59 protein-coding genes (2 of these 59 cut by a window edge) are annotated in these 55111 nt (G+C 61.1%); 28 read left to right on the plus strand and 31 right to left on the minus strand.

Going from position 1 to position 55111, the window contains the following annotated elements; all coding sequences use genetic code 11:
* From aroC to OHL16_RS18135, 3 genes are all read left to right on the plus strand, one after another.
* On the plus strand, window positions 1–1141 hold the 3' portion of the coding sequence (aroC, locus tag OHL16_RS18125; protein ID WP_263368608.1) for a chorismate synthase. The gene continues 35 nt to the left of window position 1, outside the view; 1141 of the gene's 1176 nt are visible here — the last part of the coding sequence; its start codon lies off the left edge, out of view; the stop codon is at window positions 1139–1141.
* Window position 1142: 1 nt separating this feature from the next.
* On the plus strand, window positions 1143–1667 hold the full coding sequence (gene def / locus OHL16_RS18130; protein WP_263368609.1) for a peptide deformylase: 525 nt from the start codon (window positions 1143–1145) through the stop codon (window positions 1665–1667).
* Window positions 1668–1765: 98 nt separating this feature from the next.
* Window positions 1766–2941 (plus strand): diflavin oxidoreductase, encoded by a 1176-nt coding sequence (locus OHL16_RS18135; protein ID WP_263368610.1) that lies wholly within the window; start codon window positions 1766–1768, stop codon window positions 2939–2941.
* Between the two features lie 74 nt (window positions 2942–3015).
* Here the strand turns inward: OHL16_RS18135 and OHL16_RS18140 are convergent, their stop codons facing one another.
* Window positions 3016–3456: a DUF6526 family protein gene (locus tag OHL16_RS18140; protein ID WP_263368611.1), complete on the minus strand. Its 441-nt coding sequence runs from the start codon at window positions 3454–3456 to the stop codon at window positions 3016–3018.
* Between the two features lie 90 nt (window positions 3457–3546).
* Here OHL16_RS18140 and OHL16_RS18145 point away from each other — a divergent pair, with 90 nt between their 5' ends.
* Window positions 3547–4413 (plus strand): deoxyribonuclease IV, encoded by an 867-nt coding sequence (locus OHL16_RS18145; protein ID WP_263368612.1) that lies wholly within the window; start codon window positions 3547–3549, stop codon window positions 4411–4413.
* A 46-nt stretch (window positions 4414–4459) separates the two neighbouring features.
* Complete coding sequence (locus tag OHL16_RS18150; RefSeq protein WP_263368613.1) at window positions 4460–5380, plus strand: transporter; 921 nt, start codon at window positions 4460–4462, stop codon at window positions 5378–5380.
* 66 nt (window positions 5381–5446) lie between these two features.
* Here the strand turns inward: OHL16_RS18150 and OHL16_RS18155 are convergent, their stop codons facing one another.
* From OHL16_RS18155 to OHL16_RS18170, 4 genes are all read right to left on the minus strand, one after another.
* Window positions 5447–5698 carry a D-arabinono-1,4-lactone oxidase gene (locus tag OHL16_RS18155; protein ID WP_317891099.1) on the minus strand — a complete coding sequence of 84 codons (252 nt, stop codon included), beginning with the start codon at window positions 5696–5698 and terminating at the stop codon, window positions 5447–5449.
* On the minus strand, window positions 5656–5847 hold the full coding sequence (locus OHL16_RS18160; protein ID WP_263368614.1) for a hypothetical protein: 192 nt from the start codon (window positions 5845–5847) through the stop codon (window positions 5656–5658). The genes OHL16_RS18155 and OHL16_RS18160 overlap by 43 nt, the downstream gene beginning before the upstream one ends.
* 18 nt (window positions 5848–5865) lie before the next feature.
* Window positions 5866–6438, minus strand: a complete 573-nt coding sequence (locus tag OHL16_RS18165) for a YceI family protein (protein ID WP_263368615.1) — start codon at window positions 6436–6438, stop codon at window positions 5866–5868.
* Between the two features lie 89 nt (window positions 6439–6527).
* Window positions 6528–6875, minus strand: a complete 348-nt coding sequence (locus OHL16_RS18170) for a hypothetical protein (RefSeq protein ID WP_263368616.1) — start codon at window positions 6873–6875, stop codon at window positions 6528–6530.
* A 505-nt stretch (window positions 6876–7380) separates the two neighbouring features.
* Here OHL16_RS18170 and leuS point away from each other — a divergent pair.
* The 3 genes from leuS to guaA all read left to right on the plus strand — a co-directional run bounded on the left by leuS (window position 7381) and on the right by guaA (window position 12628).
* Complete coding sequence (gene leuS / locus OHL16_RS18175; RefSeq protein WP_263368617.1) at window positions 7381–9951, plus strand: leucine--tRNA ligase; 2571 nt, start codon at window positions 7381–7383, stop codon at window positions 9949–9951.
* Window positions 9951–10901 carry a hypothetical protein gene (locus tag OHL16_RS18180; protein ID WP_263368618.1) on the plus strand — a complete coding sequence of 317 codons (951 nt, stop codon included), beginning with the start codon at window positions 9951–9953 and terminating at the stop codon, window positions 10899–10901. Before leuS ends, OHL16_RS18180 begins: the two co-directional genes overlap by 1 nt.
* 167 nt (window positions 10902–11068) lie before the next feature.
* Entirely contained in the window at window positions 11069–12628 is a 1560-nt protein-coding gene (gene guaA / locus OHL16_RS18185) for a glutamine-hydrolyzing GMP synthase (RefSeq protein ID WP_263368619.1), read from the plus strand.
* A gap of 2 nt (window positions 12629–12630) precedes the next feature.
* Here guaA and OHL16_RS18190 read toward each other — a convergent pair whose 3' ends face one another.
* The 7 genes from OHL16_RS18190 to OHL16_RS18220 form a co-directional block, all read right to left on the minus strand.
* The gene (locus tag OHL16_RS18190) at window positions 12631–13986 is read right to left on the minus strand and encodes a hypothetical protein (protein ID WP_263368620.1); all 1356 of its coding nucleotides are present in this window, start codon (window positions 13984–13986) and stop codon (window positions 12631–12633) included.
* 139 nt (window positions 13987–14125) lie between these two features.
* Entirely contained in the window at window positions 14126–15136 is a 1011-nt protein-coding gene (locus OHL16_RS18195) for a tagatose 1,6-diphosphate aldolase (RefSeq protein ID WP_263368621.1), read from the minus strand.
* Between the two features lie 125 nt (window positions 15137–15261).
* A complete protein-coding gene (gene truB / locus OHL16_RS18200; RefSeq protein WP_263368622.1) occupies window positions 15262–16137 on the minus strand; it encodes a tRNA pseudouridine(55) synthase TruB in 876 nt (291 codons plus the stop codon).
* Window positions 16138–16184: 47 nt separating this feature from the next.
* Window positions 16185–16787, minus strand: a complete 603-nt coding sequence (gene folE, locus OHL16_RS18205) for a GTP cyclohydrolase I FolE (RefSeq protein ID WP_263368623.1) — start codon at window positions 16785–16787, stop codon at window positions 16185–16187.
* A 15-nt stretch (window positions 16788–16802) separates the two neighbouring features.
* On the minus strand, window positions 16803–17231 hold the full coding sequence (locus OHL16_RS18210) for a 6-carboxytetrahydropterin synthase (protein ID WP_263368624.1): 429 nt from the start codon (window positions 17229–17231) through the stop codon (window positions 16803–16805).
* Window positions 17228–17641, minus strand: a complete 414-nt coding sequence (locus tag OHL16_RS18215; protein ID WP_263368625.1) for a 6-pyruvoyl trahydropterin synthase family protein — start codon at window positions 17639–17641, stop codon at window positions 17228–17230. Before OHL16_RS18215 ends, OHL16_RS18210 begins: the two co-directional genes overlap by 4 nt.
* Window positions 17642–17688: 47 nt before the next feature.
* The gene (locus tag OHL16_RS18220; RefSeq protein WP_263368626.1) at window positions 17689–18789 is read right to left on the minus strand and encodes a glycosyltransferase; all 1101 of its coding nucleotides are present in this window, start codon (window positions 18787–18789) and stop codon (window positions 17689–17691) included.
* Between the two features lie 42 nt (window positions 18790–18831).
* On the opposite strand from OHL16_RS18220, the gene OHL16_RS18225 reads away from it, so the two are divergent.
* The 3 genes from OHL16_RS18225 to OHL16_RS18235 all read left to right on the plus strand — a co-directional run bounded on the left by OHL16_RS18225 (window position 18832) and on the right by OHL16_RS18235 (window position 20939).
* The gene (locus tag OHL16_RS18225; protein ID WP_263368627.1) at window positions 18832–19323 is read left to right on the plus strand and encodes a TlpA family protein disulfide reductase; all 492 of its coding nucleotides are present in this window, start codon (window positions 18832–18834) and stop codon (window positions 19321–19323) included.
* 386 nt (window positions 19324–19709) lie between these two features.
* Complete coding sequence (locus OHL16_RS18230; protein ID WP_263368628.1) at window positions 19710–20390, plus strand: hypothetical protein; 681 nt, start codon at window positions 19710–19712, stop codon at window positions 20388–20390.
* 213 nt (window positions 20391–20603) lie between these two features.
* On the plus strand, window positions 20604–20939 hold the full coding sequence (locus OHL16_RS18235) for a penta-EF hand family protein (protein ID WP_263368629.1): 336 nt from the start codon (window positions 20604–20606) through the stop codon (window positions 20937–20939).
* A gap of 52 nt (window positions 20940–20991) precedes the next feature.
* On the opposite strand, the gene rph is transcribed toward OHL16_RS18235, so the two are convergent.
* The gene (rph, locus tag OHL16_RS18240) at window positions 20992–21738 is read right to left on the minus strand and encodes a ribonuclease PH (RefSeq protein ID WP_263368630.1); all 747 of its coding nucleotides are present in this window, start codon (window positions 21736–21738) and stop codon (window positions 20992–20994) included.
* A 380-nt stretch (window positions 21739–22118) separates the two neighbouring features.
* Between rph and OHL16_RS18245 the strand changes: the two genes are divergently transcribed.
* The 6 genes from OHL16_RS18245 to OHL16_RS18270 all read left to right on the plus strand — a co-directional run bounded on the left by OHL16_RS18245 (window position 22119) and on the right by OHL16_RS18270 (window position 27693).
* The gene (locus OHL16_RS18245) at window positions 22119–23642 is read left to right on the plus strand and encodes a sigma-54-dependent transcriptional regulator (RefSeq protein WP_317891094.1); all 1524 of its coding nucleotides are present in this window, start codon (window positions 22119–22121) and stop codon (window positions 23640–23642) included.
* 78 nt (window positions 23643–23720) lie between these two features.
* The gene (locus OHL16_RS18250; RefSeq protein WP_263368631.1) at window positions 23721–23981 is read left to right on the plus strand and encodes a ubiquitin carboxyl-terminal hydrolase 14; all 261 of its coding nucleotides are present in this window, start codon (window positions 23721–23723) and stop codon (window positions 23979–23981) included.
* Between the two features lie 198 nt (window positions 23982–24179).
* Entirely contained in the window at window positions 24180–24401 is a 222-nt protein-coding gene (locus OHL16_RS18255; protein WP_263368632.1) for a CDGSH iron-sulfur domain-containing protein, read from the plus strand.
* 106 nt (window positions 24402–24507) lie between these two features.
* Window positions 24508–26658: a CocE/NonD family hydrolase gene (locus OHL16_RS18260; protein ID WP_263368633.1), complete on the plus strand. Its 2151-nt coding sequence runs from the start codon at window positions 24508–24510 to the stop codon at window positions 26656–26658.
* A gap of 26 nt (window positions 26659–26684) precedes the next feature.
* Window positions 26685–27236, plus strand: coding sequence for an NUDIX domain-containing protein (locus OHL16_RS18265; RefSeq protein ID WP_263368634.1), 552 nt, complete (start codon window positions 26685–26687; stop codon window positions 27234–27236).
* 13 nt (window positions 27237–27249) lie between these two features.
* Window positions 27250–27693, plus strand: coding sequence for a hypothetical protein (locus tag OHL16_RS18270; RefSeq protein WP_263368635.1), 444 nt, complete (start codon window positions 27250–27252; stop codon window positions 27691–27693).
* 3 nt (window positions 27694–27696) lie between these two features.
* Here the strand turns inward: OHL16_RS18270 and OHL16_RS18275 are convergent, their stop codons facing one another.
* The 6 genes from OHL16_RS18275 to OHL16_RS18300 all read right to left on the minus strand — a co-directional run bounded on the left by OHL16_RS18275 (window position 27697) and on the right by OHL16_RS18300 (window position 31234).
* Window positions 27697–27963 (minus strand): anti-sigma factor family protein, encoded by a 267-nt coding sequence (locus OHL16_RS18275; protein WP_263368636.1) that lies wholly within the window; start codon window positions 27961–27963, stop codon window positions 27697–27699.
* Entirely contained in the window at window positions 27954–28538 is a 585-nt protein-coding gene (locus tag OHL16_RS18280; RefSeq protein ID WP_263368637.1) for a sigma-70 family RNA polymerase sigma factor, read from the minus strand. Before OHL16_RS18280 ends, OHL16_RS18275 begins: the two co-directional genes overlap by 10 nt.
* Window positions 28539–28557: 19 nt before the next feature.
* The gene (locus OHL16_RS18285; RefSeq protein ID WP_263368638.1) at window positions 28558–29085 is read right to left on the minus strand and encodes a DoxX family protein; all 528 of its coding nucleotides are present in this window, start codon (window positions 29083–29085) and stop codon (window positions 28558–28560) included.
* Window positions 29082–29987, minus strand: coding sequence for an HvfC/BufC N-terminal domain-containing protein (locus tag OHL16_RS18290; protein ID WP_263368639.1), 906 nt, complete (start codon window positions 29985–29987; stop codon window positions 29082–29084). The genes OHL16_RS18285 and OHL16_RS18290 overlap by 4 nt, the downstream gene beginning before the upstream one ends.
* Window positions 29984–30853, minus strand: a complete 870-nt coding sequence (gene bufB / locus OHL16_RS18295; protein ID WP_263368640.1) for an MNIO family bufferin maturase — start codon at window positions 30851–30853, stop codon at window positions 29984–29986. The genes OHL16_RS18290 and bufB overlap by 4 nt, the downstream gene beginning before the upstream one ends.
* A gap of 87 nt (window positions 30854–30940) precedes the next feature.
* Window positions 30941–31234, minus strand: coding sequence for a hypothetical protein (locus OHL16_RS18300; protein ID WP_263368641.1), 294 nt, complete (start codon window positions 31232–31234; stop codon window positions 30941–30943).
* Between the two features lie 164 nt (window positions 31235–31398).
* On the opposite strand from OHL16_RS18300, the gene OHL16_RS18305 reads away from it, so the two are divergent.
* Window positions 31399–33012: an AsmA family protein gene (locus OHL16_RS18305; protein WP_263368642.1), complete on the plus strand. Its 1614-nt coding sequence runs from the start codon at window positions 31399–31401 to the stop codon at window positions 33010–33012.
* Window positions 33013–33171: 159 nt separating this feature from the next.
* Here the strand turns inward: OHL16_RS18305 and OHL16_RS18310 are convergent, their stop codons facing one another.
* From OHL16_RS18310 to OHL16_RS18325, 4 genes are all read right to left on the minus strand, one after another.
* Window positions 33172–33957: a DUF2076 domain-containing protein gene (locus OHL16_RS18310; RefSeq protein ID WP_263368643.1), complete on the minus strand. Its 786-nt coding sequence runs from the start codon at window positions 33955–33957 to the stop codon at window positions 33172–33174.
* Between the two features lie 223 nt (window positions 33958–34180).
* Window positions 34181–35422, minus strand: coding sequence for a vWA domain-containing protein (locus OHL16_RS18315; protein WP_263368644.1), 1242 nt, complete (start codon window positions 35420–35422; stop codon window positions 34181–34183).
* Window positions 35423–35546: 124 nt separating this feature from the next.
* Complete coding sequence (locus tag OHL16_RS18320; protein WP_263368645.1) at window positions 35547–37067, minus strand: sigma 54-interacting transcriptional regulator; 1521 nt, start codon at window positions 37065–37067, stop codon at window positions 35547–35549.
* Between the two features lie 42 nt (window positions 37068–37109).
* Window positions 37110–37430: a tetratricopeptide repeat protein gene (locus tag OHL16_RS18325; protein ID WP_263368646.1), complete on the minus strand. Its 321-nt coding sequence runs from the start codon at window positions 37428–37430 to the stop codon at window positions 37110–37112.
* 120 nt (window positions 37431–37550) lie between these two features.
* On the opposite strand from OHL16_RS18325, the gene OHL16_RS18330 reads away from it, so the two are divergent.
* The 7 genes from OHL16_RS18330 to OHL16_RS18360 all read left to right on the plus strand — a co-directional run bounded on the left by OHL16_RS18330 (window position 37551) and on the right by OHL16_RS18360 (window position 44297).
* Window positions 37551–38072 carry an acyl-CoA thioesterase gene (locus OHL16_RS18330; RefSeq protein ID WP_263368647.1) on the plus strand — a complete coding sequence of 174 codons (522 nt, stop codon included), beginning with the start codon at window positions 37551–37553 and terminating at the stop codon, window positions 38070–38072.
* Between the two features lie 45 nt (window positions 38073–38117).
* On the plus strand, window positions 38118–38948 hold the full coding sequence (locus tag OHL16_RS18335) for an Mrp/NBP35 family ATP-binding protein (RefSeq protein WP_263368648.1): 831 nt from the start codon (window positions 38118–38120) through the stop codon (window positions 38946–38948).
* 94 nt (window positions 38949–39042) lie between these two features.
* Complete coding sequence (hrcA, locus tag OHL16_RS18340; RefSeq protein WP_263368649.1) at window positions 39043–40119, plus strand: heat-inducible transcriptional repressor HrcA; 1077 nt, start codon at window positions 39043–39045, stop codon at window positions 40117–40119.
* Window positions 40120–40204: 85 nt separating this feature from the next.
* Window positions 40205–40765, plus strand: a complete 561-nt coding sequence (locus OHL16_RS18345) for a nucleotide exchange factor GrpE (RefSeq protein ID WP_263368650.1) — start codon at window positions 40205–40207, stop codon at window positions 40763–40765.
* A gap of 39 nt (window positions 40766–40804) precedes the next feature.
* On the plus strand, window positions 40805–41944 hold the full coding sequence (gene dnaJ / locus OHL16_RS18350) for a molecular chaperone DnaJ (RefSeq protein WP_449506067.1): 1140 nt from the start codon (window positions 40805–40807) through the stop codon (window positions 41942–41944).
* A gap of 104 nt (window positions 41945–42048) precedes the next feature.
* Entirely contained in the window at window positions 42049–42984 is a 936-nt protein-coding gene (fmt, locus tag OHL16_RS18355; RefSeq protein WP_263368651.1) for a methionyl-tRNA formyltransferase, read from the plus strand.
* Window positions 42981–44297 carry a transcription antitermination factor NusB gene (locus tag OHL16_RS18360; protein ID WP_263368652.1) on the plus strand — a complete coding sequence of 439 codons (1317 nt, stop codon included), beginning with the start codon at window positions 42981–42983 and terminating at the stop codon, window positions 44295–44297. Before fmt ends, OHL16_RS18360 begins: the two co-directional genes overlap by 4 nt.
* Window positions 44298–44330: 33 nt before the next feature.
* On the opposite strand, the gene OHL16_RS18365 is transcribed toward OHL16_RS18360, so the two are convergent.
* From OHL16_RS18365 to aroB, 4 genes are read right to left on the minus strand one after another with little or no spacing between them, the layout of a single operon-like run.
* Window positions 44331–45140 carry a PASTA domain-containing protein gene (locus OHL16_RS18365; RefSeq protein ID WP_263368653.1) on the minus strand — a complete coding sequence of 270 codons (810 nt, stop codon included), beginning with the start codon at window positions 45138–45140 and terminating at the stop codon, window positions 44331–44333.
* A 20-nt stretch (window positions 45141–45160) separates the two neighbouring features.
* Entirely contained in the window at window positions 45161–46618 is a 1458-nt protein-coding gene (locus OHL16_RS18370) for a cation-efflux pump (protein WP_263368654.1), read from the minus strand.
* Window positions 46619–46675: 57 nt separating this feature from the next.
* Window positions 46676–47455: a ubiquinone/menaquinone biosynthesis methyltransferase gene (locus OHL16_RS18375; RefSeq protein ID WP_263368655.1), complete on the minus strand. Its 780-nt coding sequence runs from the start codon at window positions 47453–47455 to the stop codon at window positions 46676–46678.
* The gene (aroB, locus tag OHL16_RS18380) at window positions 47452–48576 is read right to left on the minus strand and encodes a 3-dehydroquinate synthase (protein ID WP_263368656.1); all 1125 of its coding nucleotides are present in this window, start codon (window positions 48574–48576) and stop codon (window positions 47452–47454) included. Before aroB ends, OHL16_RS18375 begins: the two co-directional genes overlap by 4 nt.
* Window positions 48577–48646: 70 nt before the next feature.
* Between aroB and nadB the strand changes: the two genes are divergently transcribed.
* On the plus strand, window positions 48647–50236 hold the full coding sequence (gene nadB / locus OHL16_RS18385; RefSeq protein ID WP_263368657.1) for an L-aspartate oxidase: 1590 nt from the start codon (window positions 48647–48649) through the stop codon (window positions 50234–50236).
* 62 nt (window positions 50237–50298) lie between these two features.
* Here nadB and OHL16_RS18390 read toward each other — a convergent pair whose 3' ends face one another.
* Window positions 50299–51228: a TerC/Alx family metal homeostasis membrane protein gene (locus OHL16_RS18390; protein WP_263368658.1), complete on the minus strand. Its 930-nt coding sequence runs from the start codon at window positions 51226–51228 to the stop codon at window positions 50299–50301.
* Window positions 51229–51736: 508 nt separating this feature from the next.
* Here OHL16_RS18390 and OHL16_RS18395 point away from each other — a divergent pair.
* Window positions 51737–52222 (plus strand): DUF3761 domain-containing protein, encoded by a 486-nt coding sequence (locus tag OHL16_RS18395; RefSeq protein ID WP_263368659.1) that lies wholly within the window; start codon window positions 51737–51739, stop codon window positions 52220–52222.
* Window positions 52223–52286: 64 nt separating this feature from the next.
* Here OHL16_RS18395 and OHL16_RS18400 read toward each other — a convergent pair whose 3' ends face one another.
* The 3 genes from OHL16_RS18400 to OHL16_RS18410 form a co-directional block, all read right to left on the minus strand.
* The gene (locus OHL16_RS18400; protein ID WP_263368660.1) at window positions 52287–53180 is read right to left on the minus strand and encodes a M28 family peptidase; all 894 of its coding nucleotides are present in this window, start codon (window positions 53178–53180) and stop codon (window positions 52287–52289) included.
* A gap of 77 nt (window positions 53181–53257) precedes the next feature.
* Window positions 53258–54043: a twin-arginine translocase subunit TatC gene (gene tatC / locus OHL16_RS18405; RefSeq protein WP_263368661.1), complete on the minus strand. Its 786-nt coding sequence runs from the start codon at window positions 54041–54043 to the stop codon at window positions 53258–53260.
* A complete protein-coding gene (locus OHL16_RS18410) occupies window positions 54036–54590 on the minus strand; it encodes a twin-arginine translocase TatA/TatE family subunit (RefSeq protein WP_263368662.1) in 555 nt (184 codons plus the stop codon). The genes tatC and OHL16_RS18410 overlap by 8 nt, the downstream gene beginning before the upstream one ends.
* 363 nt (window positions 54591–54953) lie before the next feature.
* On the opposite strand from OHL16_RS18410, the gene nadA reads away from it, so the two are divergent.
* Window positions 54954–55111, plus strand: partial view of a quinolinate synthase NadA gene (nadA, locus tag OHL16_RS18415; RefSeq protein WP_263368663.1) — the beginning only. It continues 982 nt past the right edge of the window; 158 of the gene's 1140 nt are visible here — the first part of the coding sequence; it begins with the start codon at window positions 54954–54956; the stop codon falls past the right edge of the window.

Genomic DNA, 55111 nt, shown 5'->3' on the forward strand with positions numbered 1-55111 from the left:
TGAGAGCCTTGTGGCTATGGTCAGCGGTCTTCCGGCGGGTGTCCCGGTCGATCAGGAGTTCATCAACCGGGAGCTTTGGCGGCGGCAAAAGGGCTATGGCCGGGGCGGACGCATGCGGATTGAGCGTGACACGGCCCACATCCTCTCGGGTGTACGTCACGGCAAGACGATCGGCTCGCCGGTTGCGCTGACGATCGCCAACAATGACTGGAAGAACTGGACCGAGATTCTCCCGGTGGAGGAGGGCGATCCCGCGAAACACAAGGCGGTGGCTTCGCCGCGTCCGGGGCACGCCGATCTTGCCGGAGCTATCAAGTACGACTTCAAAGATGCCCGTTATGTACTTGAAAGAGCGAGTGCTCGTGAGAGTACGGCACGTGTCGCCTCGGGCGCCTTTGCCAAGCTTCTGCTGCGTGCGCTTGGCGTCGAGGTGCTGAGCCATGTGATTCGCGTTGGCAAGGCTGAACTTTCGCGACCTGCGCAGTGGGATGAGATCGTCGCGCTGTCGCATAAGGATGAGGTTCTGTTGAACTGCGTCGATCCCGAGAGCGAGGCGCGGATGAAGGCCGAGGTGGATGCTGTCCTGCGCACCGGCGATACGGTTGGCGGCGTCTTCGAGGTGATTGTTCACGGGCTCCCGCCTGGAATTGGGACGCATGCGAACTGGGACGAGCGTCTGGACGGACTGCTGGCCCAGACGGTGATGAGCCTGCAGGCGGTGAAGGCGGTGGAGATTGGCCGCGGCGTTACGGCGGCGGAGTCGCTTGGCTCCGCGGTCCATGATGCGATCGGCTACGAGGGCTCCAGCGTCGACTTTACGAAGTTCTCTCGCGACCACAACAATGCAGGCGGCATCGAGGGTGGTATCTCCAATGGTGAGGATGTTGTGGTTCGGGGATACCTGAAGCCGATCTCCACGTTGCGGCGGCCGCTGGGCAGCGTCAGCTTTGAGACTCGCGAGCCGGTCAAGGCGGCTTATGAGCGCAGTGACGTTTGTGTGGTTCCGGCTGCGGGAGTTGCGGCGGAGGCGATGGTTGCTCTGACGATCGCGCGGCTGGTGATTGAGAAGTTCGGCGGCGACTCGCTGCGTGAGCTGGAGCGCAACTACAAGGGCTATCTGGAGCAGATCAAGGCGTATTAACGTGCAAAAAACGATCAAAGTTTATGACATCGTCAAGTATCCTGACCCCATTCTGTCGAAGCGCGGCGAGCCGGTGACGGTCTTTGACGAGAAGCTGAAGACGCTGGTGGAGGAGATGTTCGAGTCGATGTATGCCGCGCATGGCATCGGCCTGGCGGCGCCGCAGATCGGGCTGTCGCAACGGCTTACGGTCATCGACATCAGCTTCAAGAAGAACCCTGAGGAGAAGATCGTCCTCATCAATCCGGTGATCGTGGCGCGCGAAGGCAAGCAGTTTGAGGAGGAGGGATGCCTCAGCCTGCCGGAGATCCGCGAGAAGGTGCGCCGCGCCGCGTGGGTCAAGGTTCGCGCGCAGGATGTCGAGGGAAACTGGTTCGAGGTTGAGGGCGATGAACTGCTCGCGCGTGCGTTCCAGCACGAGATCGATCATCTGGATGGCATTCTCTTCATCGATCACCTGAGCCGGCTGAAACGGGACCTCGTTCGCAGCAGGATCAAGAAGATGCAGAAGAATGGTGAGTGGTAGCGCGGCGCGGGGAAACGGCTCACCACAGGGGTTCAGACTGAATCGCGGTTCAGGCAGGAAACATAGGCATTTTGCGGGGAGACGGTTACCATAGAGGTATGAGCGAGGTTCTGGAGCAGGAAGCGAAGGCTTCGACCGGGCATGCGTCGAAGTACACGAGGAACAACCCTTATTTGTCTACAGTCAGCGTGAACTATCTGCTGACGGGCCAGGGGTCGGAGAAAGAGACGCGTCACGTTGAGCTGACGCTTGAAGAGGGCATGACGTACACGCCCGGGGATGCGGTCGGGATCATCCCGGAGAACCGCCCCGAGGCCGTTGCGGATGTGCTGAAGGCGCTCGGCTATAGGGGCGACGAGCGCGTTTTGGACCACTACAAGGTCGAGATCAGCCTGGAAGAGGCGCTGCGTACGCGGTTGGGCATCGGTAAGCTGGCGCGCGGCAGCGTGGGGCAGTACGCCAAGCTGGTGCCGGAACTGGACGGGCTGAAGGTTCTGGTTGGGCCGGAGAACAAGGCGCGCGCCGAGGAGTACTGCTGGGGACGCGAGTTTGTGGATCTGGCGACGGATTTTCCGGGCGTCATTACCGAGCCGCAGCAGTTGTTCAATGTGCTGCAGCGCCTGACGCCTCGCATGTACTCGATTGCTTCGAGCCAGAAGCAGCATCCGGACTCGGTGCACACGACGGTGCGGGTCATCCGTTACGACTCGCACGGACGCAGCCGGCAGGGTGTGGCGAGCGGCCACATCGGCGACCGCGCCGGCGAAGGCATGAAGATTCCGATCTTCCTGCACTCCAATGCCAACTTCAGGCTGCCGGAGGACACGACGGCTCCGGTCATCATGATCGGCCCCGGTACGGGGATTGCGCCGTTCCGGGCGTTTCTGGAGGAGCGGCAGGCGACCGGGCAGACGGGCGACAACTGGCTGTTCTTTGGAGAGCAGCGCGAGAAGATGGACTTCCTGTACAAAGACCAGCTGCTGGGCATGGTGAAGGAAGGGGTGCTTAAGCGGCTGGATACGGCGTTCTCGCGCGATCAGGCTTGCAAGGTCTATGTTCAGGACCGCATGCAGGAGAACGCTAAGGAGCTGTTCGAGTGGCTTGAACGGGGTGCGTACTTCTATGTCTGCGGCGATGCGACCCGCATGGCCAAGGACGTCGAGACGGCGCTTCTGGATGTCATCGCCAGGGGCTCGAACGGGACACTGGAGCATGCCGCGGAGTATCTAGCCGCGATGAAGAAGCAGAAGCGGTACCAGCGGGACGTTTACTAGTCTGGAGTCATTGGGTTAGTGACGGAGGTGGCAGAGGGACGGCGCATGGGCGCCGTCCCTTTGTATTTGAGGGACTAGACGCGGTGGTAGTCGGCGCGCCAGTTGGTGATGGACTCCTTGATGGCCTTGGGTTCGAGGCCCTGGGTGAGGGTCTTGTGAACGAGGGCAGGGATCTCGGCGTCGGAGGCGAAGCGGAGAGCGATGAGCTGCTGGCAGGTGAGCTCGCCGACGTGAGCAAGATCGGCGGCGGGGAGCAACGCCGCGAGGCGGAGGCGCTCTTCAAGGCGAATGACGCGGTCCTGCAGCTTGAGGTCTTGAGCGCGGGTCCTGATGACGAAGACCGTAAGGGCGATGGAGATGACGATCCACCAGAGGTGCAGGTGAGGGTGCTCGGGCCAGTGCCGGATGGTGGTGTAGATGGCAAAGATGAAATTGAGCACAAAGAGCGGGAAGATGACAAAGTGCGTCGCGGGGTCGAGACGTCCGTGATTCTTGAAGTTTTGTTCAGCGGCCATGCAATTCCTTTCTGAGGTGGGAGCGGGAACAGCATAGCATTGCCGCCCACCGGTCCGGAGCAAACTTTGTTTTGCGATAGGCTGGAGCATATGGCTGTAGCGAAGAAGCGGATTGGTGTGCATGTAGGAACAGGCGGCGGGGTTTGGACGGCGGTGGAGCGGGCCGTGGAGGCCGGGGCGAATACTCTTCAGATATTTTCAGCGAGTCCAAGGATGTGGAAGGCGTCGCCGGTGAAGGCAACCGATGCGGCAAAGATGCAGGAGCTGCGGGCGAAGCATGATGTGGGGCCGGTGGCAGTGCATGCGAGCTACCTGATCAACCTGTGCAGCCAGACCGAGAGCGTACGGGCGAACTCGACGTCAGCGTTTCGCGGGGAGGTGGAGAGGGCTCTGGCGCTGGGAGCGGAGTTTCTGGTGCTGCATCCGGGAAGCTGGAAGGGGCTGACGCGGGAGCAGGGATTGACGCTAGCTGCTGAGTCGATTGAGAAGGCGATTGAAGGGATCGATTTTGCCGGGAAGAACTTCAGGATTCTGATTGAGAACACGGCCGGGGCGGAGTTTTCGCTGGGGGGCAAGCTGGAGCAGGTGGCGGAGCTGGTGGAGACGCTGAAGCCGTGCGCTCCGGTGGCGGTGTGCCTGGATACCTGCCACGTGCATGTCTCGGGGTACGACATCGTGACGGCGGATGGATACATCGAGACGATGAAGCTGGTGGAGTCGACGGTAGGGTTCGAGGCAGTGAAGGTGTGGCACTGCAACGACGCGAAGGCGGCGATGGGGTCGAAGCTGGACCGGCATGAGCACATCGGGGAGGGGATGATCGGGGCGGAGGCGTTTCGGCGGCTGCTGCACGATAAGCGGTTTGCCCACGCGGCGTTTATTGCGGAGACTCCGGTGGATGCTCCGGGGGATGAGGCGAGGAATGTGGGGGTGTTGAGGACGCTGGCGGCTGGATGAGTAGTGAGGGACGAATAGAGGCGTTTCTTTTGCTACATTGGCTGTCATGCGCAAACTGCTGCTCTATGTTTGCTTTGCGTTGACTATGGCGCGCTCGCCTCATCCAGTGTTTGCGCAGTTTTCGGATCCTCGCACGTATACCAACTCTCCGGTGGGTGTTAATCAGATCGAGCTGATGTACTCCTATGACCGATCCAATAGTTCGATCGACTCCTCGCTTATTGTGGGAGAGGCGAAGCTCAATCTGAATCAGGGAATCATCACCTACACACGCTATTTTGGCGTGCTTCATCGACTGACCTGGGTGGAACCCAGTTTTCCGATCGCCGGAGTTTCAGGTTCGATCGGCGGGACCAACATCAACGGGTCTGTGACCGGGACCGGCGATTCCAGCTATCAGATTGGCATGTTGCTGAAAGGTGGCCCAGCGCTCAGCGTGTCAGAATTCGAAAGCTATAAGCCCACGACCTCTGTTGGAGCGAGTCTTACCTTCACGGCGCCCACAGGGCAGTATGACCGTAACCAGCTTTTCAATCTTGGTTCCGATCGCTGGTCATTCAAGCCGGAGATTGGCATGTCACAGCCGTTTGGGCGGGAGCAGAAGTGGGTGATTGATGGGCATGTCAATTCTTATTTCTATACGGACAATCGTACGTATCGTGGTCTGGAGATACTCAAGCAGCGGGCACTGCCTGGAGTGGAGGCACACCTCAGCTACTCGTTTAACGGCGCGGTGTGGGCTTCTCTGGATACTCGCTACTCTTTTCGCGGTGACACGTTGATCAACGGGGTGAACCAGAATGATGTGCAACAGAATTTCATAGGGGGTAGCGAGGTGAATGTTTCCCTGAATGCACGCAGCACGCTGATTTTTGTATTCGCCAGAGCATTGGTACACGAAAATGGGCCAAACAGCACAGGTTTTGCCGTGAGATATGACTATGTCTGGGGCAAAGGCTACAGATGAGTCCCTTTAAGCGCCGAAGATTTCGGCGTCGATGAATTGATTGCGGAATTTGCCTTGTGGATCGTGCTAGGTGGCGAGGGCGCGGTAGTCGGGGAGTTTGGGGGTAGAGAGGTGGTTCAGGCGTGCGGGGGAGATGGTGTTGAGCTTCGCCCAGTGGGGACGGGCTTCGAACGGGGCGAGCTTTTCTTCGATGAGCGGAGGGACTTTCTGGACTTCGGGCCACTCGGGTTTCCGGGTGAAGTGGATGGCGAGCCCGGGGCGCTGGTAGCAGGGGCTTAGCCAGAGGTTGTCGGCGGCGATGGTGCGGAGTCCGGTGATGAAGAGGTGGGTGTGATGCGGTCGCGGAGCTGCTCGACGGCGAGGATGGCGGGGTCGCAGGGGACGAGGCGCGGAATGTGGGTGTGCTGAGGACGCTGGCGGCGGGGTGAGGAATCCGGTCTGCGGTATTGTCGCGGGGTTCCCTGCAAGCTGGTTCAGTAGGCCAGCTAGCGATTGTCTGTTGGGTAGATGTCGAATGTGACATCAAGAGCATCATGGACGCTTACCGACCCGCCGAAGACCTTGATTGGCGTTATTCCAAAGTCAGTCTGTTTTATATGAGTGGAGCCCGTATAGTGCCCGTTGCTATATGTCACGGGGAAGCGGACGGTTCTCTGTGCACCATGCAGCTTGAGGGTTCCCTCAACCAGGGAGTCGTTCTGCCGTGGCTCGATGTTCGTGGACGAGAAGGTAATCTCGGGATATCGGTGTGAGTCGAGCACTTGTTCGCTCAACATGACGGCTCTTATCTTCGCGCGCTCCGATTCGCTCGATCCCGGATCCAGAACCATCATCTTTTCGGTCTTGATATGAAAAGAGGCAATACGAGCATCGGCATCGATGCTTCCGCTCTCAATAGGCGCTGCGATCTCGTGGTTATGTCCCAGGCTTGAGAACAGACCTGATTTTGAGACGTGCACCGTTATCTTCGATCGGGACGAATCGATGGGGACTTCCGCGGCGACCATGGAAGCTGTCCCGATTCCAGCAACAAAGAGCAGGAGCAGTATCTTGCGCATGAAGACCTCCGCCGACCATCTGTTTAGAAGTGGATAACGAAACCGCCTGCGGCGACAACGTTGTTCTGGCTTCCCTGGCGAACCCCAACTCAAAAGTTGGGAACGTTCAGTGTGTAATAGTCCCGAACCTCGATCCTCAGGCTGATAGGAAAGACGATGCGGATCGGAGTCCGGAAATCAACACCGCCGCCAAATTGCGCGGTTGGTGTATTGCGGAACCGATTGGGATTTGCTTCACCGTTGTTGAGCGCTTTACTTCCTTCATAGAGGCCATACCCAAACCCGCTTGAGAGCCATGGCGAGATACGTTGTCCGTTGAGGAAGCGAACGCGCAGCGAGGGCGTGACATAGAGCCCCGCCAGACTGCTGATCGCACCGCGCTGTGCCGAATCAATCTTGTGGCTGGGATCAGCCTCAAAGGGAATTTCAAGCTGCAACTCCGTTTTCCTGCCCGTCAGATGCCTGGCGTAGTTCACGGAGAAGGCAATGCTGCTCCCGGAGCTGAGAGGGAGACCAGTGGATGTGGATCCTCCGGGAATCTGCGTGTCGCCGAGTAAAAAACCTATTTCGCTCTTCTGCTGTTCTTGCGCGGATCCAACGGCCGTGCAAAACAACACCAAACTTAGAAAACTGACCACGAATCTCATCGAATACCGTTCCTTTCATGCGCCGTTAGACTTCAAGTGGCTTTAGCCGGTTACAGAAAACAGCGATTCGCAGATGAGACAGTGACCACTATCAAAGCCGAGTAGTCAGATAGGAAGGTGCTTCTACGCGATGTGGTTTATTGCCTAAAGTTTCCGGAGTTTTTGCGCACATCGCGGAGTCGCCGGTGGACGCTCGGGGGATGAGGCGCGGAATTCGGGTGTGCTGACGACGCTGGCGGCTCGGTGGGGAACCCCATCTGCGGTATTGTCGCTGGTTTCTTTACAATCGAAAGATATGGCTGAGATTGTGAAGAACGAGAGCGAGCGGCAGATGCGGTATAACCCGGCGGAGATTGAGCCGAAGTGGCAGGAGCGGTGGGACGCGGACCCTGCGTTGTACGCTGCGGAGGGGCATGACTCGGGTAAGCCGAAGTACTACTGCCTGGAGATGCTGCCGTATCCGAGCGGGCAGTTGCACATGGGGCATGTGCGGAACTACGCGATTGGCGATGCACTGGCGCGCTACATGTGGATGCGCGGGTTCAACGTGCTGCACCCGATGGGGTGGGATGCCTTCGGCTTGCCGGCAGAGAACGCTGCGCTGAAGAACAACACACCGCCGCGGGAGTGGACGCTGGCCAACATCGACGCCATGAAGAAACAGATGCGGCGGATGGGGCTGAGCTACGACTGGTCGACCGAGGTGGCGACGTGCCTGCCGGAGTACTACCGGTGGAACCAGTGGTTCTTCGTGAAGATGTTTGAGAAGGGGCTGGCCTACCGGAAGAAGAGCAAGGTGAACTGGTGTCCCGACTGCCAGACCGTGCTTGCGAATGAGCAGGTGGTTGCGGGGCGGTGCTGGCGGCATGAGGATACGCTTGTCGAACAGCGCGATCTGACGCAGTGGTTTTTGCGGATTACGAAGTACGCCGATGAACTGCTGAAGGGACTGGATACGCTGGAAGGCTGGCCGGAGAAGGTCCGGACGATGCAGCGGAACTGGATTGGCCGCAGCGAAGGCGCGCTGGTGGATTTCGTGGTTGACGGCGAGGTGAAGGAGCAGGGATGCGCGAAGATCACGGTTTTTACGACTCGCGTGGATACGATCTTCGGTGCGACTTCGGTGCAGCTTGCTCCGGAGCATCCGGTGGCGAAGGCTTTTGCGGCTGAGGATGCGGAGCTGGCGGCGAAGATCGCGGGGCTGCTGGAGGAGCAGAAGAAGGCGCGCGAGTCGGATGACATCGGCGGGATAGAGAAGCACGGCGTGAATACCGGACGGTTCGCGGTGAATCCGTTCAACGGCGAGCGCGTGCCGGTATGGGTGGGGAACTACATTCTGGCAGAGTATGGCACGGGCGCGATTATGAGCGTGCCGGCGCACGATGAGCGGGACTTTGAGTTCGCGGAGAAGTATGGGTTGGATATCCGTCAGGTGATTGCACCGAAGGACGGCAGCGAACCTGAGTTGCCCTACACGGCGGAAGAGGATGCTGTGTTGGTGGGCTCGGGGGAGTGGACCGGGCTGGGGTGTGCGGAGGCGCAGCAGAAGATGGCTGTCTTCGCGCAGGCGAAGGGATTTGGCGAGGCCACGGTGACGTATCGGCTGAAGGATTGGGGTGTGAGCCGGCAGCGGTATTGGGGAACTCCAATCCCGATGGTGTACTGCGAGAAGGGGCATGACAGCCCTGAGCCCGGAAGGCCCGCCGTTGAGCCGGGCGGGGTTGTCGCGCTGCCCGAGAGTGCGCTGCCTGTGGTTCTTCCTGCGCAGGTGAAGATTACGCAGGAGGGCGGTTCGCCGCTGGGGAAGATTGCAGAGTTCGTGAAGACGACGTGCCCGGTGTGCGGCGGCCCGGCGCGGCGCGAAACGGACACAATGGATACGTTCGTCGATTCGAGCTGGTACTTCTACCGTTACACGGATGCGGAGGATGACACGGTTCCGTTTGCGAGCGACAAAGCGAACTACTGGTTCCCGATCGATCAGTACATTGGCGGCGTGGAGCACGCGATTCTGCACCTCATCTATTCGCGGTTCTGGACGAAGGTGATGCGCGACCTTGGGATGATCAAAAACGATGAGCCTGCGGAGCGTCTGTTTACGCAGGGAATGGTGATCAAAGACGGCGCCAAGATGTCGAAGTCGAAGGGGAATGTGGTCTCTCCTGACGACATGATTGCGCGTTACGGCGCGGACGCGACGAGAATGTATGCACTGTTTGCAGCTCCTCCGGACAGAGACCTGGAGTGGCAGGAAGAAGGTGTTGCGGGCATCAGCCGGTTTCTTGGACGAGTGCATCGGCTGACGACGAAGTATGCCGCTGTGAGTCCAGCGAATGAGACGTCTTTCAACGAGGAGTCGGCCGCGGGGCAGGCGTTGCTGCGGAAGCTGCACCAGACGAACGCGAAGATGACGCACGACTTCAGCGGACGATGGCACTTCAACACGTCGATCGCGTCGATCATGATTCTGGTGAACGAGATCACCGCGAAAGAAGCCGCGATGGATGCGGGAGAGATTTCAGAGGCGACCATTGCGCAGGTCTTTCGTGGCCTGACGCTGCTGCTGGCGCCGTTTGCGCCGTTTCTGTCGTCGGAGTTGTGGGAGCAGATGGGTTGCAAGGGCGTGGTCTTCCGGACGTCGTGGCCTGAGGCCGACGAGAGGCTTGCGCAGGAAGACGAGATCGAGGTTCCCGTGCAGGTGAACGGCAAGCTCGTGAACGTCGTGAAGGTGCCGGCAGGCAGCGACGAGGCTACGGTGAAGTCGGCGGCACTGGACGACGAGAAAGTGAAGGCCAGGAGCCAGGGGAAGACAGTGGTGAAGGTGATCATCGTGCCGGGCAAGCTGGTCAATCTTGTGGTGAAGTAGTGCAGGGAACAGGGCATAAGGTGCACGATGCAGGCGGGCCGGTGGTGCGCGGGACGCAGTCGTTTGTTTACACGCTGTCGGAGTGCTGGCGGCGGCCCTCGCTGACGGCGCTTGAAGTTCTGTGGCGGTGGACCTTCGCGGTTCCGGTGCTTCTGCTTGTGTGGCATGAGGCGGTGCGGATCCTGGGGGCGGCTCCGGTCGATGTTGACGCCTTGCAGCGGATGACGGTGCTGGATCCGCTGGCGGCTTCGCAGACGCTCGCGAAGGCGCTGGCGGTTCTGCTGCCTCCGGTGTGGCATGTGGTGCGGTGGATGGGGCCGCTGTTGCTGCTGGCGTGGGTTGTAGTTTCGTCGCTGGGGCGGACCGTGGTGCTGCGGCGGGTCAACGACAGGCTGCATGCGCGGGTCGGGACGCTGATGGCGCTTCAGGGGATTCGCGTCCTCGCACTGGCGGGAAGTTTTGCCGTGTGGTTCGAGTGCCTTGTGTGGGCGGCGCAGACGACGGTGACCGAACCGATGTCTCGCGGAGGCGACCCGAATCTGGTCGGTTATTGCTCGATGGCAATCATCGCGACGCTGGGGCTGTTTACCCTTTGGGCTGTGGTGAGCTGGGCGCTGGGCATCGCTCCGTTACTGGCAATGCTGCACGGGCTGGGCGTGGGGCAGAGCCTCGCGGCTGCGTTTCGGCTGGGGCCGCTCAAGGGAAAGCTGGTTGAGATCAACCTGGTTATGGGGATTGTGAAGATCGCGCTGATCGTACTTGCGATTGTGTTCTCAGCTACTCCGCTGCCCTTCGAGAGTGTCACGTCGCAGGAGTTCCTGTTCCTGTGGTGGGCTGGGGTTGCGGTGTTTTACTGCCTTGCCTCGGACTTCTTCCATGTGGCGCGACTGGTGGGTTACCTAAATTTATGGAAGGCGTTGGGAGAGGGTCCTGCCGTGTCTCCGAGGTAAGAGGGAGGCGCTGGCGCTGCTGGATGCCTCCGATAGCGCGCTCTACTGCGCGAAGCGGCTGGGCCGGAACCGGGTCGAACCGAGTATTTCGCGGGCGGATTTTCTCAGCCAGGCTGCCGACGAGGCATGACGGGAGTGGGCGACCGGCTCGCGGTTACACTGGATGTGTGGACACTTCAACGATTGTCATCCTGGATTTTGGCTCGCAATATACGCAACTCATCGCGCGGCGCATTCGCGAATTCAATGTGTTTTCCGTGGTTTTGCCATGTACGGCATCGCTGGATAAGGTAAAGGAGCTCAACCCGAAGGGGGTGATTCTCTCCGGCGGGCCCTGTTCTGTCTATGACGCAGATGCTCCGGCGGCCGACCCCGCTGTGCTGGCCATGAATGTGCCGGTTTTGGGTATCTGCTATGGGCTGCAGTTTGTGGTGCACCACTTGGGCGGCAAGGTGGAGTCGGCGCCGGCGCGCGAGTACGGTCACGCGCAGGTGAGCGTCGTGGCGGAGTCGAAGCTGTTTCGCGGGTTGCCTCCGGCGATGAATGTGTGGATGTCTCACGGAGACGAGGCGAAGGAACTGCCCTCGGGTTTCCAGTTGACGGCGAAGACGTCGAATGCGGTGGCTGGAATTGCCGATGAGGCACGGCGGATCTGGGCCGTCCAGTTTCATCCTGAGGTGGCGCACACGAAGCAGGGAATGGACCTGCTGAAGAACTTCTGTCTCGATATCTGCGGGGCCGCTCAGGACTGGACGCCGGAGCACTTCATTCACTCGACCGTTGAGCGGATCAGGGAGCAGGTGGGAGATGGCCATGCGATCTGCGGATTGAGCGGCGGAGTGGACTCCTCCGTGGCGGCGGTCCTGGTCTCGCGGGCAATCGGCGACAGGCTGACCTGCATCTTCGTCAACAACGGTGTGCTGCGCAAGGATGAGTTCGCCAAGGTGCAGAGGACGATGCGCGAGGGACTTGGCCTGAACGTCGTTGCCGTTGATGCGGCCGAGCGCTTTCTGACGAAGCTGGCTGGAGTAACTGATCCGGAGAAGAAGCGGAAGATCATCGGCAACGAATTCATCGCGGTGTTTGACGATGAAGCAGCCAGGATTGTTGAGGCGGAGAAGAGCGCGGGCGACGAGGTCGGATGGCTGGTGCAGGGGACGCTGTATCCGGATGTGATCGAATCGAGCAGCGTTCATGGGCCTTCGCACACCATCAAGAGCCACCACAACGTTGGCGGGCTACCCGAAGACATGAAGCTGAAGCTGATTGAACCGCTGCGTGACCTGTTCAAGGATGAGGTGCGCAGGATCGGGCGCGATCTCGGAATGCCGGAGGATATCCTTGAGCGGCAGCCCTTCCCGGGGCCAGGATTGGCGGTGCGGATTCTGGGCGAGGTCACGGAGGATCGTGTTGCGCTGCTGCAGGAAGCCGACGAGATCGTGGTTTCGGAGATCAAGGCCGCGGGGCTCTATCGCAAAGTGTGGCAGAGCTTCGCGGTGCTGCTGCCGGTGAAGTCTGTCGGCGTGATGGGCGATCAGAGGACGTACGCGTATACCTGTGCGATTCGCGCCGTTGAGAGCGAGGACGGGATGACGGCCGACTGGGCCGCGCTGCCCTATGAGGTGCTTCGCACGATCTCCAGCAGGATTGTGAGCGAGGTGCGGGGAATCAATCGCGTGGTGTACGACATTACTTCGAAGCCGCCGGGGACGATTGAGTGGGAGTAGCGCTAGCGCGATCTCGGCGTCGCGATGTCGGGGTGGAGGACTTGCGATCTGCGAGCAGTGGTTTGGACGACGATGCGGGTGTCGCGGGGGAAGGAGATCTTCTTGCCTCGGGCGATCCACCGGTCATAGAAGGCGAGGGCTGCGCCATAGTAGCCGATGCCAGCTGCCAGGTATGCTGATTGTCCGGAGAGACCGATGATGGTTCCAACGAGTCCAAGGCCGGCCGCGCCACCAACGGCGTTCTTCCCCAAGTTATTGCCGCCGCCGTGGTCCTGATCCAAAGGTTGACTGGCAAGGAACACGAGAATGAGAGGGATGCTGATCTTGTCCTCCGGGCGGGATTTGACCTGTCCCTCGGAGTTGAGGGCGAGCGCCTGGCCGGAGTCGGCTCCGACGAGGGTGGTCACGACGTTTTGCGGTTTATCTCCCGGCAGGGTCAACTGACGGAAGGTGAAGTCCAGGGTTCCGGTGCGGCCGAAGCTGCGAGCTGGCTTTGCCCTGGTGACTGCGCCGACGAGGGTTGAGCCCTGGGGGATTGCGATGGTGTGGTCGAGGTTGTAGATGGGTTCGGCGACGGTTGCCTTGATGACCTGCCCGGTGGCGGAGGTTTCGGAGCTGAGGGGATCGTCGAGGTAGGCCTGGATGATCCATTTGCCGGGGCCTTCGTCAACGGGCTGCTCTACCGGGGCGGGCTGCTGCCAGAAGTGATGCTTCAAAGGGGCAGCGGCGATGGTTGGGGAAGGCTGTGCCGGAAAGGCAAGAGGAACGGTCGTCCTGATGGTCCAGGTGGTGCCCTTTTCTATGCGTTCCGGATGGTAGGGGAGCCGGTTGTAGAGGAACTGCTTCAAGCGGTCAGCTTTGCCGGGGGCGAGGAAGATGGCGGCATCGTCGCGAGCGATGGAGAGGCCCACGTCTAACTGCTGGTGGAGGAATCCTCCTTTGGAGGGGGGCGGTGCGACGGCGCGGTAGATGGGGGCTCCATCGGTGGCAGGGTCTGCCGAGAAGGGGAGAGCGGACCCGTCAGCGAGGATGATCCGGGTGAAGCTGACTACGGGGATGTGGAAGGGGGTGAAGTCGCCACCGAGCCGCGCGCGAGTGCGGCGAGAATGGTCGGGGCGGAGCGCCATGACCGTACCGGAAAGAACGGTGTGTTCCGGGAGAATGAGTTTGTCATCGACGTAAACCGGATAGAGGAGCTGGGCGCGGATGGGCTGACCCGCGCGCATAGGGAGATGGTTGTCGATCATGACGGGGAGAGGAGTTCCCGTCGGGAGAGTGGCTTGGGGTGTCTGCGATTGGGCGACGATGGGCCAGAGCAGGGACAGAAGCAGGGCTGGGCCGACCGGTCTGCGCATCATCTGATTGGATGGTATCGGATTTGGATGAAAATAACCTGAACGCAATAGGTTGCTCCGCGATGAGGGTAGGTCTTAATCGCAAAGCGGAGCCCGGTTTCGGGCTCCGCTTTTTACTATTCGCGAATTGACGAACTAAGGGTTAGCCGAGTTCGGCGAGGGAGTTGGCCCCGAACTTGAGGTACCAGGGGCTCGCCGCCTTGAGGGCTTTGTTGACGTTTTCGATGTTCTGGACCCCGGTCGTCTCCAGCCAGGCGCGGAAGGGCTTCGCGCCCTGCTTGGCGTAGATAGGGATTCCGTCCTTCCATGTTGCCCGGCCGCAGAGCACACCGTTGAACTTGGTGCCTGATTCGCCCGCGAGCTCCAGGGTCTCGATGAAGACAGGGTTTGAGACGCCAGCCGAGAGGTAGATGAAGGGCTTGTGGGTCATCGATTCGGCGTCGCGGAAGTGCTGCAGGGCCTCGGCGCGGGTGTAAGCGCGCTCACCCGTGAAGGACCTGGTGCCCTCGACGAAGGCCATCTCAACGGGGACCTCGACCTTGAGGACATCGATGTTGTAACGGGCCTTGCCGAACTCAGCCATGGAGCCGGAGACGACCTCAGGCTTCTTTTTGGCGTAGGCCAGCGACTTCTCGTCGCCGCCCTCGGCGTCGTAGCCGACGAACTCCAGGAAGAAGGGAATGTCGTGAGCGATGCACTCGTCGCCGATGCGCTCGATCCAGGCTTGTTTGAGGTCGTTGATGTGAGACTTTTCGAAGGGGGTGTAGTAGAGGAGGACCTTGATGCAGTCGGCTCCTGCTTCCTTCAGGCGCCGTACGCTCCAGACGTCGAGCAGGTCGGGCAGACGGCCTGGCGTGGCCGCGTCGTAGCCGGTCTTCTCGTAGGCGAGGAGCAGGCCCTTGCCGTTGCGCTCCTTCGCGGCGGGCAGACCGAACTCGGGGTCGAGCAGGATGGCGGAGGCATGGCGGGTGAGGACCTCGGTGACCTGGAGCTTGAACTCTTCGAGGTCGTGAGCGTTGGCTACGGAGCCGCGCTCCTTGGCGAGGGACTTCTGAAGCGAGCCACGCTGGTCCATTGCGGCTGCGGCGATGACGCCGCGGTGATCGGATACGGCCTTGAGGCCGGCGAGTTTCCCTGGGGTCAGCTTCGACATTTCGTGCGCTCCTGAGGTTTGGTCTTCGGGGTCATTTTACACAGTGTTGTGATGGTTCGGCATCAACCCGGATTTTGTGCCTGAGAGTTGGATGCAATTGTATGGGCCTGGTTTTTTGCTGTGGGTTATCCCATCACGACGACCGGCTGCATCAGGGTTCCGGCGACGCGCCGTGCGATTGCCAGCAGTTCCGTCGGAGCTGTGAAGATCTTGACCAGCGAGGCCTGCGAGAACTCCGGGAGGTTTACCTGCATCCCGTTGCGGATCCTGCCGGCAGTCTGCTCGTCGACCGTCACGCTTGGCATCTCGGGCAGTAGCGTGCGCGGGTGAGGTAATCGGGCTTCGATCGCTTCTGCGGTTGGGAGCGACTTCAGCTCTTCGACCATGATCGCCTGCTCGAGCGTGAAGGGGCCGGCCTGCGTTCGGCGCAGCCCGGAGAGGTGTGCGCCGCATCCGGCCAGTTGCCCCAACTCATGCGCTACGGAACGGACATAGCCGCCGGCCGAGACCTTCATCGTGAAAGTTGCTTCGTTGCCTTCGAGCGTGAGCAGTTGAAAGCCGTGGATGACGATGCGCGCCGGTTTTACAGGCACCTCGGCGCCTGCGCGCGCCAGCTTGTGCGCGGGAACACCGTTGATCTTCTTGGCCGAGTAGACCGGCGGCACCTGGTCCATTTCGCCGTGAAACCGGGCGGCGAGCTGTCTCAGCTCATCGAGCGAGAGCGACAGTGGTTGCGCGGCGGCCGTCGCCTCGCCTTCGGCGTCGAAGGTGTCGGTGGCAAAGCCGAAGCGAATGCGGCCTTCGTAGGATTTGTCGGACTGGCCGAAGAACTGGGCCAGGCGGGTGTAACGTCCGAGCAGCAGGGGCAACACGCCTGTCGCCATCGGGTCGAGAGTTCCCAGGTGGCCGATCGACTTCTCGCCGGTCGCGCGCCTGACGATGGCGACGACGTCGTGCGAGGTCATGCCGGGGGGTTTATCTAGTACAAGCAGTCCATTCATTCCATGGACTAGTTTATCGGCTGGACGCCACGTCTGCCGGCTAGAAGCTAGCTGCCGTTGCGCCGCACCAGCGAGAGGAACTCGTTGCGTGTCTGCAACTGGGTCTTGAAGACGCCGCACATCGCCGAGGTTACGGTGAAGGAATGCTGCTTTTCGACGCCGCGCATCATCATGCACAGGTGTTGCGCTTCGAGGATTATGGCGACACCCTGCGGGTTGATGGCCTCGGTGATGGCATCGCAGATCTGACGTGTCAGCCGCTCCTGCACCTGCAGCCGTCGCGAAAAGACGTCGACGAGCCGGGGAATCTTGCTCAGGCCGATCACCTTGCCGTTCGGGATGTAGGCAACGTGTGCTTTGCCGAAGAAGGGAAGCAGGTGGTGCTCGCACATGGAGAAGAACTCCACGTCTTTGACGATGACCATCTCGTCGTAGTCCACGTCGAAGAGCGCGTCGTGGAGCACGGTGTTGACGTCCTGAGCATAGCCGCGCGTGAGGAAGGCCAGGGACTTTTCCATGCGCTCCGGTGTGCGGAGCAGGCCGTCGCGGTTGGGGTCTTCGCCGATGCGGAAGAGGAGTTCGCGGTAGATATCCTGCGTTGGTATCTCGGAGAGCGGTGCGTTTTCGAGGGTAGCCTTCGTGCCGGCCATTGTCTGGGCCTTTCTCTAAAGAGTGCCTGCCGCTGGAGTCCTGTCGCCGGCGTAGTCGAAGGAGTTGTTGGGTGTCTCTTCGATGTGAACCTGCTCAAGATGGGCGGCGGCGAAGTTCTGAAAGATGCGGTAGATCTCTATGGATAGATTCTCCGTCGTGGAGACCTTATCTGCAAAACAGTCGAGTGTGTTCAGATTGGTGTGATCGAAACGGTCGTGCAGATTGGTTCGTGCGAACGCATCGAGATCGGCGAGGTCGCAGACCATTCCTGTCACCGGGTCGACTTGTCCGCTCAGCGTGACCTGCACGGTGTAGTTGTGGCCATGTCCGTGAGGGTTGTTGCACTTGCCGAAGAGCGCGCGGTTCTTCGCCGCGTCGTAGGCTTCAGTGTGCAGGCGGTGCGAGGCGCTGAAGTGATAGCGGCGAGTGAGGTAGGCCTTCATGCGCTCTCTCCGTAGAAGTCGGCGAAGAGATCGGGCATCTCGTAGACACGCACGCGGTGCAGCTTCGCGTTGGGGATCTTGCCGTCGAGGCGGTGCCAGATGGCGATGGCGATGTTCTCCGTCGTCGGGATGCTGGTCTTAAACTCGGGGACTTCGAGGTTAAGGTGCCGATGATCGTAGACGCTGACGACCTCGCGCTCGAGGATGTCCTTGAGCTGCTTGAGGTCGACGACGAAGCCTGAGACCGGATCGACGTCACCGGCGACCGTGACCTCGAGCGTGTAGTTGTGACCGTGTCCATTGCGGTTGGCGCACTTGCCGAAGACGCGGTGGTTCTCCTCCTTGGACCAGGAATCGACCCAGTAGTAGTGTGATGAGGAGAATTCGGCTTTGCGGGTAAGAAGGATCATTGTGCTCTCTAAGTTAGATGAAGATAGCCGGGAAGGGTTACATACTCTCAGCGTCCTGTATCGTAGCTCCGCCCCTTCCAGGTTACGGAGTGTCTGATGTTGTGGTCGATAACGCTGCGTATCAACAGGTAGATAAACAGCGGCACGCCGAAGATGGAGATGGCGATGTCTACGGCGGGGAAGTTTGAGCGCGCAACTCGCGCGTAGAACCTCCACAGCGTGCGGACCCAGAGCAGCATGATCACGGTTTTCTGCCATAAGATCAGCCACGGCAGGCCGAATGCCACGAGTGGCAGGCCGAAGAAGAGCACCAGGTCCAGCACGCGCCATGCGGCCAGATAGATGGGGCGCGGCATCAGCAGCGCGAGGTTTTTGGTCCAGCCGGCGATCATGTCGCCGGTGGTGCGGTACATGCGCGTCGAGAGCGCTTCGGGCGCGTATCGGAAGCGGATGAGGCGCTGTCCGCGCTTGATGCTGCGCGCGATGGCGACGTCTTCGAGGACGTTGGCACCCTGTGCGCGATGGCCCCCAATCGAGAAGTAGGCGTCGCGTTCGACGAGCAGGAACTGCCCGTTGGCCGCGGCGAGGCGGCGCTGCGGGTCGTTGACCTCCTTCGTTGAATAGACCGAAGCGAGCTCGGAGAAGACCAGCGGCATGAGCGCTCGCTGCCAGAAGCCAGAGACGATCTGGCGCGGCGAGTAGGAGAGCAGCGCGACGTGGTGGCGCTCAGCCTCGCGGAGTGAGCGCGAGAGGTCGTGCGGCTGGTGGACGGTGTCGGCGTCGGTGAAGAGCAGCCAGCGGCCGCGGGCGATCTGCGCGCCTGCCCAGCAGGCGTTGTTTTTGCCGTTGAGCGAGTCGCGGCCGTGGAGGTCAAGCGGCGGCGCGTCGAGCAGCGTGATTCCGGGGTGCGAGGCTGCGGCTTCGGCGGCGATTCGCCGGGTCGAGTCAGTTGAGTCGTCGTTGACGAGGATCAGCTCCCAGTGGCGTCCGAGTTCGAAGCCGGGTTCGGACTGGCTGAGCAGGGAGGCGAGGCAGGCTGGGAGCGACGCCTCTTCGTTGCGCGCTGGCAGGATTATGGAGAGTTCCATCCCTGACGGCCGTGCTGGCTCTGCTTGCTGCGCTGGATTGTCCTGCTCGTCGCGATTCATGAATTCCTGTATGACTTCGTATTATAGGAAGTGGAGCGTGATGTGCGTACTGTACTGCTGAGTGTTGCGTTGGGGCTGCTGCTGACGGCGGGTTGCGACCGTGGGCGCCATCCAGGACAGGTCGGCGGACTTGCGCCGGCGTTTTCGATCTCGGATGGCTCGCAGTCGGCCGATCTGAGCAAGCTGCGCGGCAAGGTAGTCGTGCTGAACTTCTGGGCGACGTGGTGCCCTCCGTGCATCGAGGAGCTGCCGTCGCTGATGGAGTTGCAGCGGCGGATGCCTGAGGTCGCCGTGGTTGCGATCAGCACGGACGAGGACACGGCGGCTTACAAGCAGTTTCTGAGCGAGCACAACATCCAGTTGAGGACGGTCAACGATGCCTCGCAGCGGGTGAATCCGCTGTATGGGACGTTCCGGTATCCCGAGACGTATGTGATCGACCGCAACGGCGTGCTGCGGAGGAAGTTCATCGGGCCGCAGACATGGACGAGCCCGGAGATTATGGACTACCTGGCGAAGCTGGAGCGGAGTTAGCGTTTCGCTACCCTCCCATCCGGTACAATTTTGTGCAAAATATTCATTTTATTTGTTTTAGCTTTGGACTGACTGCGCACAGTATTCATTTTTCAGGTGCCTCACATGCAAGGTCTTAGAAATAAACAGGTTATTTGGTTAAGAGCAAGAGCCTCGGGTTGCGTCCCGAGGCTCTTTTGGTCTCTCTTTCAATTTTAGTGAATTGGTTGTAACTACTCTGCCATTCGTAATTCTTTTTGATTGAGTGGCTTAGAGCATTTGGGGGCTTGACAGGATTTTCTGTGGAAAATTGCGAATTCACTCGCGCATGATCTGCCAGCAGGCTGCGGTCTGAGTGTTGGGCGGCGATGAGTTTGCGGATGCATAATCGTCGAAAGGAGTCCCGAATGAGTGCACAGAGGAGATACCCGTTGTTGTTAGGGCTAGCGCTTTTGGCTGTGGCAGGCGCGGCACAGGATCAGCAGGGGAGTGCGACGCTTACGGTGAATGGGCATGCGGGGCAGGCTCCGGTGATCCAGAGCAATGGACGCTCGTATGTGGATGTGGAGGCGCTCGCGCGGATTACGAATGGGACGCTGGGGTTTCAGGGGAGCCGCATTGTGCTGACGCTGCCGGGTACGGGTGCGGCGGTGCAGCCGAGTGCTACGGCGCCACCGCGGCCTGAGGAGAAGGGGTTCTCGCGGGACTTTCTGCGGGCGGGGATCGAGGGGATGAGCGAGGTCCGGGAGTGGAGGGCGGCGATCGAGAATGCGGTGAGAACGAGAAATCCAGTGGAGGAGAGTTGGGTGTCGAGCTACAGGAGGTCGGCGGAGAGTGGGATGGCGATTGCGAAGGCAGCGGCGACGACGGAGTCGGACAAGAAGGCGGTTCCGCTGCTCGACAATCAGCTGAACAATATGCGACAGCTGAGCGACAGGTTTCTGGATATGCGAAAGAGCGCGAGCTATGTGCCACCGGACTCAGTGGATAACGATCCGCTGGACCAGAAGATCCTCGCGTGTGCGCAGGGGTTAGCAGCGATGGCGGCGCCGGGAGGGCAGTTTCAGGATGTTGTGGCCTGCCATTGAAAAAGCAGATCCCTTCCGGGGATGACAGAGAGAGCAGCAAGAACAAGGAAAAGCGAATCTAGAGGGCGGGGAAGGATTACTGGGCAGCGAAGAGTTCGCGGATGTCTTCGGCGTAGTAGAGCATCTCGTTTAGCTGCCGTATCCCAACGTCCCACTGACCATGCTATCCGGTGTCATCGCAATGTTGACGCGAGAGCCCACTGGAGGTGGAGAATGTCGAAACGAAGAAGGATCGTATTGGTGGTGGTTCTGGTAGTCGCAGCGTTGTTCTCAATTGGGGCAATAGTCGGAACTACCTTCGCCCAGAAGGCAGCAGTTCCCAAACCGCCAAATAAACTTGAACTTGGACAGGATGATGTCAAAGAGCTGTTGCTTCTGATGGACACGGATAAGAATGGCAGGATTTCCAAGCAAGAGTTTATGAAGTTTATGGAAGCAGAGTTCGACAGACTGGATAAGGACAAAAGCGGAGAGCTCGATGCCAAAGAACTAACTCAATCGACTTTGCGGGCAAACCATCCATATCCATTTGCTACCGTGGGCAAGTAACGCTGGGTGCCTATACGCAGAGGGCGCGAGGCGTTGCCTCAGGCTCGGGACGCTAAGAGGTGCTTTGCAGAGCGGTCTGCTGTGCGGTCAGGAGCTCGCGAATGCCTTTGTCGGCGTAGTCGAGCATGTCGTTGAGCTGCCGGCGGGAGTAGGAGTCCTTTTCGGCGGTGGCCTGGGTCTCGACGAGACCTCCGTCGGCGAGCATGACGACGTTCATGTCGACAGTCGCACGGGAGTCTTCTTCATAGCAAAGGTCGAGGAGGATCGAGCCGTCGACGATGCCTACAGAGGTGGCGGCGATCATCTGGCGCAGGGGCGAGGACTTGAGGGTTCCGGCGGCGACGAGCTTGTTGAGCGCGAGTGCGAGGGCGACGGCGGCTCCGGTGATGGCGGCGGTGCGGGTTCCGCCGTCGGCCTGGAGGACATCGCAGTCGAGGATGACGGTGCGCTCGCCGAGGGCCTTCATGTCTACGACTGAGCGCAGGCTGCGGCCGATGAGGCGCTGGATCTCGTGGGTTCGGCCACCGACCTTGCCGCGCTCGGATTCGCGGGGGGTGCGGGTGAGGGTGGCGCGGGGGAGCATGCCGTACTCGGCCGTGACCCAGCCGCGACCGGAGTTGCGCAGCCAGCCGGGGACGCCCTGCTCGACGGTGGCGTTGCAGAGGACGCGGGTGTTGCCGGACTCGATGAGGACGGAGCCCTCGGCGGTGACGACGAAGTTTGGGGTGAGGCGGATGTTACGGAGGGAGTCGGCGGTGCGGCCGTCAGGACGGAAGATGCGAGGTGCTGCTTCGGACATTCGGTGATTATAGCCTTTGGGTGTTGGGGATTCGTTGTTCAGGGCTGAGGGTGCGGGCTGGCTTACTTTGGTAAGGGTTGATGGAGGGAGTGAGTCGGGATCGTGTTCCCGAATTGGGACTCGTTCCGTTTTGGGAATCGCTGGTAGCTGTGATTTTGGTTGGAGATGGGGCGATTCTGGGGGCGCGGCGTTTCATTTTGGGAAATTGTTGACTGTACTGAGACGTCCCGGTGTTGACGCACTGAGGAGGAGATCGATTCTTCTGCTGTAATATCAATCACTTCTGCAGAATGTTCCAGTTTGGCACCTGGATTGATTACAGAAGTGTATCCGCTTGATTTCTGGTAAGCGGTAGAAGATTACTTGGAGTGTGATCGACCATGCAGGTATTGCAGAACCTTACTGCCTTGGGTGTTGCCGGAGTTCGTGCGCAAGGACCCACCGCCAAAACTGAAACCCTTATCAAAGTTGGACCGGTTGGAAGCGAATCCAACGAGAGGCCGCCGCTGCACCTGATGGTGGTGGACGACGATCGTGCGGTGCGGAAGACGTGCCTGGAGGTGGCCGAGGCCATGGGGTTCGTGACGGTGGGGGCCGATAGCCTGGCCTCGGCGCAGGCGATCCTGAGACACCGCAGAATTGATCTTCTGCTGTTAGACCTGAAGCTTCCGGATGGCGGCGGGCTGACGCTGCTGGAGCAGGTGAAGGCGCTGTATCCAGACACGACAGTGGTAGTGATGACGGCGTTCGCGACGGTGACCTCGGCGGTGGAGGCGATGCGGATTGGCGCGGGGGACTATCTGACGAAGCCGTTCGGGCTGGGGGAGATTACGACGGTGCTGGAGCGGGCGAGCCAGCGCCGGTACTTCGACGTGGAGAGCCGGATGCTGCGCGAGAGGCTGCGCTCGCAGAAGGGAGCGGGCGGGCTGCTGGGGCAGTCGCCGGAGATGGAGAAGCTGTACCGGATTCTGTCGAAGGTGGCGTATTCGACGCATCCGGTTCTGATTCTGGGCGAGAGTGGCACGGGCAAGGAACTGGTGGCGCGGTCGATCCACTTCAACGGGCCGAACGCGGACAAGCCGTTTGTGCCGGTGGACTGCGGCTCGCTGGTGCCGAGCCTGATCGAGAGCGAGCTGTTCGGGCATGTGAAGGGGGCATTTACGGGCGCCGACCGCGCCAAGGAAGGTCTGCTGGCAACGGCAGAGGGCGGAACGGTGTTTCTGGACGAGATTGGGGAACTGCCGCTGGACCTGCAGGCGAAGCTGCTGCGGGCGCTGCAGGAGAAAGAGGTTAGGCCGGTGGGCGCGACGCAGGCGAGGCCGATCTCGGCGCGCGTGCTGGCGGCGACGAACCGCGACCTCGCGGGAATGGTGGAGCAGGGACGGTTTCGCAAGGACCTGTTCTTCCGGCTGAACGTCGTGAACCTGAGGATTCCGCCGCTGCGCGATCGAAGGGACGATATTCCGCTGCTGGCGATGCACTTTGTGGAGAGGATGAAGAAGGAGACGGGCGTGGACTACACGGTCTCGGACGAGACGCTGCGGGTGATGGCTGCGTATGACTGGCCAGGAAATGTGCGGGAGTTAGAGAACGCGATTGAGCGGGCCTGCGCGCTTTCGTCGGGGCCGGTGCTGCATATGGGCGATCTGCCGACGCAACTGCAGGACTTCAGGATGCACTCGATTATGGCGGAGCAGCCTGTTGTCGCGGCACAGGGGCCAGGGGCAGCGGACGGCGATGGTTCGATCGTCTCGATTGCGGAGATGGAGAAACAGGCGATTCTGGCGACGATACGGCAGTTGAACGGCAACAAGCTGATGGCGGCACGGTTGCTGGGCATTGGCAAAACGACGCTCTACCGCAAGCTGAAGGAGTATGGGATCGCGGACGTGGGGGACGAGTAGCGAACGTTCCGTTGGGATCGGTTGATCTTTCGTGGGGAGTGGCGCAGAGTGGCAGAGTAGGGAAGAAGGGGGTTGCCATTGAAGTGCACGCATCTGGATCAGATTCGCGACGTGACACCGTCGGCGAAGGGCTGTGAGGAGTGTTTGAAGATGGGCGGAAGGTGGGTGCATCTGCGGATGTGCATGATCTGCGGGCATGTGGGCTGCTGCGACTCTTCGCCGGGTAAACATGCGACGGAGCACTTCCATAAGACGAAGGACCCAATTATGCGGTCGATCGAGCCGGGCGAGGATTGGGGCTGGTGTTACGTGGATGAAGTGGAACTGGATTTTTCTTAGGGTGGATCGAAGATTAATCATTAACCAAAGCCAGGTTGGACCGTCGTATGTGTAACGGAGCGTTCGGCGTGATGGGCCTTCTGGTCTCGCGATTGAGACTGGAGTGGACTGGCTCATGTGGCTTTCAAGACCGGATCAGGCGCCGGTGACGGTTTGCTATTCTGGGCTCATCCTTTTGGAAAGAGAGTTAACGAAAAGATGTCAGAAGAAGCAGTGAAGATTACAGTTCGCCCCAACGGCCCGTTGCGGGTGGAGGGTTCTATTGTCCTGAAGGATGCTGATGGCAAGGAGTGGGACCTGACGGGCAAGCCGGCGATCTCGTTGTGCCGGTGCGGGCATAGCGAGAAGCGGCCGTTCTGCGATGGGTCGCATAACCGTATCGGGTTTCAGTGTGCGGCGACGCCCGGGAATCTTACCTAAGACACGCGACGGCCGCGGATTTCACATCTGCGGCCGTTGTTGTTTGACATTGCTCCGGTTCGTCATTTTGCCATCTCCTGTCAATCCCGTTTTGAGGTCAAGCCGCATGAAGATTCGCTGTCTGCTTTCGCTGTGTGTTTTTGGATGCCTGCTCGCGCCGGCGACAGTGCTCAGGGCGCAGGACAAGGGAACTCCCGATCCTAAGGCGGTTACGCTGTCTGCTGCAAAGCTTGACGAATACGTTGGCCTGTACCGGACAGCCAGTGAGCCCGATGTTGTGAGTTCGCTCTATCGGGAGGGAGATAGCCTGCACGGAGAGAGTGAGCGAAAGGCTCCCGTGGAGCTCAAAGCGGAGTCGGCGGATCACTTCTTTGTCCCAGGCACTGGGCAGCGCGTGGAGTTTGTCCGCGACGCCGGGGGTAGAGTGACTGGTCTCAGGATGACAAATGGCGGCAGTGTGTTGAGCGATCAAACGCGCTTCAGCACAGAGTCGAAGCGGCTGAACCATTTCCGTAAGTACGCGCGCTCGGAGGCAATGATTCCTGTACGAGACGGCGTGAAGTTGCATGTGGTGGTTCTGCGGCCGGAGGGCTCTGAGAAGGCGGGCGAGCCATTGCCAATTCTGCTGGAACGTACGCCCTACGGTGTAGACCGCTATACCTCGAATAGTGTGAACTCGTCGAAGCCGGAGCTGGCAGTCAGCGGGTACATCTTTGTGTTTGCGGATATCCGGGGACGATATGAGTCTGAGGGCAAGTTCGTCATGAACAGGCCCGTTGTCGAACACAAGACGAAGAACGATGTGGATGAGACGACCGACACGCGCGACACGATCGACTGGCTGTTGAAGCACGTTCCGAACAGCAATGGACGCGTGGGCGTGATGGGGGTCTCGTATCCGGGGTTTCTCTCGATGATGGCAGGGATCGATGCGCACCCTGCGGTGAAGGCGATCTCGCCGCAGGCTCCCATGACGAATATCTGGATCGGCGACGACTTCTTTCACAATGGAGCGTTTCGCGAGACGTATGGCTTCGACTACGTGCAGCAGCTTGAGGCTCAGAAGACGGATGTGCCGGTGGAGTCGAAAGAGGATACGTACGACTTCTTTCTTCGCAACGTGAACTTTGCAGGCGCGGCAAAGGCGGCAGGGATGAGCGATCTGCCGACGGCGAAGGCGTTTCTGTCGCAACCTGCATATACGCCGTTCTGGCAGGCGATGGCGGTGGAGCCTCACCTGACGAAGGTGGAGGTCCCGACGCTCGAGGTGGGCGGATGGTGGGACCAGGAGGATATGTGGGGGACGCAGGCGGAATATGCCGCGCTTGAGCCGCATGACACGAATCATGAGGTCTTCATGGTGCTGGGGCCGTGGAACCATGGAGGGTGGGGTCCGACGACGCGGCATCTAGGTGTGGTGGACTTTGGATCGGCGACCGGAGATCAATATCGCAAGACGATCGAGGCTCCGTTCTTTGAGAAGTATCTGAAGGACCGGCCGGGTTTTGATTTGAAAGACACGGCTAGCTTTCGTACGGGTGTGAATCAGTGGGAGCGGTATGATTCGTGGCCGCCGAAGACGGGATTTCATGCGGCGAAGCTGTATCTCGCGAATGGAGGCGGGCTGGGCTTCGATGCGCCGGCGGTGGATGGTAAGGCGAGCTACGTTGCCGATCCAGCGAATCCGGTTCCGTACCGACATCAGCCGATTCAGGCGACCTATGGGACAGGCTCGAAGTGGCGGACGTGGCTGGTGGAGGACCAGAAGTTTGTGAGCAGCCGCAAGGATCTCGCGAACTTTGAGACTCCGGTGCTTGATCACGACGTTACGGTGACGGGCGATGTGATGGCGGACATCTTTGCGGCGACGACGGGAAGCGATGCCGACTGGATCGTGAAGTTGATCGATGTGTATCCGGACGATGCTCCGAATGGCATGGGCGGGTATCAGTTGATGATTGTGGATGAGATCTTTCGCGGACGGTACAGGAAGAGCTATGAGAAGCCTGAGGCGATCACTCCGAACGAGGTGACGGAGTACAAGTGGAGCCTGCATGGGGCCGACCACACGTTTCTGAAGGGGCACAGGATTATGGTCGAGGTGCAGTCGAGCTGGTTCCCGCTGTACGACCGCAATCCGCAGACGTTTGTGCCGAATATCATGTCGGCTCCGGCGAGCGCGTATCAGTCTGAGACGCAGACGATTTATGCTTCGCCGAAGTATCCGTCGCATCTTGAGTTTGAGATGCCGGAGTAGGCTCTCTGAGGAGACGGGACCGAGAGATGATTAAGACGATCAGCAGCAGGGAAGTCTACCGCAACCCCTGGACGAGCGTGCGTGAGGATGTGATTGAGCGCGCGAATGGGCAGCGCGGAATCTACGGAGTCATCGATAAAGATCCGGCTTCGATCATCATTCCGCTTGAGGCGACGGTTGAGGGCGAGTTTCTTTACCTGATTGAGCAGTATCGCTACACGGTGGGTGGGCGATTTCTGGAGTTCCCTCAGGGCGGCTGGGAGCAGCCTGATGTAGTGCCTGAAGATCTGGCGCGCGGCGAACTGCGAGAGGAGACGGGTTTGACTGCCGAGCGCATGACGCATCTCTCGACGCTGCAGATCGCCTACGGCGTGATGAATCAGAAGCATCACGTTTTTCTGGCGGAGGGGTTGATGATGGGCGATGCCGATCCGGACGCGGAGGAGAGCGATCTGGTGGTGCGAAGGGTTAGCGTGAAGGAGTTCGAGCAGATGGTGTTGGATGGAGTGATCGTGGACAACTGCTCGGTGGCGGCTTGGGGGCTGTATAAGATGTGGCTGGAACGCGGCAGACCGTAGAGCCGCAGATCGGATGAGCGGCATGAGGGACGAGATGGAGACGGGACACACGGCGGAGGCTTCGCGGGCGAAGCTGCGCTGGGTGAATTTGACGGGGCTCCTGTTTGCGTTGCTGCAGAGCGCGTGCTCGGCTGTGCTGGCCTTGAGCGGGTTTCGCGTGCTGATTGGGCTCGGTGCACTCGCCGCTGCGGCTGGCGTCAATACGCCGCCGAAGGGGTTTCATCAGGATGCGATCCGGATTCCGATGATGGCGCTGGCGCTGATCGGCGCGCTTGCCAACCTGTATATGCTGTGGCGCGTGCGGTCGCTGCGGGCGCGGTCTTCTTCACAGTGGCGGATGCAGCCCGTGACGCCGGCGAAGCGGCGTTCGGAGAGGCTGCAGTTTGCGCTGGCCGTCATTACGCTGATTCTGCTGGCGGCGGAGCGGGTCGCGCATTATGTGATTCACCATGGGTAGGCATCAGCCTGAGGATGTTGTATCCGTGGGTGGGCCTTCGAGAATGGCCTGGGTCAGCCGGGCGTGCAGACGCTCGCTGTAGCCGAGGGGAAGCTCGAAGACGCGGTCATCGGCGGTGAGGATGAGGATGTTGCGCGTGGAGTCAAGGACGGCGGAGCATATCTCGCAGTGAGCGAGGTGCTCCTCGACGTCGGCGCGCGTGGCGGCGTCGAGCGTGTTGTCCAGATAGCCTGAGATCTGGTCCCAGACATGGCGGCAGTTCAGAACCATTGGAACCTCCTTCGCGGCGCTGGCACGGCACTCTTCAGTTGGGGGGCGAGATGCTTCTGCAGCATCAGACGGGCGCGATGAAGGCGCATTTTAACGGATGCTGCAGTGATGCCCAAAGTTTCAGCGGTCTCCTGGACGTTGCGCTCCTCGATCTCGCGGAGGATGAAGACCTCGCGGTAGGCAAGGGGCAGGTTGAGGAGTGCGCGGCGGATAAGAGCGCAGACCTCCTCGCGTTCGACGGCCTGCGAGGGGATCTCTCGCCAGTCGGTGAGTTGCATGGGAGTGATGTCGCCTTCGCGGTCGTCGTCGAGCGAGTCGGTGAGGGCGGGCTGGGTGCGGCGCAGCCGGCCGCGGGCCTCGTTGAGCACGATGCTGATGAGCCAGGTGCTGAACCGGGCCTCGGCGCGGAAGCGGGCGAGATTACGGTAGGCCTTGAGAAATGCTTCCTGTGCGGCGTCCTCGGCATCGGCCTCATTTTTGAGCATCGACAGGGCCATAAGGTAGACGCTGCGTTCATAGGGGCGAATCAGCTCGTGGAAGAGTGAGTGTTCGCCGGAGAGGATGGCTGCGATCATCTTTAGCTCATCTCTCTCTCTACCCTGTGACGGCATTGCTCTCCCTGTGATCTGCGTGGTTTTGAACGACCGCTTCGGACGTGAACAACCACCTTGAGAGCAAAGCGTCCAGTGAGAAGAGTCCGGGACCGAAGGCGAGGATCATGATCGATGCAAAGAGGAAGGTATAGGCATCCGCTTTGTAAAATTTATCAGAGTTGCTAAAGATGGATAAGAAGGCCTCGCGCTCCGCCGTCCAGAAGGCAACAAACATCGAGCCTGTAAGCAGGAATGCGATGGGGCGTGAGAAGAGGCCAACGATGAGCAGGATTCCGCCGACGAACTCGAGCCCCGAGACGAAGTGGGCGTTGAACGCAGGGAAGGGAATGTTGAGCGACGTGAAGAAGTCGACGACCCTCGCCTGGTTCTGCAGCTTGCCCCAGCCGGTTTGCGCGAACTGCCAGCCCCAGTAGAGGCGGATGAAGAGCAGTAGAGGAGAGCAGAGCTTTTCCGCGATGCTGCAGAAGGCGGCGTGGAGGGTGTTGAGTTGTGCGAAGAGGGATTTCATAGGGTCTCCGATGTGGGACGGGGAGCGCAGAGCCAGCCCATCTGCATCCAGTTGTGAAAGGCGGACTGAAGGAACGAGGGGCGGTCGCCCTCGGGGATGGCGCTGTCGGCGAATGCGGATTCGATGGCATCTCCGAGTGGCGCGCCCTGATCGAGCGCGTAGAGCAGGAGGTAATCCTCGCGCGCGAGCCGCTTGTAGTAAACGGTGTCGTCGTGGCGGTGGACGGCGAGATAGATGTGCTCGGGTCGCGGGCGGCGAGAGGCTCGGGCGCGGCGGACGAGATGGATCGCGACAGCGTTCGATGCCTGCGAGCCGGCGTCGTGCGAAGAGTCGCGGATGGCGAGCAGGGCGTCGTCGACGGCGTAGGGAGCTTCGAGCAGCCGCAAGCAGGGCTGAAGTGCGATGCGGGAGGCGTCATCGAGCGCGGCGATCTGCTCGGCGTTGAGCGGTTCGCGGCGCTCGTTGTCGAAGGCTTCGATGTGCGCCCACTCCAGTGTTGCCATGGCGATGGCGGCTTCGGTGTGGGGTGCTGTGAAGTGCGGATACTTCGTGAGCCATGCGACGAGCGAGGAGCCGAGATTGCGCAGTGTGAAGGAACGCGAGGGATGCGCTTCGAGGTAGGCGCTCATCAGGGCCTGGAAGCGGCGGCTGCCGACGACAGATTTGAGTCCGGGGAAGTCTTCTTCGAAGGAAGAGAAGAGGCGGAACCAGTATTGACGGTTGTAGATTTCGAGGCGCTCGAACGAGGTGAGGCGGTCGTTGGGGCGGATGAACGCATTGGCTTCCTCGGCTGTGGAGGCGCCGCTGGCATCGCGTTTGCGCATCGTCTCGTTGCGAGTGAGCGGGCGCATGACGGCTGCGGCCATGCGTCGCTGAAGGGCGTGAAGGGTCGGGGCGTTCATGCTGTCACCGCCAGGGAAGAATCTACGGTCTTCGTTTTTGGCTCGAGGTAGCACTTCGCCTTGAGGGCCTCGGCGTGGACCTCGTCGAAGGAAGGGATGGAGTCGTCCCACTCGAGCAGGGTCGCAGTTGGGCCGCAACGCTCGATGGCGCGTGCGTAGAGCTTCCAGACAGGGTCGAGGACAGGGTGGTCGTGCGTGTCGAGGATGTACTTCTCGAACTTCGAGTGGCCGGCGATGTGGATCTGCGCGACCCGTTCGGGGGGGATGCTGTTGACGTACGTGTGGGGGTCGAAGTTGTGGTTCTGGGAGGAGACGTAGATGTTGTTGACGTCGAGCAGAATGCCGCAGTCGGCCTGTTCGACGACCTCGTTGAGGAACTCCCATTCGGTCATCTCGGAGACGTGAAACTCGGCGTAGCTGGAGACGTTTTCGACAGCGATGGGGACCTCAAGGAAGTCTTGTGCCCGGCGGATCTTCTCCGCGGTGAGGCGCGCGGCCTCGAAGGTGTAGGGCATCGGGAGGAGGTCGTGGGTGTAGGTGCCGTCAACGGAGCCCCAGCAGAGGTGATCGGAGAGCCACGGAGTTTTGGTGCGGCGGACGAGATCTTTGAGGCGGCGGAGGTGTTCGCGCGAGAAGGGCTCGGCTGAGCCGAAGTACATGGAGACGCCGTGCTGCACGACGCGGTATTGCTCGAGGATACTGTCGAGGACGGCGAGTGGACGGCCACCGTCGATCATGTAGTTCTCCGAGATGATCTCGAACCAGTCGACAACAGGCTTCTTTTCGAGAATGTGGCGATAGTGTGGGACGCGCAGTCCTATGCCGACGCCGTAGTCCGAAAAGCCGTTGAAGCGATTTGCAGGCATAACAACCTCAGAAGCGAGTTGGGTGAAGTGTTGGCTCCCCCGAGAAGACTAGAGAAATATTTTCGGGGGAGCCAACGGAGTGAGAGATTATTCGGCCGGTGGCTTGGAACCGTCGGTCGCGCAGCCGCCCTTGCCCTTGCAGCTGTTCTTGCCCTTGCAGCCATTGTCGCTGGACTTGCAGCCGCCCTTGCCCTTACAGTCGTTCTTGCCTTTGCAGCTGTGCTTGTCCTTGTCCTGAGCCGCGAACGAGGCCGACGCGAACGCTAGCTGCCCGAACTGTGCGCCGTTGTGGCTGGTTGAAGCGTGCAGGGGGGTGGTGGAGCCACTGAGCAGACCGCTGACGGCCGCGCTCAACATCATTGCCTTGAGGGAACTCTTCATTTTTCAATCTCCTTGGGTTAGATGGGCATCTGCTCTCCATCTGGCACGTTAGATACGAACTGTCGGGGCGGCGTAACGGCTTTTTGTGAAAAAAGTGAGACTGCGTCTCTTTCGTGGCAAGCAGGGCAGGCCACAGCCTCCGGAGCTTCCGCGTCTAAGCTAACATGAACAAGATGAACAAGATCGGCGATGCAGGCGCGACAGAAAGCGCTGTGCCGAAGAGAAGACGCCGCGTGTGGTGGTGGCTGTCAGTCGTGCTGCTGTTCGCTGCAGTCGTTGTCACTTGTGTGGTTGAGTGGATGGTCCACCACGCCGAGCCGATCCTGAAAGCCCGGGTGATCGGGACCCTGAGCACACGCTTTGATAGCAGAGTCGAGATGGATGGCTTCCACGTTTCGGTGGCGAAGGGGCTCGAGGTCTCAGGCGAGGGGTTGCGTATCTATGCGCCGGACGATGTTGTCGCGGCAGGGGTGACGGCGCCGCTGATCTCTCTCGGGCACTTCGCTTTTCATGCGGAGATCCGCGGGCTCTTCGAGAAACCAATGCGCGTCAGTACCGTTTATGTTGATCGCATGACGATCAGCGTCCCTCCGAAGGAGATGCGGAAGCAGGGACTAAGGAATGAGCGGCTGGGAAAGATTACGATCGTGGTCGATGAGATCGTCTGCAACAACTCTCACCTGATCATCGGCACCTCGAAGCCGGACAAGGCTCCCCTAGAGTTCGAGCTGGGACACATTGTGATGCAGAATGTTGGGCCTAACGATCCGTGGAGATATGACGCAACGCTTGTCAATGCGATTCCTCGCGGCGATATTCATGCAGCAGGGACTTTCGGTCATTGGGTCAATGAGAGCCCTGGCGACTCTGCTGTAACAGGGAAGTACACCTTTGAACACGCCGATCTGAATACGATCAGGGGCATCGGCGGCGTGCTCTCGTCGACCGGTGAGTTCAGCGGGCAGCTCAATCGAATTGTTGTTGATGGAACGACCGAGACGCCGGAGTTCTCGCTCGACACGGCAAACCATAGGATGCCTCTGCACACGACGTTTCATGCGATCGTCGATGGCACGAGCGGCGATACGTATCTGCAGCCGGTCGATGCGAAGCTGGGCGACTCGGAGTTCAGTTGCAACGGCGCCATCGTTAATGTGAAGGGCCAGGGACACGATATCGACCTGGATGTGAATGTGCCGAATGGAAGGATTCAGGACTTCCTCGAACTTGGCGTCAGGACCCAGCCGGCAGTGATGACTGGGCGGCTATCGATGGAGACCAGGTTGAACATCCGCCCCGCGAATGAGCGCGTGATGCAGAGGATGGTGATGAACGGCCAGTTTACCCTGAGAGCCATTCACTTCAGCAATCCTGCGGTACAGGACAAGGTCGATATGCTGAGCCTGCGCGCACAGGGCGAGCCGAAGCTGGCCAGGCCTGGAGCCGAAGATGTGCGTTCGCAGATGACCGGGCAGTTTGATATGGACAAAGGGAAGCTGAAGTTCTCACAGCTTGCCTACTCGCTGCCTGGCGCCGATGTCAATCTCACGGGCGTTTACACGCTTGATGGAAATCAGTTTGAGTTCGCGGGAAAGGTGCGAACAAAGGCGACACTGTCGCAGATGGTGTCGACGCGGTGGAAGTCTTTGTTGCTGAAGCCGGTTGATCCGCTCTTCAAGAAGAACGGCGCGGGAGCCGAGATACCCGTGAAGATCAGTGGAACGAAGGGAGACGTGCAGTTCGGCCTCGATCTGAAGCACAAGGGCCAGAAGCACTGAGGCCGAGCTGTTTGGTGGTGAGGGAGGCGCGCTATCGCGTCCTGAGCCTGAGCTTGGGGACAGAAAAAGCAGATCCCTTCGGCTTTCGCTCAGGGCAGGCACCTCCACTCCGCTGCGCTCTGGATGACAGCTTTAAGGAAGGGATCTTTGACTCAGGGACTAGAAATTATCGTCGCTGCCGCTGTCGTCGAAGTCGCTGCTACTGTCAGAGCCGTCGTCGAACGAAGATGAGTCGTCAGCGAAGTCGCTTGAGGAGTCGCTGTCAAGCAGGCTGTCGCCGTGATCGTCGTGGGAGACGGCATCGGAGAAGCGCGATTCGCCACGACGGTCTTCAATGTCGGGTGAGAGATGCTCGCTGCGCTCGTGCGGCGCAGCGTCGTCGTAGTAGTTGTTGATGATCTCCGGACGCGAGGAATCACCGAACCCGCCGAAGCCGGGGGACTCGGAATGCCCGAAGCCGTGCATGAGGCTCTCGATTCCTTCGAAGGCGAGAGCGCCTGCCGCAACGCCCGTTGCAGTCTGCATCGCTGAGCGGAGAAAGCCTCCCTGCGGGGGCGCGCCGTAGGACGGGGCGTAGCTCGGGACGGGAGCGTACTGCGGCTCCTGGGTATACTGCGGCGGAGGCGGCGGCGGTGGAGGAGGAGGCGCGGGGCGGGACGGTTCGTCGGCGTGGCCAAGAAGATTGCCGAGGAAGCTGGTGGCGCGCTTCGGTTGCTGCTGGCGGAGTTGGTCCGCCTGCGCGCGAAGGTCAGCGAGCTGCTTCTGTGCCTGATCGAGAGCGTACTGCTGCACGAGGACGGTCTGGGTGAGGATGTAAAGCGCGTCGGGGTTGCGTCCAAGGGTTTGCTGCAGGAGCTTCTCGGCGTCGAGGTCTTTTTCGGGAAGCTGGGTCTGGTTGATGCGCTCGATGAGGTCCTGAATCATCTGCTGTTCTTGCGGTGTCATGAGACTCCTCTTTTGCGGCGTCGCCGCTTGGTGCTAGCAGTATGACGCAGACGGGGGTGGAAGAGTATGCAGGGCCGGCCGCGTCTCAGTGCGCTGGGGATAACTTGTTTCGATTCAATGAACAGTCTTCGCTAATGCTAAGCGCTCTGTGGAACGATTCGCTCAGTTTCAATGCACAGTTTTTCATTGACGCGAAGCGCCCTGTGGAGCGGTTCGCTCAATTTCAATGGACAGTTTTCATCCGGCGCGTCATGAAGTCCATCAGCAGGTAGTTGCCGAGGGTCTGCGGGGTGGTGAAGTAAGCTTTGCCGCGGCACATGGCGCTCACCTTCTGGACGAACTGCATCAGGGTGAAGTCGTTGGCCAGCATGAAGGTGTTGATCATGATGTTGGAGCGCTTGCAGCGGGAGACCTCTTCGAGTGTCTCTTCGATGACGAGCGGATCGAGGCCGAAGGCGTTCTTGTAGATGCGGCCGTCGGGAAGGGTGAGAGCGCTGGGCTTGCCGTCGGTGATCATGACGATCTGCTTCATGTCCTTGTTCTGCTTGGCAAGGATGCGTTGGGCGAGGCGCAGGCCCTCGCGGGTGTTGGTGTAGTGCGGGCCGACCTTGACGCGGGAGAGTTGGGAGACGGGGACCTCTTCGGCGGTGTCGTGGAAGAGGACGAGGTTGAGGGTGTCGCCGGGGAACTGCGTGCGGATGAGGTGCGCGAGCGCCATGGCGACGCGCTTGGCGGGGGTGAAGCGGTCCTCGCCGTAGAGGATCATTGAGTGCGAGCAGTCGAGAAGCATGACGGTCGCGCAGGAGGATTGATAGTCGGACTGGTGGACGTAGAGGTCGGAGTATTCGATGTTGAGCGGGGCGTTCTCTTCGCCCTCGACGGCAGTGCGGATGCCTTCGCGGGCGAAGACGCTGGAGAGGGTTTCGGTGAGGTCGAGGTTGAGGGTGTCGCCGAATTCGTAGAGCTTAGAGGAGCCGTTGATCTCGACTCCGGCGGCCTCGTGGCGGGTGTCGTGGCGGCCGAAGTTGGATTTGCCCAGCGGGCCCAGCAACTCGCGCAGGGCCTTGTAGCCGAGGAAGTCCATGCCCTTGTCGGTGACCTCGAAGCGGGCGTTTTCGTTCCCGTTGCCGAACTCGCCCTGGCCTTGCTGAGGCTGCTCGGCGTTGATGTAGTTCTGCTCCTCCATCTTCTGGATGATCTTGTCGATGAGTTCTTCGACTTGTTCGCCGCTGAGCTCGTCGAACTTCTCCTGCATCTCTTCGTCGAAGAGATCGCCGGACTCGAGCGCCTGGCGGATGGCCTCGCGGAGGTTCTCGATGGTCTGGTCGTTGAGCTCGCTGAAGCTGGAGTAGGGGTCGCTAAAGCCGGAGTCGAGCAGGAAGTCGCTGAGGGCCTGCATGAGCTCTTCGAGGCCGATGCTCGAGGAGAGGTCGCCGGTGAATTTGGTGTAGCGGACGCGTTTCATAAGTATCCAGCGAGTCAGCGGGTTAGCGAGTCAGCAAGTCAGCGGCTGCTTGCCCAACTCCAGTGAATGTCTGCGCGAGTCGATGCTAACTTGCTGACCGCTTCTTAGCTGACTTGCTGACTCGCTAGTTGAAGCCGCGCCGCGTCCGGCTGCGGGCGGTGTAATCTTCCTGCTCGCGTTCGCGCATGCGTTCGGCGTAGCTGGCGGCTTGATCGATGCGCTGTTTCTTTTCGGCGGCGGTGAAGCTGCGTTCCTCGGTTCGGCTGATGCGCTTGTGGGCGTACATGCCTTCGAGGAGAAATTCTGCTGCGCTCACGGCTGTCTCGGGCGATGATTTGCCGTTGACCTTCAAGGGTGTGAGCTTTTCGAACAGTCCCTGGATCTGTTTAAGCTCGGTGAGCGAGCCGGCGGAGGGTTGGGCATCGTTCAACTGCACGGTGCCGCCGAGATTGAACCACTCCTCGATCTGCTGGGTGTCAGTGCTGGCGAAGTAGCTGTCATAGACGGAGGCGACCGAGGCGCGGATGATCTCGCGGATGACGGTGTCGGCGCCGCGGACTTCGCCCTCGTATTCGAGCTCGATCTTGCCGGTGATGCCCGGGAGTGCGGTGTAGATGTCGCCGACGCGCGGGACAACGAGAGTTTCGCCGTGAATCAAGGCGCGTCGCTCGGCGTTGGAGAGGACGAGCTCCATCGTGGAGATGGGAAGGCGCTGCGAGACACCGCTGCGCTTGTCGACCTTCTTGTCCTCGCGGGCGGTGAAGGCGATCTGCTCGATGATCTGGCGGATGTAGTGCGGGACTTCGATATTGCTCGCGGGGCGGGCAGACCAGGCCTCCTGCGCGGTGATGACGATGCCTTCTTCGATGTCTTCGGGGTAGTGGGTGCGGATCTCGGAGCCGATGCGGTCCTTGAGCGGCGTGACGATCTTGCCGCGGGCGGTGTAGTCCTCGGGGTTCGCGCTGAAGACGATGGCGACGTCGAGCGGCAGGCGGACGGGGTATCCCTTAATCTGCACGTCGCCCTCCTGCATGATGTTGAAGAGCGCGACCTGAATCTTGCCGGCCAGGTCCGGGAGCTCGTTGATGGCGAAGATTCCGCGATTAGCGCGCGGGAGAAGGCCGTAGTGCATCGTCAGCTCGGAGCCGAGGTCCTGGTTGGAGCGGGCAGCCTTGATGGGGTCGATGTCGCCTACGAGGTCGGCCACGGTGACGTCGGGTGTGGCGAGCTTTTCGACGAAGCGGTCGTCAGGTGTCAGCCACGCGATGGGAGTGTCGTCGCCGAGCTTTGCGATCAGGTCGCGGGCGAACTTGCTGATGGGGGCGTAGGGATTGTCGCGGGTCTCGGAGCCGGCGACGTAGGGTGTGTGCGAGTCGAGCAGCGACGTGAGCGCGCGCAGGATGCGCGACTTCGCCTGTCCGCGGAGGCCGAGCAGGATGAAGTTGTGCCGGGAGAGCACGGCGTTGACGATCTGCGGCACGACCGTGTCCTGGTAGCCGACGATGCCCGGAAAGAGAGTCTCTCCAGCTCGGAGCTTTGCAATCAGGTTCTGACGCAGCTCGTCCTTGACGCTGCGGGCCAGCCGCTCAGGGGTGAATCCACTGGTACGAAGCGCGCCGAGGGTCGTTGGGAGAGGGGTCGCCATGATTTAAGTATAGATGTTTGGCGGGCGCGGAAGGTTCGCGGGTCAGGCGAGATCCTCTCGCAGGGCCTCCATCTCGGCCAGAGCGTGCTGGTTGCCGGTGCGGTTAGCGGCGGCGATGCCGTGGTGCAGGCGGTCGAGCGCCTCTTCGACGCGGCCCAGCTTTACGAGGGTCTGCGCGGACATCTGATAGGCAGGGACGTAGTCGGCGTTGAGCTGAATGAGGGTCGTGAACTCGGTCAGGGCGCTGTCGGTGTGGCCGTCCGAGAGGTGCGCCATGGCAAGCCCATAGCGGGCGAAGGCATCGGTGGGGTTCTGTGCCAGGATCTGTGTGAGGAGCTCGATTCTTTCGGAGTTCTGGTCCATGCTTTTGATGGTGCTGTCTGCCGGATGGAGTTGGCAAGTGCGTTGACCGTTCGGATTTAGGCGGAGGGGCTGCAGGGGCGGGTGCACAGGCCGGGCTTCAGGCGATTTACACTGGTAGACGTGAGTGAACAGATTGTGAAGCGAACGGTAGCCGAGTCGCAGTCCGAGCGCACCGAAATCGTCTTTCCGTCGGATTCCAATGCGCTTGGCAACCTTTTTGGCGGGCGGCTGATGCAGTACATCGACCTGGTAGGCGCGATGGCGGCGAGCCGTCACGCGCGCGCCATCACGGTGACGGCCTCGATGGACCACCTCGACTTTGTCGCACCGGTGAAGGTGGGCGAGTTGCTGATCCTGAAAGCGAGCGTCAACCGTGCCTATCGCACGTCGATGGAGGTTGGAGTGCGCGTGATGGTGGAGGATGTCCGTCAGCAGCGGCTGCGCCATGTCTCCTCGGCCTACCTGACCTTTGTTGCGGTCGATAAGGATGGCAACCGGCTTTGCGTGCCGCAGGTTGTGCCTGAGACGGAACACCAGAAGCGCCGCTACGAGGACGCCGGCCGCCGCCGCGACCTTCGCGCGGAGGAGACGCAGCGCAAGAAGGAACTGCGCGCAGCGCTGCCGCAGGAGTGGCACATCTAACCCGGCCATCATGCCGGCACGAAAGATTAGCAAGGAGCAATTCGTATGGGACATATGGGAGCAGTACCGCAGGGGCCGCAGCCACTACCCGGAGTAGCGCACGTCGTTGCCATAGGCAGCGGCAAGGGCGGAGTCGGCAAGACCACGGTAGCGGTGAACACTGCCGTCGCGCTGGGCAAGCTCGGCTACAGGGTCGGCCTGCTTGACGCAGACATCTATGGGCCGAACGTCCCGACGATGCTGGGCGCCACGCGTCAGCCGAACATTATCGGCGAGAACCGCATCGAGCCGATTCTCTCGCACGGAGTGAAGTTCATCTCGATCGGCCTCATCTCGCCCGGCGACAAGCCGATGGTGATGCGCGGGCCGATGCTGCACCAGATCATCCGGCAGTTTCTGCAGCAGGTGGAGTGGGGCGAGCTGGATTTCCTCATCATCGACCTGCCTCCGGGAACGGGCGACGTCGTCATCTCGCTTGTGCAGACCGTTCCGCTTACCGGAGCGGTCGTGATTTCGACAGGCTCGAGCGTTGCGCTGCAGGACGCACGCAAGGCGCTGGAGATGTTTCACCAGGTGAAGGTTGAGGTCCTGGGCATGATCGAGAACATGTCGCAGATGACGCTGCCTTCAGGTGAGGTCATCGATGTCTTCGGGGCAGGCGGCACAGAGCGCACGGCCGCGCAGTTCGGTATCGATTTCCTCGGGGCGGTCGATCTCAATCCGGCGATTCGTGAGGGCGGCGACAGCGGCATGCCTATCACGCTAGCCGGTCCGGACTCCAGGCTGGCAGGCGAGTTCTTTGCGGTGGCCCGCAAAGTCGCCGAGAAGGCCCAGCAGGTGGCTGCGAAGAGCGAGGACATCTTTGAGATCCGTTAGGGAGATACGTTAGGCGCGATAAGCTAGGCGAGATAAGCCAAACGCCGCGGCGAGGTTGACGGAAAAGGTAAACTTTAATCCGGAGGGCAACCGGATGGCAGACGCAGAGCGGATGACGTCGCGGCAGCGAGCCATTCTGTCGACCATCATCGAGAACTATATCGAGACTGGCGAACCTGTTGGCTCCGGCACCATTGCTCGCCTGCAGATTGGCGACGGGGGTGGTATGAGTTCCGCCACCATCCGCAATGAGATGGCGGCGCTGGCGGAGGCTGGGCTGCTCGAACAGCCACACACCTCCGCAGGTCGCATCCCTACCGCGCAGGCCTTTCGCATTTACGTGGAACAGCTTATTGGCGGGGTGAACCCGCGCATCGACGCGGCCCGGCTCTCTGCGCGCTCGCGCATGCAGATCGACTCCAGTTTCGCAGGACTCGCCGGGACGCATGCCGTGCTTGAGCGCACGTCGCACATTCTTGCCACGCTCTCAAGCGGAGTTGGCGTCGCGATCGCTGCTGTCGCGGACAGCGATCTGCTGGAACATGTTCATTTTTCACGACTTGCGCCATCGCGCGTCCTCGCGGTTGTGGTGACCCGCACTGGGCTGGTACGCGACCGCGTGCTTGCACTCGACCGCGATCTCACGGCGGGCGAGCTTGAGACAGCGGGCAACTTCGTCAACGAGAATTTTCGCGGCTGGAGCGTCGAGCATGTTCGCGTCGAGCTGGCGCGCCTCGTCGAGCAGGAGCGGAGCGAGTACCAGCGCATGCTGGACGCCGTGCAGCAGCTCTGGGCCAAGGCCTTGCCAGCCAGCGAGATCCTGACCGAGACGGTGTTCGTCGAGGGGGTCGCGAACCTCATCGGCAGCCAGGCCGACAGCGAACATCTCCGCGAGATGCTCGCCGCGCTGGAGGCCAAGCAGCGCCTTGTGGAACTGCTCAACGCCTACATCGACGCGCGGCAGGAGAGCGTGCGCGTCATCTTCGATCTTGAGCAGCAGGCTCCGGAGATGGCGGGGCTGGTTCTTATCGCAGCTCCGGCTCGCGTCGGCGGGGAGACTCGCGGAACGCTCGGCGTCCTGGGCCCGAAGCGGATGCACTACGAGAACACGCTCAATGCTGTGAGCTACATCTCTCAGGTCTTCGACCGCATGCTCCACGCGGCTGAGTAGACTCGGTCGGCCCCGCCGCGCTCTGTGCTACTGTGCGCAATCGGCGATAATAGAAGAGGAATCGAATATGAGGAGACACAACACAATGCAGGAAGAAACCACTGTGCAGGCCGTACAGGAGGGCGAACTGGAAGCCCCGGCGACCGAAGCGGGGACCCAGACGCAGGAGCACGCTCTGCCAGCTCCCTCAGAGCTTGACCAGGTAAAGGCGGAGCGCGATCAGTTGCTCGACCGGCTGGCGCGGCTGCAGGCGGAGTTTGACAACGCCCGCAAGCGCGAGGGCAAAGAGCGCCAGGACGTGCGCGACTACACCGTTTCGAACACGGTTGAGCCGTTCCTTGGCGTGATGGACAATTTCCAGCTCGCTCTCAAGTCCGAAGGCTCGATCGAGCAGCTCCGCAGCGGCGTTGAGCTGATTCTGAAGCAGATGGAAGACGCCTTGCGCGGGCTGAATGTCGTTCCCGTCGAGGCCGTCGGCGCGCAGTTCGACCCGAGAATCCACGAGGCGCTGGGCAGCATCGAAACCAAGGAGTTCCCTGACCATCAGGTTCTCGAGGAGATTCGGCGCGGCTACCGCATCCGTGACAAGCTGCTGCGCCCGGCACTGGTTAGGATTGCTGCCAATCCCTCCCAGATCAGCGAGTAATGACCTCGGCGACGAGGGTTCGAAACAGGTTTTGGAAAGATGAGATCAACAGCCAACGTGACGAAGATTGATTTCTATGAGGTATTGGGTGTTTCGCGCGACGCCTCCGATCAGGAGCTGAAGACTGCCTACCGCCGGTTGGCGATGCAGTACCACCCCGACCGCAACCCGGGCGACCCTGCAGCCGAAGAGAAGTTCAAGGAGTGCAGCGAGGCCTACCAGGTGCTCAGCGACTCTGACAAGCGCGCGGCCTACGATCGCTACGGTCACGCGGCCTTCTCCGGCGGCGGCCCTGGCGCGGGCTTCAACGGCAGCCCCTTCGGCGGGCAGGACCTCGGCGACATCTTCGGCGATCTCTTCGGCGAGATGTTCAACATGGGCGGCAGCCGCAAGGCGTCGCGGGTGCAGCGCGGACGCGACCTCCGCTACGACCTCTCGCTCGAGTTCGAAGAGGCAGTCTTCGGCGTCGAGAAAGAGATCACCATACGCCGCAGCGAGACATGCGCGGAGTGCAGGGGCACGGGCGCTGCCAAGGGCAAGGGGCCTGTCACTTGTACACAGTGCGGCGGCCGCGGCCAGCAGCGCTTCCAGCAGGGCTTCTTCTCTGTCGCGCGCACGTGCTCGGTCTGCGGCGGAACGGGAACGCTCATCGTGGACGCCTGCAAGGTCTGCTACGGCGAGACGTATCTTGAAAGGGAACACACTATCCTCGTCAAGGTTCCGGCGGGCGTCGAGCAGGACACGCGCATCCGCTATCAGGGCGAAGGCGAGGCTGGAAGGTTCGGCGGACCGGCGGGCGATCTGTACGTCGTCCTGAACGTCAAGCCGCACAAGTTCTTTGAGCGCGACGGCGACGACCTGCACTGCGTGATGCCAATCTCGTTTCCACAGGCCGCACTCGGCACCGAGCTCGAGATCGGGACGCTCGAAGGTCCGGAGACGCTGCGCATTCCCGAAGGCACGCAGAATGGCCGTGAGTTCAGGCTGCGCGGCAAGGGAGTCCCGCATCTGAACCAGCGCGGCAAGGGCGACCTCATCGTTCGCATCAACGTGCTGACGCCTACCAAGCTCACAAAGCAGCAGAAGGAGCTTCTGCGGCAGCTCGGCGAGACGATGCCCATCGATAACGCTCCGCACTCCTCCGGGGTCTTCGAGAAGGTGAAGGAGATCTTCAGCTAGCTTGAGCGGAGCAGGAAAGGGTAGAAGCCCCGGCTGGAGCCGGGGCTTTCCTGTGCGCTGAGTTGAAAAGGTATTCAGCGTTCAACATTTAGCATGGACACAGAATGAGACTCGTCTTCTGCGGAACCCCACAGTTCGCCGTCCCCACGCTTGAGGCTGTTCTCGCCGCCGGCCATGAGGTCGCGCTTGTCGTCACACAGCCAGACCGGCCCGTCGGCCGCGAGCAGCGGCTTCAGGCTCCTCCCGTCAAGACGACTGCGCTCGCTCATAACCTTCCGGTCACGCAGCCCGACAAGATCAAGACCAACGCGGAGTTTCGCGCGCAGCTTGAAGCGATTCAGCCGGATGCGATCCTCGTCGTTGCCTATGGCCGCATCATCCCGCAGTGGATGCTCGACCTGCCGCGGCACGGCAACATCAACCTGCATGGCTCGCTGCTGCCGAAGTACCGCGGGGCCGCACCGATCCAGTGGGCGGTCGCTGAGGGCGAGACCGTCACCGGCGTCACTACGATGCGACTCGACGCCGGGCTCGACACCGGTCCCATGCTGCTCGCGCAGGCCATTCCCATCGGCGAGGAGGAGACCGCAGTCGACGTCTACGACAACCTCGCCGAAGTCGGTGCGCCGCTCATGGTCGAGACGCTGCGCCGCCTCGCCAAGGGCGATCTCTACCCCGAGCCGCAGAACCACACCATCGCCACGCATGCGCCCATCCTGACCCGCGACGACGGCAACATCGACTTCGCCCGCACTGCCGAGCAGATTCACAACCGATGGCGCGGCTTTCAGCCCTGGCCCGGCGCTTTCACCACGCTGCGTGGCAAAAAGCTTATCGTCCACTCCGTGCGTGCCGTCGGTGAGCATGAGCTTTACGAACCCGGAACTATCTGCGTCGAGGGTGAAGCCCTCCTCGTCGCCTGCGCCAGGTACACGACGCTAGCTATCGACGAAGTGCAGCTCGAAGGCAAGCGCCGTATGCCGGCGGCCGAGTTCCTGCGCGGCTTCCAGATCAAGACCGGCGAACGACTCGGCCAATGAAGACACGGGACAGGCAGAGCGGGAACGGAGGCGCGGCGTCGCGCAGATCGTCAGGGACGACTCAGGCAAAGCCCGTCTCCCCCGCGCGAATGGCGGCCTTCGAGATTCTCGCGCTGGTTGGCGACAACAAGGGCAATAGCGACGATCTTCTTCACTCCACTCACACTGCAAAGCTATCTGGCGAAGATCGCAACCTCGCCACAGCGCTCGTCCTCGGAGTACTTCGCTGGCAGATTGCCCTCGACGCCCGCATCCAACCTCTGCTTCAACGCCCCGATCAGCGTCTCGGCGAGCCCGTCGCCATCGCGCTGCGCCTCGGGGCCTTTCAGCTCCTGCACCTTGATCGCATCCCCGCGCACGCTGCCATCAACGAGAGCGTCGAGCTGACACGCGGGAGCGGCAACCCGCACGCCGCCGGGATGGTCAACGCCATTCTGCGGAAGCTGGCCGCGACACCGGCCCGGGGCAGGCCCATCCACGAGAGCGCTGCCGCCATCGCCCAACGTCTTGGCCATCCGTTGTGGCTTGTCGAGCGTTGGGTTGCCACCTACGGGCGACAGGCAACGCTCAAGATCTGCGAAGCCGACCAGGTAGAGCCTGCCGAATCCATACTCTTTTCAGCCGAGCCTGAAGCGCATTTGCCGCAGATGGACGACGGCTCGCGTCTCGTCGCTGAGCTGGCCGCCGCCTCCGCTGCGCAGGCCACGCGCGTCTGGGATGCCTGCGCCGCGCCAGGCGGCAAAACCCTCATCCTTGCTCATCGCCTGCCCAGTGCGTCCATTCTCGCAACCGACGCCAGCCCGCGCCGCCTTGAGCGAATGCGCGCCCGTCTCGGGCAGTATCCCTATGCCTCAAACATTCGCACCGAGGTCGCCGATGCTACCGAGCCAGCCGCGAGCCTTGGCCACTTCGACCTGATCCTCTGCGACGTTCCCTGCAGCGGCACCGGCACACTCGCGCGCAACCCCGAGATCCGTCATCGCCTTGCTTTACCGGATCTCAAACGCCATGCCGCACGCCAACGTGCCATTCTGCGGGCTGCGCTCGATCGTCTTGCTCCTGGCGGACGGCTCCTCTACTCCACCTGCTCGCTTGAGCCCGAGGAGTGCGAGCAGGTCATCGCCGCAGTCGCCGCCGATGTTCCGCTCCACACCGTTTCGATTGAACCTGTCCTCGACCGTTTGGCGGCGAGTGGCGTGCTTCGTGAACCTCTGCCGGGAGCCATTCGCAACCACGCTCTCCGGACCTTGCCAGGAACGCACCCTGGCGACGGATTCTTCGCGGCTCTGCTGGAGCGTCCTGCCCAGGCATAAGGTGCGTCAGGAGACCGAAGAGGGCAGAAGAGATCAATGGGTCAGGGAGAGCCTGACGATCTCTCCTCGCACGACCCGGTGTCCTGACGGAGGCGTCTGGGCCATGACCGTCCCGGTGGTTGAGGCGGCCGGAGCGGTTTGAGTTATTGTTGTCGTCGCTGTAGAAGGAGTCGCTGGAGTTGCAGCAGGGGTGGCCGCATCTACTGGAGCCGCTACTGCTGAGGCAGGGGTGACATCCTCGATGCTAGCCACGCGCAGGCCGGCTGCCATCGCCCGTGCGTAGGCTCCCGCCAGACTCAGCCCCACCAGCGAAGGCATCACGTAGGCCTGCTCCGCGTCATCCGAGGGAACGCTCAGAAGTACGCTGACTCTAGGTGAATCCACTCCCGTTGCGTTGGCAGGAGGGGTCTGCGCGACCACCACTCCCGGCTCGTCCGGAGAGGCAAGCTGCCCCACCGTCCCCAACTCCAACCCTAGCTGCTTTAGATGGATCGAGACGGCCCGTTCTCCCTGCCCCTTAAGATCGGGGATCGAGACCTGCTGGGTCCCCAGGCTTTCAGTTACACGCACGGGCCAATTTCGTCGCACGACTGCGCCAGGGGCGGGGAACTGTGCGAGCACCTCGCCGGCGGGAGTGTTCGGCGAATAGAACTTGTTCTCCAGCCTCAGTTGCAGTCCCATTGAACTTGCGCGACGGCTTGCCTCCGCGACCGTCATGTGCGTCAGATTGGGCACTTTGACTTCGCGCCCATGAATCGCGAGTCGCATGGCGATGAACGCAGAGATGAGGGCCACTGCCACCATCGCCATCGCCCCGAGAACCAGGTTGAAGAAACGCCTCATCCCACCATCCTACCGTTTCATCACCGGCGATTGTCCGTAGCAGGCTCCGGGTGAATCAGCAGCCGGTCGACCTCAGGCGAATCCAGTTTGAACTCGCCCTCAAGGGCGGTAATGACAGCATGCACGCGCGACATCGGCAGATCATCCGGCAGCGTGCAGTGACAGTTCATCTGGATGTGCTGTTCACTGGCGGGGCCGAGTCTGGTCACAAACACGTCGTGGATATCGAGGATCTCTGGAAACCTTGTGGCGGCGCGTCGCAGCCGTACTTCGAGCTGCCGGTCGCGCTCCTGTGAGGATGGTCGCTCGATTGTCGCAGGCAGACTCTCGATGTGCGTCAGAATGGAGGAGATCTCCGGAATCTCGCGACGGATCTCGGACTCAAGCTGCGTTGCCAGATCGTGCGCCTTGCGCAGGGGCATTGTCTCGTCGACTTCGAGGTGCTGTTCCACGTGCAGTTGATGGTTGAACTGCTGCACCGTCACGTCATGGATCACAAGGTTCGAGCGTGCCGCAACCGCGCGAATCCTGTCATGGACGCTTTCAGCCAGCGGAGCCTTCGGCACTGAGTGCACCACGACGTCCGCGCCCGGAAGATGGCGCTTTACTGCCTCCGTCGCCGCCAGGGTGATCTGCTCGGAGCGCTGGAAGGTAAGGTTGCGCGGCAGGCCGAGGGTGAGGTCGGCAAAGTAGCTTGATCCGGAGCGGCGCGTCCGAATGCGATCGACCGAGAGGACGCCGTCGATTGCGCGAAGATCGCGGACCAGCTCGCGGCGCATCTTTTCGCGTGTCTCGCTTGGCGTGGCGTCCAGCAGAGCATCAATCGTCTGCTGCGCCAGCCGCCACGTCACGTGGAGAATCACCCCGGCGACGACAAGCGCTGCGATGGGGTCTGCCATCTGCAGCGCCGGAATTTTCCACTGCTTCCCAGCATAGGTTGCGCTCAGCCCTACCAGCACGGCGAACGACGACCAGATGTCCGTGCTGAAGTGCATCGCATCCGCCTGGAGCGCGATACTCTGATGATCGTGCGCGACCCGCGAGAGCTTCTTCGACCGGGTATAGTCGACCGCCATCGACAACAGCAGTACGGCGAACGGCCATATCGAGAATGCCAGGGACAGGCGCTCGTGGAAGAAGATGCGCCGTACAGCCTCGGCTACGATCCACACGCATGAGACCAGCATCAGCACGGCCTCGATGAAGGCTGACAGGCTCTCCACCTTGCCGTGGCCATAGTTGTGGGTGTCGTCGGCCGGCCGGTCAGAGACCTGGACGGAGAACAGGGTGATCGCGGCTGCGACGAGATCAATCGTCGAGTGGACCGCCTCAGACAGCATGCCGAGAGAGCCCGTAAGCACTCCCGTCAGGAACTTCAGCAGCGTGATCCCCAGCGCCGCCAGAACGGACGAGAGAGCCGCAGAACGCTTCACAGAGCGGGTCTGAAGGGCATTCTGCGTTGTCTCGGTGGAGGTCATGGGAACTCAATCGTACCGAATGTCAGGCGCGCGTGCACGTCTCTTGTTTTCAAGGGCTCAGGGCTTTCTGGCGCGGTAAAGCCCTGTCGTGCCAAAGGTGTAGCCCGTCCAGGTTGCGTCGCTGAATCCCGCTTCGCGGATGAGCTTCAACATGCGCGCCGGGCGTGGGAAGCGCTCAACCGAGGCCGGAAGGTAACTGTAGGCCCTGGCGTCTCCCGAGATCATCCCGCCGATCTTCGGCAGAATCTTCCTGAAGTAGAGGTTGTATACGGCGCCGGTCACCCCCTCCGGTTGGTTGCATTCCAGGATTCCGATCTGACCGCCTGGCCTCAGTACGCGGTAGAGCTCGGCGAGCCCTTCCTCATAGTTCGCCAGGTTGCGAAACCCGAAGGCTGAGGTCACCAGATCGAGCGAGCCTGCGGCAACAGGAAGATGAAGCGCGTCGGCTTCAATCGCGATGATGTTTCGCCCGGCGAATTTCTCTGCGCCTCGCGACAGCATCTCGTGCGAGAAGTCCACGGCAAGCATCGGGGCCTCGCCCGATCCCGCAGGGCGGTGCTTCATCAGCGCGAGCGTCATGTCGCCGGTTCCGCAGCAGAGATCGAGCGCCACTGCTTCAGGCCGCGCCAGCACTTCGTGAAAGGTGTGTGCCGCGCGTGTCCACCACCAGCGGTCGAGCCCCACGGAGAGCAGATCGTTCAAAAGGTCGTACTTTGGCGCGATCGAGTCGAACATCTGCTGCACGCCGGTGGCTGCGGCCTCTTCGGTGCTCGCTCCTGTTGGCCGTGCTCCCGTGGAGGACTCATGCTCCAGCCGATTCTGATGCAGATTTGTCATGCTCGCTTCTTTGCGGCGGTGCCCCGGGTCTTCTCGCGCATCAGCGCGAGCATCCACGCGGTGGCCTCGAGCAGCTCTGCTTTGGTGACGTCGCGGACAATCTCGACGGCTCCGATTCCAGTTGGCAGGATGAATGAAAGCGTGCCGCTGCGATTTTTCTTGTCACTCGAAGTCAGGGCCACGAGCTTCTCAGCGGTTGCTGTGAAGCCGCTGAGTGGGCCGTAGCGCAGGATCAGGCTGATGATCCGGCTCGCTTCGGCATCGGAGATGAGTCCGCGCATGAGCCCGAGCCTGGTCGCCGCGATGCTGCCCCAGCCTACAGCCTCGCCGTGCAGGAGTTGCTTGTAGCCCGTGGCGGCCTCGATCGCATGGCCCACGGTGTGTCCGTAGTTGAGAATCATCCGCAGGCCGGACTCGCGCTCGTCGCTGGCAACGACTTCGGCCTTGACCCGGACGCTTGCCGCGACAACGTGCGCCAACGCCTTGGCGTCTCCGGAGAGCACCGTATCTGCGTTGCGTTCGAGGTAGCGAAAGAGGCTTGCATCGCGGATGACGCCGGCTTTGATTGACTCCTGCAGGCCGGCGTGAAGCTCGGCTGCGGGAAGTGTTCCCAGCAGGTCGATGTCTGCGAGAACGGCGAGAGGATGGTGGAAGCTGCCGACGAGGTTCTTGCCCGCGGCGAGATTGACGCCGGTCTTGCCGCCGACGGAGGAGTCCACCTGCGCGAGAAGGGTTGTGGGAATCTGCACATAGGGGACCCCGCGCATGTAGATTGCTGCGAGGAAGCCTGTCACATCACCGACCACGCCGCCGCCGAAGGCCACTAGCAGAGCGTCACGGTCGGCTCCCGCCTCGGCCATCTGCTCGGTCAACGACTCAAGCGTGCGCAGCCGCTTATGCGCCTCGCCCGCGGGAAGGAACAGTACAGTTGGCGGCTCAGCGAAGGATTCGAGGAACTTCCTGCCCCAGAGTCCCCATATCTCCGGCGAGGTGACGACGAAGGTGCGGAATGGCTTCTTGTCCCTGAGCTTCTTCAATCGTGAAGAGAGCGTGCGGAGCAGACCGGAGCCGATTGTGATGTCGTAGCTGGCGCTTGGAGTCTTGAGATGAATCACAGACACAATAGCTTCATCCTATCGTATGGAGTATGCAGACGTTTGCAGGGAGTAGCATCAAGAGACAGGAGTTACTGTGGGATTTTCGCAAGATGGGGTTGATTTCGCTGCCAGTGATGGGGCAAGAGAACAGGTTGATTTTCTGATCATCGGGGCTGGAATCGCCGGTCTTCGCGCGGCGATTCAGCTGGCCGAGGCAGGCACGGTCCTCGTCATCACCAAGGAAGAGTTGGCCGAGTCGAACACGGCCTACGCACAGGGCGGCATCGCCGTGGCCATGGGGGGCGACGAAGACGTTGCGCTTCACCTGGAGGACACGGTTGCTGCGGGCGACGGTCTCGTCAACCGTGAGGCGGCTGCCGTCCTCGTCGAGCAGGGGCCGAAGCGTGTGCAGGAACTCCTTACCTGGGGAACAGACTTCGACCGCGAACACGGCGAGCTGATGCTGACCCGCGAGGCCGCCCACAGCCGTAACCGCATCCTGCATGCCCAGGGCGATGCCACGGGCCGGGAGATCGCGCTCTCGCTGCTGCGCCACGTCCGGCAGATTCCTGCGATTCGGATTATGGAGTGGACGACTGGTATCGATCTGCTGACCGAAGGCGGCCGCATCGTCGGTGCGACCTTGCTCGATGGCGAGGGCGGGCTGCTTACCGTTTATGCCGATGCGGTGCTCATTGCGAGCGGAGGCGCAGGCCAGGTCTACAGCGATACCACGAACCCGGCGGTCACTACAGGCGACGGCATCGCCATGGCCTATCGCGCAGGCGCAGCCGTCAGCGATATGGAGTTCTACCAGTTCCATCCCACTGCTTTCAGCGCCCCCGGCGCACCGCGCTTTCTGCTGAGCGAGGCCCTCCGCGGCGAGGGTGCGTATCTGGTCAACGCGGCGGGCGAGCGCTTCATGCACCGCTACCACCCGCTGCTGGAGCTTGCTCCGCGCGACGTCGTCGCCCGTGCCATCACGCACGAGGGGATGGACGGCCCCGTGTACCTCGACATGCGTCATGTGCAGAAGGACCTCCGGCAGCGCTTTCCCGGCATATCGAGCTTCCTCGCCCAGCATCACCTCGACCTCAACCGGGACCTCATTCCGGTACGCCCCGCGGCGCACTATCTGATGGGAGGCATCCGTACCGATGTTCACGGCCGCACCTCACTACCTGGCCTCTATGCCGCGGGCGAGGCCGCCTGCACCGGCGTTCACGGCGCCAATCGACTGGCGAGCAACTCGCTGCTGGAAGGTCTGGTCTTCGGAGCCGCCGCCGCCGACGCCATGATCGCCGACCACACTGTTCCTGTGCCGCACAAGGTCCAGCTCACCTCCGTTCCGTCGCCGAATGGCTCAACCCACGACGCCAGCATCGAACGATGGATTCAAGAGCTTCGCGACGTCATGTGGAAGTATGCCGGCCTTCTTCGCGACGCGGCCGGCCTTGAAGCCGCGGAGCGGGCGATCGCCGCCTTGGGGGCTACCATGCCTCGTGGTCTGTCGCGCCGAGCTATCGAAGCGCACAATCTTCACACCATCGCGAGCACCATCGTCGCCTCTGCCATCGGCCGCCGCGAGAGTCGGGGCGCGCACTTCCGCAACGACTTTCCCCGGAAGGATGCGGAGGCCCGGCACTCGATCCTTCAGAACGGCACGCTCAGCTTCACACAGTAAAAGACCCGGCTGCATCTGCCGCCGCGTCGTTGCAGTGCCCCGGTAAAGGCCAATTTAGCCATCTAACGCTGCGCGACTTGGCTCTTGGGAGCCTTCAGCCAGAGCGAAAACACGATCGTTACGCCGATCATCGCGAGAACCGTGACGAGCGAAGCCACGGGACCCACCTCGTACCAGCGGGCGGCCAGCATCTTCAACCCGGCGAACGCCAACACGGCTGCGAGCCCGTAGTGCAGGAACCGCAGCCGCTTCAGCAGATGCGCCAGCAGGAAGTACAGCGAGCGCAGCCCCATGACTGCCATGATGTTTGAGGTATAGGCAAGGAAGGGTTGCCGAGTGATCGAGAGCACCGCCGGGATGGAGTCGATTGCAAAGACCAGGTCCGTCAGTTCGATGGCCACCAGCGCCAGAAGGAGCACCGTCACCATCCGCTGGCCGTCCTCGACGGTGACGAAGCAGTCCTGACGCAGGCTCACAGGCCTCACTTGAGAGAGCCATAGCAGCCAGCGAGGCGCGTGTTCTTTCTCCTTCTCCTTGGGCAGGAGAAACTTCACGGCGGCGAACAGCAACACCGCACCAAACACATAGCTGATCCATGCGAACCGCTCCAACAGCTCGATTCCCATGGCGATAAAGGCGCCGCGCATCACGATCGCCCCTGCGACTCCCCAGAAGAGCACCTTCGGCTGCTTCGCCGACTCGATCTGTAGCATTCCGAAGAGCATCAGGAAGACGAGCAGGTTGTCGATGGAGAGCGCCTCTTCAATGGCATAGCCCGCCAGATACTGCGTCGCCGCCGCTCCTCCCATTTTCAGTAGGACGAACCCGGCGAAGGCGAGTGCAGCGGCCACCCATAGCGCGGTTGAGGTAACCGAGACGGCGTGCTGCCTCCCGGCAGGTTGTCTCCGGGCATAGAGCAGCTCCACCCCCATCAGGGCGATGACGAATACGTGAAATCCGACCCAATGGCTTAGAGGGGTAAAGCCTTCCATACCCTTAGGATGCTATCGCGGTACGAGGCCCCGCGCATATGTGGAGGGGCCAGGTACCGTGTGCTTCCTAACGCTGAGCGGGTTAGCTCAGACCCAGAATCATCGTATAGATGAAATAGATAGCAATCCCAAGTAGTACCCAAAGGACAGAGGAGAGAAGGAGACTGCGGAGAATCTCCCCCACCGGGTGGGCGTTGAAGAACCCTTCAGAACCGCTCTGTGGAGCCGATCCCACGGATGAACTTGAGCGGTCACGCGGAGACAAAACAGACGATGTCTGCATAGACACACCTCACAATGAGAGCAGCAGAATAAGCGGAGCTCTTGCCGCGAAGCCATCCCTCGAAAGCGGAAGTTAGCAAACAGTTAAGCCAGCCTGGCTGGCGGGAGTTAACCATTTGGCTATAGGCTCCTGGTGACAGGATGGCACCCCGGGCGTAGCATATTGCCCGTATTACGGGCGCAAATCGTTCCACTTGCGTTTCTTGATCGTGATTGAGGAGCGTGTATGAAAATCGCAATTCGTCTCATGATGGTAGCCGCCGGGTTTTTCGTGGCCCAGGCCGGTTTTTCCCAGGCACCTGCCGGTTCCACGGGCCAGTGTAAGGACGGCACCTACACCAGTTCAGCAAGCAAGAGCGGCGCCTGCCATGGTCACCAGGGCGTCAAAGAGTGGTTTGCCACTGCACCTGCGGCTTCGGCCGCGGCGGCCCCGAAGGCGGCAGCCTCCGCTACAGAGGCTGCTCCCGCTGCCGCTGCATCAACAGCCGCTGCGGCTCCGGCCAAGGCTGCTTCCAAGGCTTCGTCCACGGCGAGCATGCCACAGGCGGCAGGCGGTGGCCCGGGAATGGTTTGGGTCAATACAGCCTCCAACGTCTACCACTGCCCCGGCTCGCAGTACTACGGCAAGACCAAGCAGGGCGCTTACATGTCAGAGGCCGACGCCAAAGCCAAGGGCGCTCACGCTGATCACAACCACCCCTGCACCAAGTAGCTCTTTACGACAACACCGAAAAAGGGCGGCCGAGAGGTCGCCCTTTTTCGGCTTGTAAGCAGCCTCAGCCGTGCAGATTGACCAGGCGGATCATCTCTATGACCAGATCGCCGGCAATCTGCAGGGAGTGTGCGCTCACCTTATCCAGAGTATCGAGCGCTGTGTGGTGATATCCGCCCTCCGGGTGCTCCTGCGTCGGCGGGCCGTAGTCCAGGTCGATGATGTCCAGCACAGGGACGCCGCGCTGCCGGAAAGGCAGGTGGTCGTCAGACACTTCGGTAGGATTCCTGAAGATATACGACGAGTGCCCGGTATTTTTCGCTGCCACGGCGAGCGTGTCCAGCAGCCATGGGGTCGAGTTCCCGTCCTTGTCGATGTTCAGGTCCTTGTCCCCGATCATGTCGGTCAGCAGAAACGCCTTGATCTTGCTAATCGTTCCGTTCGCGGACCACTTCGCCGCGAGATGACGGCTGCCGTAAAGCGAGTCGTGGTCGCTCCACGACTGGATCGCCTCTTCGCCGTCGAAGAAGACCAGCCAGACGCTGTATCCCTCAGGCGGATGTGCACGCATGTAGTTTCCCAGTTCAATGAGAAGCGCTGTGGTTGAGCCGCCATCGTTGGCTCCCACAAAGTTGATGTCGCGCAGCGGGTAGTTTGTCTCGTAGTGACTCGCGACTACGATCACGCCGTCCTTCTTGCCAGGAAAGCGGACGATGTAGTTCGTCATCGGAAGCCGTCCGGCGGGCGTGTTGGCGTCGAAGTGGTCGGCCTCGAAGTCGCCCTTCGCCGCCTCTGCCTTGAAGTGGGACTTGATGAACTCCTCAGCCTTGGCGTGGTCGGGCGAGCCGATCCAGCGATGCGGCGCCGCAGTGATGTACTCGCTGGTCAGGCCATACGCCGCCTGCCCACTGAACTTCGCTGCGGCCTTATGGGCCTGAGCAGGTGCCAGAGTTGGCAATAGCAGGGCTGACATGAGAACCGAGAGCCGTCGTACGGGGCGGCAACTCAACCGGCAACTCCGGGCAATAGAGAAGATCATGCGGACTTGGCCTCTTTGGCTTTGCGACGGGAGGGGTTGAAGACATATGCGACGCCGACGCCGACCAGATACAGCACCAGCATTGGAGTCGCGAACAGGCACATGCTCACCGGATCGGGGAGCGGGCAGATGATCGCCGCGATCACAAAGATGATCAGAACCGCATAGCGGATGTGGCGTACCAGGAACTTTGCATCGACGATTCCGAGGATCGACAGAAAGAAGATCAGGATCGGTAGCTCGAACGTAATCCCCAGCCCGAGAATCACGGCCAGGAAGAAGTTCGTGTAGTCGTCGATCATGATGTTGGGATGAAAGCGCTTGCCGAAGTCGCCGATCAGCACCTTCAGTGCGCCCGGCAGGACCCAGCGGTATCCGAACCATGCCCCGGCGAGGAAGAGGGTGACTGTCGCAGTCATGAACGGGACGACGTAACGCTTCTCGTTGGAGTACATTCCCGGCGAGATGAACAGCCAGACCTGATACAGGATGAACGGTGATGCGAGAATCGCTCCACCGACCAAAGAGGTCTTCAGATAGAGGTTTAGCGCGTCGGTCGGATGGGCGAAGTTCAGAGGAAGGTGTAGTTCATCGATTGGCCTCGATACGATGCCGTAGAGCTGTTCGCGGAAGATATATGCCACCACGAACCCGATGAGCAGATAGATCACCGAGCGGATCAGCCGCTTGCGCAGCTCATCTAGGTGCTCCATCAAGGTCATACCCGGTAGTTCGGCACGGTCAGTCACAGCGGCTCGGGCCCGGTCAACGAGATCAGCCATGAATCGGGGCCTCGTTCGGGAAGTGGTCCGGCGCATCGGGCGTGTGGCCCTCAGAGCGATCAAACACCGCCGTCTCATGCGCCAGAGTAGACTCGCTGACTGCTGCGGCGGGCGGCAGATCCGGGTCAGCGACGTGCGGTACGGAATCGAACGCGTGCGCCACGGAGTCGTTCGCGACAGGCAGGCCTGTCGATGGAGGCATCATGTTCAACTCCCCCGAGGTCGCAATCGGCAGAGGCTCAGTACCAGACGGCAGGGCCTCAGGAGCGTCATTCACCGGCGCGGCGATTGTGTTCTCTGTCACGGTTCCTTCGGTCAGCGCGGGAGCAGCGGGAGCCGCGGCCTCCATGGCGGCGATCTTCTTCTGCTGCTCGGCCTGTTCGGCCATCCGCAGCTCCTCTTCCATCTGCATTTTGAACTCGTTAGAGGCGCGGCGGAACTCGGCCATCAGCTTGCCCAGTTGACGCGCGAGCTCGGGCAGCTTCTTCGGGCCGAAGAGGAGCAGGGCGAGGAGAAAGATGAAGGCGCTATCGCCGAGGCTCGGCATAATTGCTTCTCATCATAATGGCTTATGTCGAGCGGGAACAACATCGGCAGTGCCCCGCGGCTCTGAGGTAAAATTACTCGCAAGGCTTGAGCAGGTATAAGTTCAGGCCGTGACAAAAGATGGAATCCTTTGGAACACGTCTTTCGTCCAATGAAGTACAAGCGGCCGTTCACGGTCCGCAGCAGGTGAAGGAAACGAGTAGGGTTGCAACATCCCCGTGGACTGGGTGCTGGTTTTATAGCCAGCGCAGCGAATCCACTGCAGCCTCGCAATGAATGCTTTCAACATCCCCGTCTCAAGGCGAGAGCGGCAATGGCCACAGGCCGATACCGTATGGCCTCGTGAGACTGAAGGCGGAGTAACTTGAGCGTACTGATGGAAGAGGTCGCGGCATCGACCGCGGCAGAATCTGCAGCAGAAGCATGTTCCCTCGAGAACTACCTTACCCAGCCGGACCACACGATGGATGCGCGCATTGCAGCGGCGCGTGCCACGTTGGGAACCGACGTCGTCCTGCTGGG

The organism is Edaphobacter bradus (assembly GCF_025685645.1).
Lineage (GTDB): Bacteria > Acidobacteriota > Terriglobia > Terriglobales > Acidobacteriaceae > Edaphobacter > Edaphobacter bradus.

Bases quoted from the DNA above. Each gene is read 5' to 3' on its own strand.
- bufB (WP_263368640.1), bottom strand. From the start codon at position 30,853: ATGCCTGCAAATCGCTTCAACGGCTTTTCGGACTACGGCGTCGGCATA.
- OHL16_RS18260 (WP_263368633.1), top strand. From the start codon at position 24,508: ATGAAGATTCGCTGTCTGCTTTCGCTGTGTGTTTTTGGATGCCTGCTC.
- OHL16_RS18375 (WP_263368655.1), bottom strand. From the start codon at position 47,455: ATGACAAATCTGCATCAGAATCGGCTGGAGCATGAGTCCTCCACGGGA.
- OHL16_RS18310 (WP_263368643.1), bottom strand. From the start codon at position 33,957: ATGACACCGCAAGAACAGCAGATGATTCAGGACCTCATCGAGCGCATC.
- OHL16_RS18360 (WP_263368652.1), top strand. From the start codon at position 42,981: ATGAAGACACGGGACAGGCAGAGCGGGAACGGAGGCGCGGCGTCGCGC.
- OHL16_RS18265 (WP_263368634.1), top strand. From the start codon at position 26,685: ATGATTAAGACGATCAGCAGCAGGGAAGTCTACCGCAACCCCTGGACG.
- OHL16_RS18290 (WP_263368639.1), bottom strand. From the start codon at position 29,987: ATGAACGCCCCGACCCTTCACGCCCTTCAGCGACGCATGGCCGCAGCC.
- OHL16_RS18195 (WP_263368621.1), bottom strand. From the start codon at position 15,136: ATGTCGAAGCTGACCCCAGGGAAACTCGCCGGCCTCAAGGCCGTATCC.
- OHL16_RS18215 (WP_263368625.1), bottom strand. From the start codon at position 17,641: ATGATCCTTCTTACCCGCAAAGCCGAATTCTCCTCATCACACTACTAC.
- OHL16_RS18210 (WP_263368624.1), bottom strand. From the start codon at position 17,231: ATGAAGGCCTACCTCACTCGCCGCTATCACTTCAGCGCCTCGCACCGC.
- OHL16_RS18365 (WP_263368653.1), bottom strand. From the start codon at position 45,140: ATGAGGCGTTTCTTCAACCTGGTTCTCGGGGCGATGGCGATGGTGGCA.
- OHL16_RS18165 (WP_263368615.1), bottom strand. From the start codon at position 6,438: ATGCGCAAGATACTGCTCCTGCTCTTTGTTGCTGGAATCGGGACAGCT.
- OHL16_RS18275 (WP_263368636.1), bottom strand. From the start codon at position 27,963: ATGGTTCTGAACTGCCGCCATGTCTGGGACCAGATCTCAGGCTATCTG.
- tatC (WP_263368661.1), bottom strand. From the start codon at position 54,043: ATGGCTGATCTCGTTGACCGGGCCCGAGCCGCTGTGACTGACCGTGCC.
- OHL16_RS18135 (WP_263368610.1), top strand. From the start codon at position 1,766: ATGAGCGAGGTTCTGGAGCAGGAAGCGAAGGCTTCGACCGGGCATGCG.
- truB (WP_263368622.1), bottom strand. From the start codon at position 16,137: ATGAATGGACTGCTTGTACTAGATAAACCCCCCGGCATGACCTCGCAC.
- OHL16_RS18235 (WP_263368629.1), top strand. From the start codon at position 20,604: ATGTCGAAACGAAGAAGGATCGTATTGGTGGTGGTTCTGGTAGTCGCA.
- OHL16_RS18410 (WP_263368662.1), bottom strand. From the start codon at position 54,590: ATGCCGAGCCTCGGCGATAGCGCCTTCATCTTTCTCCTCGCCCTGCTC.
- OHL16_RS18305 (WP_263368642.1), top strand. From the start codon at position 31,399: ATGAACAAGATGAACAAGATCGGCGATGCAGGCGCGACAGAAAGCGCT.
- OHL16_RS18315 (WP_263368644.1), bottom strand. From the start codon at position 35,422: ATGAAACGCGTCCGCTACACCAAATTCACCGGCGACCTCTCCTCGAGC.
- leuS (WP_263368617.1), top strand. From the start codon at position 7,381: ATGGCTGAGATTGTGAAGAACGAGAGCGAGCGGCAGATGCGGTATAAC.
- dnaJ (WP_449506067.1), top strand. From the start codon at position 40,805: ATGAGATCAACAGCCAACGTGACGAAGATTGATTTCTATGAGGTATTG.
- OHL16_RS18300 (WP_263368641.1), bottom strand. From the start codon at position 31,234: ATGAAGAGTTCCCTCAAGGCAATGATGTTGAGCGCGGCCGTCAGCGGT.
- OHL16_RS18190 (WP_263368620.1), bottom strand. From the start codon at position 13,986: ATGATGCGCAGACCGGTCGGCCCAGCCCTGCTTCTGTCCCTGCTCTGG.
- OHL16_RS18335 (WP_263368648.1), top strand. From the start codon at position 38,118: ATGGGACATATGGGAGCAGTACCGCAGGGGCCGCAGCCACTACCCGGA.
- OHL16_RS18230 (WP_263368628.1), top strand. From the start codon at position 19,710: ATGAGTGCACAGAGGAGATACCCGTTGTTGTTAGGGCTAGCGCTTTTG.
- OHL16_RS18390 (WP_263368658.1), bottom strand. From the start codon at position 51,228: ATGGAAGGCTTTACCCCTCTAAGCCATTGGGTCGGATTTCACGTATTC.
- OHL16_RS18220 (WP_263368626.1), bottom strand. From the start codon at position 18,789: ATGAATCGCGACGAGCAGGACAATCCAGCGCAGCAAGCAGAGCCAGCA.
- OHL16_RS18280 (WP_263368637.1), bottom strand. From the start codon at position 28,538: ATGATCGCAGCCATCCTCTCCGGCGAACACTCACTCTTCCACGAGCTG.
- rph (WP_263368630.1), bottom strand. From the start codon at position 21,738: ATGTCCGAAGCAGCACCTCGCATCTTCCGTCCTGACGGCCGCACCGCC.
- OHL16_RS18255 (WP_263368632.1), top strand. From the start codon at position 24,180: ATGTCAGAAGAAGCAGTGAAGATTACAGTTCGCCCCAACGGCCCGTTG.
- OHL16_RS18150 (WP_263368613.1), top strand. From the start codon at position 4,460: ATGCGCAAACTGCTGCTCTATGTTTGCTTTGCGTTGACTATGGCGCGC.
- OHL16_RS18395 (WP_263368659.1), top strand. From the start codon at position 51,737: ATGAAAATCGCAATTCGTCTCATGATGGTAGCCGCCGGGTTTTTCGTG.
- OHL16_RS18345 (WP_263368650.1), top strand. From the start codon at position 40,205: ATGCAGGAAGAAACCACTGTGCAGGCCGTACAGGAGGGCGAACTGGAA.
- fmt (WP_263368651.1), top strand. From the start codon at position 42,049: ATGAGACTCGTCTTCTGCGGAACCCCACAGTTCGCCGTCCCCACGCTT.
- OHL16_RS18325 (WP_263368646.1), bottom strand. From the start codon at position 37,430: ATGGACCAGAACTCCGAAAGAATCGAGCTCCTCACACAGATCCTGGCA.
- OHL16_RS18145 (WP_263368612.1), top strand. From the start codon at position 3,547: ATGGCTGTAGCGAAGAAGCGGATTGGTGTGCATGTAGGAACAGGCGGC.
- OHL16_RS18370 (WP_263368654.1), bottom strand. From the start codon at position 46,618: ATGACCTCCACCGAGACAACGCAGAATGCCCTTCAGACCCGCTCTGTG.
- OHL16_RS18245 (WP_317891094.1), top strand. From the start codon at position 22,119: ATGCAGGTATTGCAGAACCTTACTGCCTTGGGTGTTGCCGGAGTTCGT.
- OHL16_RS18140 (WP_263368611.1), bottom strand. From the start codon at position 3,456: ATGGCCGCTGAACAAAACTTCAAGAATCACGGACGTCTCGACCCCGCG.
- folE (WP_263368623.1), bottom strand. From the start codon at position 16,787: ATGGCCGGCACGAAGGCTACCCTCGAAAACGCACCGCTCTCCGAGATA.
- OHL16_RS18270 (WP_263368635.1), top strand. From the start codon at position 27,250: ATGAGCGGCATGAGGGACGAGATGGAGACGGGACACACGGCGGAGGCT.
- OHL16_RS18285 (WP_263368638.1), bottom strand. From the start codon at position 29,085: ATGAAATCCCTCTTCGCACAACTCAACACCCTCCACGCCGCCTTCTGC.
- hrcA (WP_263368649.1), top strand. From the start codon at position 39,043: ATGGCAGACGCAGAGCGGATGACGTCGCGGCAGCGAGCCATTCTGTCG.
- OHL16_RS18320 (WP_263368645.1), bottom strand. From the start codon at position 37,067: ATGGCGACCCCTCTCCCAACGACCCTCGGCGCGCTTCGTACCAGTGGA.